The 54,600-nt window shown below is 63.8% G+C and carries 53 protein-coding genes, 1 tRNA gene and 6 pseudogenes (2 of these 60 cut by a window edge); 17 read left to right on the top strand and 43 right to left on the bottom strand.

Annotation, left to right across the window (positions count from 1 at the left end):
• The 8 genes from AC0J5K_RS12510 to AC0J5K_RS12545 form a co-directional block, all read right to left on the bottom strand.
• Nucleotides 1–350, bottom strand: partial view of an ABC transporter ATP-binding protein gene (locus AC0J5K_RS12510; RefSeq protein ID WP_074838895.1) — the 5' portion only. 358 nt of this gene lie to the left of the window's left edge; 350 of the gene's 708 nt are visible here — the first part of the coding sequence; it begins with the start codon at nucleotides 348–350; the stop codon falls past the left edge of the window.
• Nucleotides 343–1,071, bottom strand: coding sequence for an ABC transporter ATP-binding protein (locus AC0J5K_RS12515; protein ID WP_274565925.1), 729 nt, complete (start codon nucleotides 1,069–1,071; stop codon nucleotides 343–345). Before AC0J5K_RS12515 ends, AC0J5K_RS12510 begins: the two co-directional genes overlap by 8 nt.
• Before the next feature lie 52 nt (nucleotides 1,072–1,123).
• Nucleotides 1,124–2,398, bottom strand: coding sequence for an ABC transporter substrate-binding protein (locus tag AC0J5K_RS12520; protein ID WP_074838890.1), 1,275 nt, complete (start codon nucleotides 2,396–2,398; stop codon nucleotides 1,124–1,126).
• A gap of 43 nt (nucleotides 2,399–2,441) precedes the next feature.
• Nucleotides 2,442–3,347, bottom strand: a complete 906-nt coding sequence (locus AC0J5K_RS12525) for a 3-hydroxyacyl-CoA dehydrogenase family protein (RefSeq protein WP_274565924.1) — start codon at nucleotides 3,345–3,347, stop codon at nucleotides 2,442–2,444.
• Nucleotides 3,348–3,371: 24 nt separating this feature from the next.
• Nucleotides 3,372–4,169, bottom strand: a complete 798-nt coding sequence (locus tag AC0J5K_RS12530; RefSeq protein WP_048532574.1) for an SDR family NAD(P)-dependent oxidoreductase — start codon at nucleotides 4,167–4,169, stop codon at nucleotides 3,372–3,374.
• A 1-nt stretch (nucleotide 4,170) separates the two neighbouring features.
• The gene (locus AC0J5K_RS12535; RefSeq protein ID WP_074838882.1) at nucleotides 4,171–4,515 is read right to left on the bottom strand and encodes a cupin domain-containing protein; all 345 of its coding nucleotides are present in this window, start codon (nucleotides 4,513–4,515) and stop codon (nucleotides 4,171–4,173) included.
• A 3-nt stretch (nucleotides 4,516–4,518) separates the two neighbouring features.
• Nucleotides 4,519–5,487, bottom strand: coding sequence for an MBL fold metallo-hydrolase (locus AC0J5K_RS12540; protein WP_274565923.1), 969 nt, complete (start codon nucleotides 5,485–5,487; stop codon nucleotides 4,519–4,521).
• A gap of 64 nt (nucleotides 5,488–5,551) precedes the next feature.
• On the bottom strand, nucleotides 5,552–6,388 hold the full coding sequence (locus AC0J5K_RS12545; protein ID WP_074838878.1) for a cyclase family protein: 837 nt from the start codon (nucleotides 6,386–6,388) through the stop codon (nucleotides 5,552–5,554).
• A gap of 217 nt (nucleotides 6,389–6,605) precedes the next feature.
• Here AC0J5K_RS12545 and AC0J5K_RS12550 point away from each other — a divergent pair, with 217 nt between their 5' ends.
• Nucleotides 6,606–7,370, top strand: coding sequence for an IclR family transcriptional regulator (locus AC0J5K_RS12550; RefSeq protein ID WP_048532580.1), 765 nt, complete (start codon nucleotides 6,606–6,608; stop codon nucleotides 7,368–7,370).
• Nucleotides 7,371–7,407: 37 nt separating this feature from the next.
• On the opposite strand, the gene AC0J5K_RS12555 is transcribed toward AC0J5K_RS12550, so the two are convergent.
• The 8 genes from AC0J5K_RS12555 to AC0J5K_RS12590 form a co-directional block, all read right to left on the bottom strand.
• The gene (locus tag AC0J5K_RS12555; protein WP_274565922.1) at nucleotides 7,408–8,304 is read right to left on the bottom strand and encodes an EamA family transporter; all 897 of its coding nucleotides are present in this window, start codon (nucleotides 8,302–8,304) and stop codon (nucleotides 7,408–7,410) included.
• A gap of 171 nt (nucleotides 8,305–8,475) precedes the next feature.
• Nucleotides 8,476–9,114 carry a DsbA family oxidoreductase gene (locus AC0J5K_RS12560; RefSeq protein WP_274565921.1) on the bottom strand — a complete coding sequence of 213 codons (639 nt, stop codon included), beginning with the start codon at nucleotides 9,112–9,114 and terminating at the stop codon, nucleotides 8,476–8,478.
• Nucleotides 9,114–9,737 (bottom strand): NAD(P)H:quinone oxidoreductase, encoded by a 624-nt coding sequence (gene wrbA, locus AC0J5K_RS12565; RefSeq protein WP_074838869.1) that lies wholly within the window; start codon nucleotides 9,735–9,737, stop codon nucleotides 9,114–9,116. Before wrbA ends, AC0J5K_RS12560 begins: the two co-directional genes overlap by 1 nt.
• Before the next feature lie 107 nt (nucleotides 9,738–9,844).
• Entirely contained in the window at nucleotides 9,845–10,732 is an 888-nt protein-coding gene (locus AC0J5K_RS12570) for a LysR family transcriptional regulator (RefSeq protein WP_274565920.1), read from the bottom strand.
• A gap of 114 nt (nucleotides 10,733–10,846) precedes the next feature.
• The gene (locus AC0J5K_RS12575; protein ID WP_274565919.1) at nucleotides 10,847–11,203 is read right to left on the bottom strand and encodes a YigZ family protein; all 357 of its coding nucleotides are present in this window, start codon (nucleotides 11,201–11,203) and stop codon (nucleotides 10,847–10,849) included.
• Nucleotides 11,204–11,306: 103 nt separating this feature from the next.
• Complete coding sequence (locus AC0J5K_RS12580; protein WP_274565918.1) at nucleotides 11,307–11,813, bottom strand: hypothetical protein; 507 nt, start codon at nucleotides 11,811–11,813, stop codon at nucleotides 11,307–11,309.
• 40 nt (nucleotides 11,814–11,853) lie between these two features.
• The gene (locus tag AC0J5K_RS12585) at nucleotides 11,854–12,801 is read right to left on the bottom strand and encodes an SDR family oxidoreductase (protein ID WP_274565917.1); all 948 of its coding nucleotides are present in this window, start codon (nucleotides 12,799–12,801) and stop codon (nucleotides 11,854–11,856) included.
• A gap of 53 nt (nucleotides 12,802–12,854) precedes the next feature.
• Nucleotides 12,855–13,880 (bottom strand): aldo/keto reductase, encoded by a 1,026-nt coding sequence (locus AC0J5K_RS12590; protein ID WP_274565916.1) that lies wholly within the window; start codon nucleotides 13,878–13,880, stop codon nucleotides 12,855–12,857.
• 118 nt (nucleotides 13,881–13,998) lie between these two features.
• On the opposite strand from AC0J5K_RS12590, the gene AC0J5K_RS12595 reads away from it, so the two are divergent.
• Together AC0J5K_RS12595 and AC0J5K_RS12600 are read left to right on the top strand one after the other, a co-directional pair.
• Nucleotides 13,999–14,595 carry a TetR/AcrR family transcriptional regulator gene (locus AC0J5K_RS12595; protein WP_274565915.1) on the top strand — a complete coding sequence of 199 codons (597 nt, stop codon included), beginning with the start codon at nucleotides 13,999–14,001 and terminating at the stop codon, nucleotides 14,593–14,595.
• 563 nt (nucleotides 14,596–15,158) lie between these two features.
• A protein-coding gene (locus tag AC0J5K_RS12600) for an IS3 family transposase (protein ID WP_203277091.1) occupies nucleotides 15,159–16,318 on the top strand; the annotation gives its coding sequence in 2 pieces (ribosomal slippage) (nucleotides 15,159–15,417 and nucleotides 15,417–16,318; 1,161 coding nt in all).
• 78 nt (nucleotides 16,319–16,396) lie between these two features.
• Here AC0J5K_RS12600 and AC0J5K_RS12605 read toward each other — a convergent pair.
• The 3 genes and pseudogenes from AC0J5K_RS12605 to istA (AC0J5K_RS12615) form a co-directional block, all read right to left on the bottom strand.
• A pseudogene (locus AC0J5K_RS12605) lies at nucleotides 16,397–17,415 on the bottom strand (IS3 family transposase); the annotation flags it as partial.
• Between the two features lie 356 nt (nucleotides 17,416–17,771).
• Complete coding sequence (istB, locus tag AC0J5K_RS12610) at nucleotides 17,772–18,581, bottom strand: IS21-like element helper ATPase IstB (RefSeq protein WP_274563511.1); 810 nt, start codon at nucleotides 18,579–18,581, stop codon at nucleotides 17,772–17,774.
• Nucleotides 18,578–20,098, bottom strand: a complete 1,521-nt coding sequence (gene istA, locus AC0J5K_RS12615) for an IS21 family transposase (RefSeq protein WP_371398955.1) — start codon at nucleotides 20,096–20,098, stop codon at nucleotides 18,578–18,580. Before istA (AC0J5K_RS12615) ends, istB (AC0J5K_RS12610) begins: the two co-directional genes overlap by 4 nt.
• A gap of 191 nt (nucleotides 20,099–20,289) precedes the next feature.
• On the opposite strand from istA (AC0J5K_RS12615), the pseudogene istA (AC0J5K_RS12620) reads away from it, so the two are divergent.
• A pseudogene (gene istA / locus AC0J5K_RS12620) lies at nucleotides 20,290–20,991 on the top strand (IS21 family transposase); the annotation flags it as partial.
• Between the two features lie 95 nt (nucleotides 20,992–21,086).
• Here the strand turns inward: istA (AC0J5K_RS12620) and AC0J5K_RS12625 are convergent.
• Nucleotides 21,087–22,313 (bottom strand): IS110 family RNA-guided transposase, encoded by a 1,227-nt coding sequence (locus tag AC0J5K_RS12625; protein WP_274565301.1) that lies wholly within the window; start codon nucleotides 22,311–22,313, stop codon nucleotides 21,087–21,089.
• Nucleotides 22,314–22,562: 249 nt separating this feature from the next.
• Here AC0J5K_RS12625 and AC0J5K_RS12630 point away from each other — a divergent pair.
• Nucleotides 22,563–23,342: pseudogene (locus AC0J5K_RS12630) on the top strand (Mu transposase domain-containing protein); the annotation flags it as partial.
• A gap of 13 nt (nucleotides 23,343–23,355) precedes the next feature.
• Complete coding sequence (gene istB / locus AC0J5K_RS12635) at nucleotides 23,356–24,120, top strand: IS21-like element helper ATPase IstB (protein WP_274563468.1); 765 nt, start codon at nucleotides 23,356–23,358, stop codon at nucleotides 24,118–24,120.
• Between the two features lie 114 nt (nucleotides 24,121–24,234).
• On the opposite strand, the pseudogene AC0J5K_RS12640 reads toward istB (AC0J5K_RS12635), so the two are convergent.
• The 9 genes and pseudogenes from AC0J5K_RS12640 to AC0J5K_RS12680 form a co-directional block, all read right to left on the bottom strand.
• Nucleotides 24,235–24,327, bottom strand: a pseudogene (locus AC0J5K_RS12640) (transposase); the annotation flags it as partial.
• 742 nt (nucleotides 24,328–25,069) lie between these two features.
• Nucleotides 25,070–25,549, bottom strand: a complete 480-nt coding sequence (locus tag AC0J5K_RS12645) for a hypothetical protein (protein WP_139211299.1) — start codon at nucleotides 25,547–25,549, stop codon at nucleotides 25,070–25,072.
• Between the two features lie 448 nt (nucleotides 25,550–25,997).
• Nucleotides 25,998–26,183: a hypothetical protein gene (locus tag AC0J5K_RS12650; RefSeq protein WP_139211297.1), complete on the bottom strand. Its 186-nt coding sequence runs from the start codon at nucleotides 26,181–26,183 to the stop codon at nucleotides 25,998–26,000.
• Entirely contained in the window at nucleotides 26,180–27,094 is a 915-nt protein-coding gene (locus tag AC0J5K_RS12655) for an IS1595 family transposase (protein WP_274563238.1), read from the bottom strand. The genes AC0J5K_RS12650 and AC0J5K_RS12655 overlap by 4 nt, the downstream gene beginning before the upstream one ends.
• Nucleotides 27,095–27,602: 508 nt before the next feature.
• Nucleotides 27,603–27,679, bottom strand: a tRNA-Arg gene (locus AC0J5K_RS12660).
• 54 nt (nucleotides 27,680–27,733) lie between these two features.
• Nucleotides 27,734–28,207: a GNAT family N-acetyltransferase gene (locus tag AC0J5K_RS12665; RefSeq protein ID WP_274563240.1), complete on the bottom strand. Its 474-nt coding sequence runs from the start codon at nucleotides 28,205–28,207 to the stop codon at nucleotides 27,734–27,736.
• Entirely contained in the window at nucleotides 28,204–29,139 is a 936-nt protein-coding gene (locus tag AC0J5K_RS12670) for an MYG1 family protein (protein WP_274563242.1), read from the bottom strand. Before AC0J5K_RS12670 ends, AC0J5K_RS12665 begins: the two co-directional genes overlap by 4 nt.
• Before the next feature lie 283 nt (nucleotides 29,140–29,422).
• Nucleotides 29,423–31,825, bottom strand: a complete 2,403-nt coding sequence (locus tag AC0J5K_RS12675; RefSeq protein WP_274563244.1) for a hybrid sensor histidine kinase/response regulator — start codon at nucleotides 31,823–31,825, stop codon at nucleotides 29,423–29,425.
• 334 nt (nucleotides 31,826–32,159) lie between these two features.
• Entirely contained in the window at nucleotides 32,160–32,471 is a 312-nt protein-coding gene (locus AC0J5K_RS12680) for an ETC complex I subunit (protein WP_048532598.1), read from the bottom strand.
• Nucleotides 32,472–33,011: 540 nt separating this feature from the next.
• Between AC0J5K_RS12680 and uvrB the strand changes: the two genes are divergently transcribed.
• Nucleotides 33,012–35,207 (top strand): excinuclease ABC subunit UvrB, encoded by a 2,196-nt coding sequence (uvrB, locus tag AC0J5K_RS12685; protein WP_274563248.1) that lies wholly within the window; start codon nucleotides 33,012–33,014, stop codon nucleotides 35,205–35,207.
• A 29-nt stretch (nucleotides 35,208–35,236) separates the two neighbouring features.
• Here the strand turns inward: uvrB and AC0J5K_RS12690 are convergent, their stop codons facing one another.
• Complete coding sequence (locus AC0J5K_RS12690) at nucleotides 35,237–35,524, bottom strand: hypothetical protein (RefSeq protein WP_074836457.1); 288 nt, start codon at nucleotides 35,522–35,524, stop codon at nucleotides 35,237–35,239.
• Between the two features lie 173 nt (nucleotides 35,525–35,697).
• Here AC0J5K_RS12690 and AC0J5K_RS12695 point away from each other — a divergent pair, with 173 nt between their 5' ends.
• The 3 genes from AC0J5K_RS12695 (at nucleotide 35,698) to AC0J5K_RS12705 (ending at nucleotide 37,281) form a co-directional block, all read left to right on the top strand.
• On the top strand, nucleotides 35,698–35,883 hold the full coding sequence (locus tag AC0J5K_RS12695; protein ID WP_048532604.1) for a PLDc N-terminal domain-containing protein: 186 nt from the start codon (nucleotides 35,698–35,700) through the stop codon (nucleotides 35,881–35,883).
• Between the two features lie 119 nt (nucleotides 35,884–36,002).
• A complete protein-coding gene (locus tag AC0J5K_RS12700) occupies nucleotides 36,003–36,383 on the top strand; it encodes a VOC family protein (protein WP_074836417.1) in 381 nt (126 codons plus the stop codon).
• A 64-nt stretch (nucleotides 36,384–36,447) separates the two neighbouring features.
• Nucleotides 36,448–37,281, top strand: a complete 834-nt coding sequence (locus AC0J5K_RS12705) for a 2OG-Fe(II) oxygenase (protein WP_074836416.1) — start codon at nucleotides 36,448–36,450, stop codon at nucleotides 37,279–37,281.
• Nucleotides 37,282–37,311: 30 nt separating this feature from the next.
• Here AC0J5K_RS12705 and AC0J5K_RS12710 read toward each other — a convergent pair whose 3' ends face one another.
• Nucleotides 37,312–37,587, bottom strand: a complete 276-nt coding sequence (locus AC0J5K_RS12710; RefSeq protein ID WP_048532608.1) for a DUF5665 domain-containing protein — start codon at nucleotides 37,585–37,587, stop codon at nucleotides 37,312–37,314.
• Between the two features lie 144 nt (nucleotides 37,588–37,731).
• On the opposite strand from AC0J5K_RS12710, the gene AC0J5K_RS12715 reads away from it, so the two are divergent.
• A complete protein-coding gene (locus AC0J5K_RS12715; protein ID WP_048532609.1) occupies nucleotides 37,732–38,112 on the top strand; it encodes a YbaN family protein in 381 nt (126 codons plus the stop codon).
• Nucleotides 38,113–38,132: 20 nt separating this feature from the next.
• Here AC0J5K_RS12715 and AC0J5K_RS12720 read toward each other — a convergent pair whose 3' ends face one another.
• Together AC0J5K_RS12720 and AC0J5K_RS12725 are read right to left on the bottom strand one after the other, a co-directional pair.
• Nucleotides 38,133–38,453: an antibiotic biosynthesis monooxygenase family protein gene (locus AC0J5K_RS12720; protein WP_048532611.1), complete on the bottom strand. Its 321-nt coding sequence runs from the start codon at nucleotides 38,451–38,453 to the stop codon at nucleotides 38,133–38,135.
• 68 nt (nucleotides 38,454–38,521) lie between these two features.
• A complete protein-coding gene (locus tag AC0J5K_RS12725; protein WP_274563257.1) occupies nucleotides 38,522–39,364 on the bottom strand; it encodes a DUF6206 family protein in 843 nt (280 codons plus the stop codon).
• 137 nt (nucleotides 39,365–39,501) lie between these two features.
• On the opposite strand from AC0J5K_RS12725, the gene AC0J5K_RS12730 reads away from it, so the two are divergent.
• Nucleotides 39,502–40,164 (top strand): hypothetical protein, encoded by a 663-nt coding sequence (locus AC0J5K_RS12730; protein ID WP_274563259.1) that lies wholly within the window; start codon nucleotides 39,502–39,504, stop codon nucleotides 40,162–40,164.
• Nucleotides 40,165–40,237: 73 nt separating this feature from the next.
• Nucleotides 40,238–41,698: a hypothetical protein gene (locus AC0J5K_RS12735; protein WP_274563261.1), complete on the top strand. Its 1,461-nt coding sequence runs from the start codon at nucleotides 40,238–40,240 to the stop codon at nucleotides 41,696–41,698.
• Between the two features lie 31 nt (nucleotides 41,699–41,729).
• On the opposite strand, the gene AC0J5K_RS12740 is transcribed toward AC0J5K_RS12735, so the two are convergent.
• The 5 genes and pseudogenes from AC0J5K_RS12740 to AC0J5K_RS12760 form a co-directional block, all read right to left on the bottom strand.
• Complete coding sequence (locus AC0J5K_RS12740; protein WP_420398599.1) at nucleotides 41,730–42,332, bottom strand: hypothetical protein; 603 nt, start codon at nucleotides 42,330–42,332, stop codon at nucleotides 41,730–41,732.
• An 86-nt stretch (nucleotides 42,333–42,418) separates the two neighbouring features.
• The gene (locus AC0J5K_RS12745; RefSeq protein ID WP_274565301.1) at nucleotides 42,419–43,645 is read right to left on the bottom strand and encodes an IS110 family RNA-guided transposase; all 1,227 of its coding nucleotides are present in this window, start codon (nucleotides 43,643–43,645) and stop codon (nucleotides 42,419–42,421) included.
• 249 nt (nucleotides 43,646–43,894) lie between these two features.
• Nucleotides 43,895–45,604: pseudogene (locus AC0J5K_RS12750) on the bottom strand (glycosyl hydrolase family 28-related protein); the annotation flags it as partial.
• Between the two features lie 148 nt (nucleotides 45,605–45,752).
• Nucleotides 45,753–46,169 (bottom strand): DUF4864 domain-containing protein, encoded by a 417-nt coding sequence (locus AC0J5K_RS12755; protein WP_074836404.1) that lies wholly within the window; start codon nucleotides 46,167–46,169, stop codon nucleotides 45,753–45,755.
• 81 nt (nucleotides 46,170–46,250) lie between these two features.
• Nucleotides 46,251–47,894, bottom strand: a complete 1,644-nt coding sequence (locus AC0J5K_RS12760; RefSeq protein ID WP_074836402.1) for a lysine--tRNA ligase — start codon at nucleotides 47,892–47,894, stop codon at nucleotides 46,251–46,253.
• A 107-nt stretch (nucleotides 47,895–48,001) separates the two neighbouring features.
• On the opposite strand from AC0J5K_RS12760, the gene AC0J5K_RS12765 reads away from it, so the two are divergent.
• Nucleotides 48,002–48,427, top strand: a complete 426-nt coding sequence (locus AC0J5K_RS12765) for a tellurite resistance TerB family protein (protein ID WP_048532619.1) — start codon at nucleotides 48,002–48,004, stop codon at nucleotides 48,425–48,427.
• A gap of 6 nt (nucleotides 48,428–48,433) precedes the next feature.
• On the opposite strand, the gene dacB is transcribed toward AC0J5K_RS12765, so the two are convergent.
• The 3 genes from dacB to AC0J5K_RS12780 all read right to left on the bottom strand — a co-directional run bounded on the left by dacB (nucleotide 48,434) and on the right by AC0J5K_RS12780 (nucleotide 51,215).
• A complete protein-coding gene (dacB, locus tag AC0J5K_RS12770; RefSeq protein ID WP_274565955.1) occupies nucleotides 48,434–49,936 on the bottom strand; it encodes a D-alanyl-D-alanine carboxypeptidase/D-alanyl-D-alanine endopeptidase in 1,503 nt (500 codons plus the stop codon).
• Between the two features lie 151 nt (nucleotides 49,937–50,087).
• Nucleotides 50,088–50,699, bottom strand: a complete 612-nt coding sequence (locus AC0J5K_RS12775) for a nicotinate-nucleotide adenylyltransferase (RefSeq protein ID WP_274565956.1) — start codon at nucleotides 50,697–50,699, stop codon at nucleotides 50,088–50,090.
• A gap of 54 nt (nucleotides 50,700–50,753) precedes the next feature.
• Complete coding sequence (locus AC0J5K_RS12780) at nucleotides 50,754–51,215, bottom strand: MOSC domain-containing protein (RefSeq protein ID WP_473009715.1); 462 nt, start codon at nucleotides 51,213–51,215, stop codon at nucleotides 50,754–50,756.
• Between the two features lie 148 nt (nucleotides 51,216–51,363).
• Here AC0J5K_RS12780 and ettA point away from each other — a divergent pair, with 148 nt between their 5' ends.
• Nucleotides 51,364–53,019, top strand: a complete 1,656-nt coding sequence (gene ettA, locus AC0J5K_RS12785; RefSeq protein WP_048532622.1) for an energy-dependent translational throttle protein EttA — start codon at nucleotides 51,364–51,366, stop codon at nucleotides 53,017–53,019.
• A 150-nt stretch (nucleotides 53,020–53,169) separates the two neighbouring features.
• Here the strand turns inward: ettA and AC0J5K_RS12790 are convergent.
• Together AC0J5K_RS12790 and yciA are read right to left on the bottom strand one after the other, a co-directional pair.
• Nucleotides 53,170–53,650 (bottom strand): annotated as a pseudogene (locus AC0J5K_RS12790) (REP-associated tyrosine transposase).
• A 43-nt stretch (nucleotides 53,651–53,693) separates the two neighbouring features.
• Nucleotides 53,694–54,077 carry an acyl-CoA thioester hydrolase YciA gene (gene yciA / locus AC0J5K_RS12795; protein ID WP_048532624.1) on the bottom strand — a complete coding sequence of 128 codons (384 nt, stop codon included), beginning with the start codon at nucleotides 54,075–54,077 and terminating at the stop codon, nucleotides 53,694–53,696.
• A gap of 186 nt (nucleotides 54,078–54,263) precedes the next feature.
• Here yciA and AC0J5K_RS12800 point away from each other — a divergent pair, with 186 nt between their 5' ends.
• Nucleotides 54,264–54,419, top strand: coding sequence for a DUF3309 family protein (locus AC0J5K_RS12800; protein ID WP_048532625.1), 156 nt, complete (start codon nucleotides 54,264–54,266; stop codon nucleotides 54,417–54,419).
• A 103-nt stretch (nucleotides 54,420–54,522) separates the two neighbouring features.
• A protein-coding gene (locus AC0J5K_RS12805) for a ribosome modulation factor (RefSeq protein ID WP_244526474.1) crosses the window boundary here: on the top strand, nucleotides 54,523–54,600 show its beginning. The gene runs 480 nt beyond the window's last position; the window shows 78 of its 558 coding nt (coding positions 1–78); its start codon is at nucleotides 54,523–54,525; its stop codon lies off the right edge, out of view.

Genomic DNA, 54,600 nt, shown 5'->3' on the forward strand with positions numbered 1-54,600 from the left:
CGGCGCAGATTCCACGGCCCCTTGCGGTTCACCCGGCCGCCGATCATCAGGTTTTCCTCGACCGAGAGCGACGGGAAAAGCTGCCGGCCCTCGGGCACCATCGCCAGCCCCATCTGCGCCACCACGTCGGGGCGGGCATTGCCGATCTGTTGGCCGCGATAGGAGATTTGCGCCGCGTCATTGGTGATCAGCCCGGAGATCGAGCGCAGCATGGTTGTCTTGCCCGCGCCATTGGCGCCGATGATGGCCAGAACCTCGCCCTCATGCACGCTCAGCTCGACGCCATAGAGCGCCTGGAAATCGCCGTAGAAGGCATCGAGACCGTTCAGTTTGAGAATTGGGTCAGGCATCGGCTTCGATCCCCAGATAGATTTCCTGCACCTCGGGGCTGTCCATGATCGCCTTTGGCTCGCCCTCGGCGATCTTGCGGCCGAAATCGATCACGATCAGCCGTTCGACCACGGCCATCAGTGCATGCACCACATGTTCGATCCAGATGATCGAGACACCGCTGGCGTGGATCGACTTGATGGTGGCGATCAACGCGGTGCATTCCGCCTCGGTCAGCCCGCCGGCGATCTCGTCAAGGAGCAGGAGCCGTGGTTTCGCGCAGAGCGCGCGGGTCAGTTCGAGCCGCTTGCGGTTGAGCAACGTCAGCCCCCCGGCCCGGTCATTGGCCTTGTCCAGAAGCTCGGTCTGGTCGAGCACCTCGATGCAGAGCCGCTCGGCCTCGCGCCCCGCAAGCCCGGCCGATTGCGTCGCCGCCACCATGGCATTTTCGAACACCGTCATGTGGGTGAAGGGCTGTGGCACCTGAAAGCTGCGGGCAATGCCCGAGCGCGAGCGGCGGGCGGCGCCCAGCGCGGTGATGTCGTCGCCGGCAAAGGTGATGCGCCCGGCGTCCGGCTTCAAAGTGCCGGTGATCAGATTGAACATCGAAGTCTTGCCGGCCCCGTTCGGCCCCAGCACGCCCAGCGCCTCACCCTCTTCGAGCCCATAGCTCAGGTCGTCAGCGACGGTCACGGCGCCGAAGGCTTTCGACACGCCGTCGAGTTGCAATATCTGCGTCATCGGGGTCTCCCCTGCGCGGTGTCGGGCGGCGGGATGCCGCCGCCCCTTGGACTCAGAGCAGCTTCAGCTCGCCGGTCAGCGGGATATCCGGCGCGGCGGAATTGGCGACGATCTTGAGGTCGAAGCCCTCGCCTTCCTTCTGCCACTGGCCGGCAACCAGCGGCGTCTTGGTGACGTTGTTGATCGGGCCGTTCGACCAGTCGACCGGGCCGACGATGGTGTCGAGCCTGGTCTCGGGGATCGCGGCGGCGATGGCCTCGTAATCCTCGAGATCCGCAGCGCGACGCACGACATCCGCGACCACTTCGAACAGCGCGTGCTTGAAACCGATCGGCTGGGTCCAGGGCCGGCCCGAGGCTGCCGTGTATCCCTCGGCAAGCGCCTTGGCCGACGCGCCGGTCAGCGACGAGGCGAAGGGATGATCCGGCGACCACCAGACTTCGGAGGAAAGCCCGTCTCCCCGATCGCCCAGCGACTCTATGACCGAAGGGAAGAGCAGCGCCTTGCCGATGGTCACGACCTTGGGATTGAAGCCCTGCTGCGCCGCCTGCGCCCAGAAGGTGGCGAAATCGGGCGGGATCATGTTGCCGGTGACGATCTCGGCCCCCGCCTCCTTGAAAGCGTTGATGTAGTTCGAAAAATCATCGGTCAGCGGCTGGTAGCGGCCGGGATCGGTCAGGTCGTAGCCAGCGGCGGCCAGCGGTGTCGGCAGGCCCAGCTCGGGATGCCCCCAGGCATTGCCATCGGCATCGTTCGGGAACAGCCCGCCAACGACCTTCTGCACGCCCGACTGGTCCCACATGTCGAGGAAGGCGCCGATCACGTCCTCGAGGCCCCAGAAGAAATGATAGGTGTAATCGAACCCCTGCCCAGGAACGCCGTTGCGGCCAAAGAAATAGGGTTGCCAGGGGCAGTCGGTGGTGATGCAGGGCACCTCGTTGATCTCGGCCTGATCCGACACCGGGTTCACCGTGTCGGGCGTCGAGGCGGCGACGATGATATCGACCTCGTCACCCAGGATCAGGTCGGCGGCCACTTCGGCGGCGCGGTTGGGATTGGACTGGCTGTCCTTCGAGATGATCTCGATGTTCCAGGTCTTGCCATTGTTCTCGATGCCGCCGGCAAAGGCGTCGGCCACGGCGGCCAGGACATAATCGTCGGCCTCGGCAAAGCCCGCCAGCGGGCCGGTGCGCGGGCTGACATGGCCGACTTTCAGCGTCGGGGTCTGGGCATAGGCGCGGGTGCCGCGCAGGATGGCCGGGGCCGCCAGAAGCGCCGTGCCCCCGGCCAGAAAGCCGCGCCGTGATGGTGTCTTGAACTTGTTCATTGGTTCCTCCCTTGCGCCGGTCTCCCACCGGCTTTTTGCTGACCTAGTCGAGAATGCCGTCGAGTTTCGTCAGGTGACGGCCCACCCGGGCGCGCGCCGCATCGGCCTCGGCCTCGGTCCATGTGCGGAACCCCTCGCCGCTTTTCATCCCGAGCTTGCCCTCTTGCACGAGTTGCCTGAGATAGGGCGACGGCCCCTGCCGGCTCTCCAGGTCGAAGAGCACGTTTTCATGAATATCGAGCGTCAGGTCGGTGCCCACCAGATCGGCGTTCTCCAGCGGACCGAGCACGGCCAACCGCCGGCCGAAGCAGGATTTCACCACGGTATCCACCGCTTCCGCATCGCAGATGCCGCGTTCCACCAGGCTCACCGCCTCGCGCCAGAGCGCATGTTGCAGCCGGTTGCCGATAAAGCCCGGCACGTCCTTTTCCACCATCACCGGCGTCTTGCCGGCACTGGCCAGGAGCGCCATCATCCGGTCGGCGACGGCAGCGTCGGTCCACTCGGTCTTGATCACCTCGACCAGCGGGATCATGTGCGGCGGGTTCCACCAATGGGTGCCCAGCGCCCGTTCGCGCAGGTTCAGCCCTTCCATGATCCTGGTGATCTGGATCACCGAGGTATTCGACGCCAGCACCGCCTCCTTTGGGGCGTGCTCCTCGACCTCGGCGAAAATCTTGCGCTTCAGGTCGAGTTTCTCCGGCGCCGCCTCGAAGACGACATCCGCCTCTTTCACCGCCGCCCGCACCGAGGAACACAGCTCGATCATCTTCAGCGCGCGGGCGATTTCGTCTTCCGCGGCGCCCAGCGACTTGAGGCTGTCCGAAATCCGCTTTGGCGCGGATTTCAGCGTTTCTTCATGCGGGTCGGTGAGCGTCACGTATTGCCCGGCGCGCGCCAGGGTGAGCGCGATGCCATGGCCCATGAGCCCGGCACCGATGACGGCCATCTGTTGCTTCTTGGGAACCATCGCTCAGCCCGCCGTATAGCCGCCGTCGGCATAAAGGATATGCCCGGTGTAGAAATCTGATGCCTTGGAGGCGAGGAACAGCAGCGGCCCGGCCAGGTCTTCGGGCTCACCCAGCCGGCCCTTGGGCACGCGGGCGAGGAAGCCCTTGCGGACTTCCTTGGCCTTTTCGGTGTCCTCGAACATCCAGGCGGTAAGCGGCGAACGGAAGACGGTGGGCGCGATGGCGTTGACGGTGATGCCGGTCGGCCCAAGCTCGCAGCCCAGCGCCTTGGTGATGCCGTCGGTCGCGGCCTTCGAGGCGCAATAGGCGGTGTAACCGGCCGGATGGCCCAGCAGCCCGCGCGCCGACGACACCAGCACGATCTTGCCGCCCTGCCCCTGCGCCTTCATCTGCCCGGCGGCGGCGCGGGCCAGCAGCCAGCTTTGCGTGACATTGGCGTCCATCACGCTCTCGAAGGTCTCGGGCGCCATATCGTTGATCGGTGCGACCTTGTTCATGCCGGAGGCCACAACAAGGATGTCGAGCTGGCCAAAGGTGTTCACCGCCTCGTCAACGAGCGCCTGACAGGCACCCTCGTCGCTGGGCCGGGTATTGACCGCGCAGACCGCCGCCCCCAGCGCCCGGCACTCCTCGGCGATCGCGTCTAATGCCGCCTGGTTGCCGGCGGCCAGGACAAGGTTGCATCCGGCCCCGGCGAGGATGCGCGCGGCGACCATGCCGAAGGCGCCCGAGGCCCCGGTGATCAGCGCCACCTTGTCCTTGACGTCGAACATGGAAAGGGGGTTCGTCATCGCGTTCATTTCACACCTCCGGGGGGTAGGGAATGACAACCAGCATCTTGCAGGTGTCGTTGCTGCGGTTCTCGATCTTGCGGACTTCGCCCGGCGCGATGGTGCAGCTGTCCATCCGGCGCAGCACCGTCTCCTTGCCGTCGATGATCACCGTCATCTCGCCTTCGAGCAGCACGTAGACCTTCTCGAAGGGGGTGCTGTCGGGGCCGGCGCCGCCGCCCGGCAGGAACTGGCTGTAGCCGAGCCACTGGTTCTTCGGCCCACCCTCCTCAAAACCCTGAAGCCGCAGCCCGTGACAGCCGAAATGATTGGGCGCCTCGTAGGGCTGCGCATCCTTGAAACGTTTGATGTGCATGGCTTAGTTTCCTTCGCGGGGATCGATGACTTCGACGGTGTCACCAATCACGAATTGCATCAGGTCGACTCCGTCGATCATCGGACCGTCGTAGCCCGCCTTCGCTTCCGCCATGACGTCTCCGGCATCCGGGCGGCCGGGCCCCTGGCCGAGAAAGACGAAATGGGTGAAAGCGGCCATTTTCGGTCGGGTCCGAGTGAAGATCTTGGCGGCTTCGGTCGGGTCGGTGTGGTGGCCCATGATCACCTTGATCGGCGGGCGCTCGGCGATCTTGGGATCGGCCATCGCAACCTCATGCACCAGCAGATCGACGCCGGTGGCGTGTTCGACGACATTCTCGTTCGGCTTGGTGTCACCGCTGATGACGACGGCGCGGCCGTCAAAGTCGATGCGATAGCCGTAGGACGGATCGAGATGCTCGCCGTGAAAATTGGCAAAGGCGGTGACCGTCACGCCGTTCTCCTCGAACACCGGGCCGTCCTCGGTGAATTCGGTCACGTCCCATTCGACGCCCTTCGGGTTCAGCCCGGCATCGGCGATGCGGATGCGGTGATCCTCGGCGTAGGCCAGCGTCAGCCCCTCAGTCAGCTGCCTGGTGCCGACCGGACCGGTGATGGTGCGCGGCTCCTCGCGGCGGCCCTGAGGCGGCAGCCAGGGTGTCAGCCAAAGATCGGGCAGGCCGATGGTATGATCGGAATGGAAATGCGTCAGGAAGATATGGTCGATCGCGGCAGGCACGATGTTCAGTTGGTCGATCCGCTGCATAGCGCCGCGGCCCGCATCGAACACCAGGTTGAGCCCACCCGCCTGAACCAGCGTGCTGCCGCCGAACCGGTCGATCCGCGGATCGGGCACGCCGGTGCCCAGCAGGGTCACCACGAAATCGCCCTGCGCCTCTTCTGCCGCCACGGAGGCCCCGATCAGGCCGGCCAGCAACAGGCCCGGGAGTGTCTTCGCCTTGAACATCATCATGCCTCTCCTCCTTGGCACTCGGGAAAAGAGGCCGCCGGTTCCCCGGCGGCCAGTCAGGGAGCGTTCAGAATTCGGCGCCGTCGTCGATGCGGAAGCCCTGGGATTTGTCGATCATCGCCACCAGGCGGATGATGCAGCCGTCACCGCGATCCCAGTTCCACGGGAAGAAGGCGAAGGTGCAGCGCTTGCCGGTCACCGCGTCAAGGTCGCCGCCGACGTTCTCGATGCCGAGGATGCCGTTCTTGAACAGGATGTTGTGCACCGGCTCCCATTCGGGGAAATCGTCTTTCCAGTCGTTGCCGCCGGACCACTCGCGGTATTCCTCTTCCAGATGCGGCAGCAACGGGCCGTTGCGCTGCGGGCCGATCGCGGTGGCCAGCGGGTGGTCGTTGGCCTGGGTGTCGTGGCCCACGACCTTGACGCCCTTTTCCACCATCCATTCGGCGGCCGAAGACACCAGACCGGGGCAATAGGCAAAGTAATCGCCGTCCTCGTAATCATGATGCCAGCCGGTGTTGATGATCAGCACGTCGCCCTTGCGGATCGCATGGCCGCAGGCTTTCTCCAGATCCTCGCCGGTGATCGGCTCCCATTTCTTCTTGGGGATCGACACCACCAGGCCGGTGCCGAAGAAATGCGGCAGCGGCACCTCGTCGATGAAGGGCGTGCCCTGCACCACATGGGCCGGCGCGTCGATATGGGTGGTGGCATGCATCGTGGTCGTGATGCGCTGGCTCAACACGCCGGATTTCGCCATGTAGTGGATACGTTCGATCTTGGTATCCTGGAAATACGGCCAGTTGGGGTTCTGAAACCCGAAGCGGTGGCTGAGATTGTAGAACTCCAGCCCCATGTCGTTGTCGGTATTTGCCTGAAACTCGATTCCGCGGATCTCGACCATCGGATTCACCTTCTCTGTTCACCGGCGAGGGCCGGTGTCGGTTGGCTTAAAACTTTGCAGAGAGCTCCTCCCTCTGTCCCGAATTACGGTACGTATCGACCACGATGCGGTCAACAAAAAACCTACAATGCGGTTGACGTGCACCGCATTGCGATACATAAATTTATATCAGCACTGGGCGCGCACGCCGGAAGAATGCAAAGGGATCAGATGATACATGCTTGAAGAAAAAGACAAAAAAGACCGTTCCGGCATTCAGGTCATTGCCCGCGCGGCGGCCATACTGAGGGTTCTCAAAGAGGAACGTGGCGGACTCAGCCTGGGCCAGATCGCCACGCGGGTCGACCTGCCCCGCTCTACGGTACAGCGAATCACCGGCGCCCTGTCCGCAGAGCGGTTCATCATCCAGGACCCGAAAGGCGGCGGCATCCGGCTCGGGCCGGAGCTTGGCGCCTTTGCCGAAGCCGCGAACTTCAACATCGTCGAACGTTGCCGCGCGATCCTCAACGAGGTGACGCAGGCAACCGGCGAAACCACCGATCTCGCGGTGCTGCGCAACGGCAGCATGATCTTTCTCGATCAGGTGCCCGGCCTGCACCGGCTGCGCACGGTGTCCTCGGTGGGCGAGGTCTTTCCGCTGTCGACCACCGCCAACGGCCGCGCCTGCCTGGCGCTGATGACCGATGACGAGGCCTTGCGCCTGATCGAACAGGAAACCGCCCGCGCGCTGTCCGTCAGCGACCGCCAGGCGACGCTGCGCAAGCTCGCCGAGATCCGCGAAACCGGCCTGGCCTATGACATCGACGAGCACACCCCTGGCATTTCTGCGGCGGGCTTTGCCTTTCGCGACCTCAGCGGCAATTATCACGCGATCTCGGTTCCGGTTCCGACCCTGCGCTTCGCGGCCGTCAGGCCGCAGCTGGACGCCGCGCTGCGCGACGCCCGCGACCGGGTGCAGAGCGAATTCCCGCTCGACCCCTAGATGCGATGTCTTGGACGATAGTTCCCCCGGGTCGAAGTCAGGCTCGGGCCAGGCGAGCGGCCCCGCGGTCCGCCCCCGGCGCAGCGCGGACCCGGTTCGCCCGCTGACCGTACCAGACCGAGCCAAGGACGATGACCGCGCCGGCGCCCTGCACCGGGGACAGCGACTGCCCCAGCCAGACCCAGCCGAGAATGACGGCGGTCACCGGGCTCATCATCCCCAGCATGGAAACCGCGCCGGGTTCGAGCCGGGCGACGCCCCTGAACCAGATCGCATAGGTCGCCGCCGCGCCGATGAGGCCGAGCCAGGCAAGACCGGCAAGGTTGGCGACCGTCAGCGCCGGCAGAGGCGGCTCGACGATCAGCGCCAGCGGCAGAAGGATCAGACCGCCGGCGGTCAACTGCCAGGCGGTGAAGCTGAGGGCGGAAACCGGCGGCTGCCATTTCCGGCTGAGCACCGTGCCCGCCGCCATCGACGCGGCCCCCCCGAGGCCGGCGGCAATGCCGATGGGGTCGAGCGCGGCCCCGGGGCCGATCAGCAGCAACGCCACCCCGGCGACACCGGCGGCGGCGGCGGCCACCGCGCCGACCCGGATCGCGGTGCCAAGCCAGCCACGGGCCATGAAGATGACCATCATCGCCTGGAGCGCGCCCAGGGTCGCGGCGACCCCACCGGGAAGCCGGTAGGCGGCGACGAACAACAGCCCCCAGAACAGCGCGAAGTTGAAGCTTCCCAGCAGGAAGACGCGGCCAAGCCAGATGCGCGGCGGCAGGCACCGGGTCAGCGCCAGAAGCAGCAGCCCGGCCGGAAGCGCGCGCAGCGCGGCCAGCGTCACCGGATAGCCGGCCGGCAGCGCCTCGGTGGTAACAAGATAGGTGCTGCCCCAGACGGCAGGGGCCAGCGCCGTGATAAGGATATCGGTCGTGCGCGACATGATGATGTCTCCTGTTCGGGGTTTACCAAGGCCAGTGATGGGAAAAGCGCGGCCGTTCCGGCCCAGGCAAGAGGCCGAGGTCGCGCAACAGACAGGGCGGCACGCGACGCGGAGCGCGGCGGCGACGGCTCGGACGGGGCCGGAACAACGAAAGAAACATCTGCCCCCCTTTCACGCCGCAAGCCGCAGCGCCACGCGCAGTTGGGCGCGCAGATCCTCGGCCGGGCCATTGACCAGCCGGGCGCCGGTCTCACGGACCACAAGCGTCGGCACCGCGCGCACCTGAAGCCTGCGGGCCAGTTGCCGGTCTTTCTCTACCGCATGGCTGGTGGCCAGGTCTTCGAACGCCCCGGCAAAGGCCGCCGCATCGAAGCCGAGATCTCGGGCGGCCTGAAAGATGGTGGCGCGGTCCGCGATATTGCGGGCCTCGGTCAGATGCGCGAGTTGCAGGCGGTCGAACATGTCCCAATGCGCGCCCTGCCCGCCGATCCGTTCGGCTGCCTTGCAGCCCTGCGCGGCGATCAGCCCGTGGGGATAGTCGAAGCGGGCCGCCCGCATGGCCGCGATATCGACCAGCTCGGGCCGGTCGCTGGCCTGCCGGCACAGCTCCCAATGGCCCAGGATGGTTTCGCGCGCGTCCTCGGGCGTGCCCCAGCGCGCCGCCATTTCCGCCCGGCTCGCCTGCAACACAAAGGTCCGGTGGCGGATATCCAGGTCGAACTCCGCCGCAAGCCCGCGCATCCGCGACGAGATGTTGAAACACCAGCAGCAGACGACGTCATGAAAGAAATCCACGGTCAGCGCAGCCATCACGCGGCCTCTTCGGCGAGGGCGGCCCCGGAAAGAAGCGTGGCGATCCGGGCGACATGGGCGCCCTGGAACCGCGCGCCGGCCAGATCGGTCTCGGAGGGCGTGCGGGCGCCATCCGCGCCGGCGATGGTGCCGGCCCCGTAAGGCGCGCCGCCGACGATCCCCTCGGCCGAGGTCTGGCCGGCAAAGGTATAGGGCATGCCCGCGATCAGCATGCCGAAGTGCTGAAGCGGAATCTGCGTCGAGAGCAACGTCGCCTCGTGCCCGCCATGCTGCGAGCCGGTCGAGGCGAAGACGGCGCCGACTTTGCCCACCAGCGCGTTGCGCGCCCAGAGCCCGCCGGCCTGATCGAGAAAGGATTTCATCTGCCCGGCCATCATGCCGAACAGCGTCGGCGTGCCGAAGATGATGGCGTCATAGGCTTCGAGATCAGCCGGCGCCGCCACCGGGGTGTCATCGGCGACAAAGCCGGCGGATCGGCGGATCTCCTCGGGCACGGTGTCGGGCACGCGGCGCAGATCGACCTGCACGCCGGGCTGGCTCCGTGCGCCTTCGGCCTCGGCCTGTGCCAACGCGCGGACATGGCCGTAGCTGGAGTAATAAAGAACAAGAACGCGGGTCATGGTATCCTCTCGGGGTTTGCGGTTTCGCTGTCCAAGAGAATGGCGCCGGCGGCGGGCCGGAATAACCGGCGGGTTTTCACTTCATTCTTTACGCCGGCTGAAGAATGTCAGGCGGTCATGGCCACGCGCAGGTGATCGAGAAAGGCGGTGACCTTGGCATCCATGCCCAGCCGCGAGCCGGTCACGGCAAAGACCTCCGGCGCCGGAAGCTCCCACTCCGGCAGCACCCGGACAAGCGCGCCGCGCGCCTCGGCCTCCTTCGAGACAAAATCCGGCAAGGTGCCAAGCCCCTGCCCGGCAATCAAGAGATCGCGCAGCACCAGGCTGTTGCCGACCCGGACAGGCGGATCAAGCTCGATCGTGCGATGGCCGGCGGGGCCGTGCAGCGACCAGGAACTCAGGTGATCGGCCAGCAGGAAACCGACGACCCGGTGGCCGGCGATATCCTCGGGCGTCTCGGGGCGGCCGGCCTGGTCAAGATAGGCGGGTGCGGCAAAGATCCTCTGCCGGATGCTGCCGATCTTGCGCGCCAGCAAGGCCGAATCCGGCAGGACGGCGCGAATGCGGATCGACAGGTCGAAGCCGCCTTCGACCATGTCGACGATCCGGTCGTCCAGCGAGAGCGTGACCCGAAGCTCGGGATAGGCCGCGAAAAACCCCGGCAGCATCGGCGCGATGACGGCCTGGCCGAAAGAGCTGGAGGCGTTGACCTTGAGGTGCCCGCGCACCGCGCCGGCGCCGGCGCGGATGCGGGCCTCGACCCCGGTCACCGCCTCGAGGATGCCGCTCGCCTCGTCGTAGTACAAGCGCCCCGCCTCGGTCAGCGACATCGACCGGGTTGTCCGGGTCAGAAGCATGCTGCCGAGGCTTTCCTCCAGCAGCTTGATCTCGCGGCTCAGGAGCGCCGGCGAAACGCCGAGATCCTCGGCCGCGCGTGCAAAGCTGCCGCGTTCAACAATGCGCCGGAAGGCGTGCATGACGGAAAGCTTGTCCATCTGTCGATTGGCTCCGCAAGGCCCGAAAACGTGCCCCCCGCGGCGCACGCCGGATGCCATAACACGGATTGCATCCGGCTGCGAAGAGCGGTCGCCGTGGCGATGCTCGCGCGGTCAGGACGTCCCCAGATCGTCGAGATAGATCCGCACCGCGCCCTGCACGTGGCGAAAGCGATCTCCGCCCAGGTGCTTGCCGCCGAACCAACGGGTGACGACGATAATGTGGTTGTGCAGCCGCTCCCGCTCCAGCATCCGCAAGATGACCATGCCCGCCCCGGCCTCGCCATCGTCGTTCTTGAGCGGCGCATCCTCGGTCAGAAGGCCCCAGGTGTTATGCGTGGCCTTGGCGAATTTCTTGTTGCGGCACAGCGCCTTGATAAAGGCCTTGGCCTCCGCCGCCGAGGTACAGGGCCCGCCCGAGACCGCGTATTTCGATCCGCGGTCGGTGATGACATTCTCCAGGATACGCATGCCGCAGGCTTAGAGCCGCATCTCGCCGGCGGCAAGGCCCCGCCGGGGAGTGTGTCACCAGAGCGGCCGCCCCGAGCGCGGCGCCCGGCGCAGCCGCAATGCCTCAGCCGGACGCCCCCGCCAGGGACAGCTGCGCCCGATAGGCTTGCAGCCGCGCATCGGCGTTTGTGTCGACCACAAGGGCGACCGCCAGCGCGGCGATGGTGGTAATCAGGCTCGCCCGCCAGATCGGCCCCGCGAGAAACGGGATCAAGACGGCACAGAGGACGATGATCACCGGGAAGATGCGATAAACGGCGATGCGGTAGTCGTTCAGCACCTTGTCGGCCCGCGCGATCTCGGCGGTGAGAAAACCGGCAGGATCGGCGCTATAAGCCGCCGGAAATCCGGTCAGCCGGGCCTGACTGAGAAAGAACAATCCAAGCCCGAGGATCAGGATCAATGTGCCGGCGATCAGCATGGGGATGACATAGGCCCGCGCCACATCGGTTCTGCCCATCTGCCAGAACCCCAGGCTGGCCAAAAGAAATGCCAGCGCGAAAAGGATGAAGACGGTGGAAGAGAGCATCTCGGCTCGCGTCCACTCCGTCGCTGTTTTCAAGATGTCCATGGTTCTGCCCTTCGTTTTAGGGATCGGCGCCACGCGGGTGTCACAACGCCCAGGTGAAACCGGTGTCCTGCTCGCTCCGCTCCCAGAGCTTGACCATTACTGCCTTGTCATGGGCGTGCGGCTCCAGCGTGCCTTGGCCGACCGGGCCCACGAATTCCATGCGACCGGTGGGGCCATAAAGCGCGCGCTGTTGCAGGCCGTCCTCGGTGGCACACATGATCTCCGGGTAGGCGCCCTTTTCGGCCGATTGCACCATCGGCGACAGCGACATCAGGCCAAAGATGATCCGGGTGGCCCAGCCGCCGCTGGTCGAGATCAGCGAGGTGCGGGACGAGCCGGGATGGCAGACATTGACCGCGACCTTTCGGCCGGCGGCCTGCGCCCGGTCCTGAAGCTCGTAGGCGAACATCATCTGCGCCAGCTTGCTCTGCGAATAGGCGGAATTCGGGCCATAGCCCTTGTCCCAGTTCATGTCCTCGAAACGGATGGTCTTCAGCCCCATGTTGTAGCCGAGGCTCGCGACGACGACGATCCGGCCTTTCGACGCCTCGATGCGGTCGAAGAGCATGCCGCAAAGGGTGAAATGGCCGTAGTGATTGGTGCCGAGCTGGCTCTCGAAGCCGTCGGGCGTCAGCTTGCGGGTCGGCACCTGGGCGATGGCGGCGTTGCAGATCAGCGCGTCGATGCGCGGGGTGGTCCTCAGCACCTCTTCGGCAGCCATGCGGACAGAGGCCTGCTCGGCCAGGTCCATGCGGATGAAGCGCGCCGGGGCGTCGGCGCCGAATTCCTGCTTCAGCTCAGCCACGGCAGCGGCGGATTTCTCGGCGCTGCGGTTCAGCATCACCACCTCCGCGCCCTTGCCCAGCAGGATACGTGCCGCCTGAAAGCCGGCGCCAGCGTTGGCGCCGGTGATGACATAGGTCTTGCCGCTGAGGTCGCCGAGGCGCTCGGGCGTCCAGCCCTCGGGGCCGAATTGAGTGTCTTTCATGGGGGTCATCCTTGGTGTGAGAGGCGCCCGGTGAAGGCCGCGATGTTTTTCGCTCAGTCGTCGAGCATGCCGAACAGGGTGTCGCCGCGTCTCCACGTCGGCAGGTACCCCGGATATTCAGGCTTCAGCGCGCTTACCGTGTCGAGCCGTGCCATCTCCTCTTCGCTCAGCACGATGTTGGCGGCCCCGAGGTTGTCGGCCAGCTGCGCCTCCTTGCGGGCGCCGACGATGACGCTGGTCACGCCGGGCTTGTGCAGCAGCCAGGCCAGCGCGATCTGCGCCACCGAGGCGGCCTTGGCTTCGGCGATGTCCGTCAGCACGTCGACGATGTCGAACCCCTGATCCTTGTCGATCGGCGGGTAGTCAAAGTTGGCCCGGCGCCCCGAAGCTTCGCTGTCACGGGTGTATTTCCCGCTCAGAAAGCCGCTGGCCAGCGGGCTCCAGATAAAGGTGCCGAGGCCGAGATCCATCGCCGCCGGAAGGATCTCGCGCTCCAGCTCGCGACCGACGAGTGAGTAGTAGGACTGGGCCGAACAGAACCGCTCGGTGCCCAGAAGCCGCGCCATGCCATCGGCCTTGGCGATCTGCCAGCCGGCAAAGTTCGACAGCCCGATGTAGCGCACCTTGCCCTGCCGGACGAGATCGTCGAGCGCGCGCAGCGTCTCTTCCAGCGGCGTGGTGATGTCGAAATTATGCACCTGGTAGAGATCGATGTAATCGGTGCCCAACCGTTTCAGGCTGGCCTCGACCTCGCGCATGATGGCCAGCCGGCTGGTGCCCAGATCGTTCGGCCCGGTGGTCATGGTGTTGTAGACCTTGGTGGCGATCAGCACGTCCTGCCGCCGCGCGCCGAGCGCCTGGCCCAGCATCTCTTCCGAGACGCCCGAGCTGTAGACATTGGCGGTGTCGAAGATGTTGATCCCCGCCTCGATCGACAGGTCGACCATGCGGGTGGCCAGATCCTGCCCGGTGGCGCCGATCAACCCGGCATAGCTGCCGCCCTCGGTGTCAAAGGTCATCGTCCCCAGTGTCAGCTCCGAGACGTAAAGGCCGGTCTGTCCGAGTTGCTTGTATTTCATCCTGGCTCCTTTCGCGCCGTGGCGCTTGCGTTGGTAAACCTTGGTGTTTACATAGAAGCGGCAGCGATATGTGTAAACCCTGATGTTTACATTTTTCGATCCAAGCCGGGCAAAAGAGATGAAACTGACTGAAAAGAAACGAAAAGATATTCTTGATGCGGCGATTCAGGAGTTCCGGGAGCAGGGCTTTCCCGCCGCGCGGGTGAACCGAATCGCTGAACTGGCGGAAGTGTCGAAGCGCACGCTCTACAAGCATTTCGAAAGCAAGGAGGTGTTGTTTCAGGCCATCACCGACATCCTTCTCGACGAGATCGCGGCCGCACCCAGGCTGCGCTATCACCCGGAGGCGCCGCTGCGCGCGCAGTTGATCGCGGCGGTGGAGGATTACATCGCGCATCTGACTGGTGAGCATTACATGGGGCTGAACCGGCTGGTGCTGTCCGAGCTTCTGCGCGACCAGGTGCTGGCGCGCGCCTTCTTTGACAAGGCCGCCTTGCAGGACGGCCCGATCTCGGGGCTGATCGCAGAGGCCATGCAGGCGGGCGCCTTGCGGCAGGGCGAGCCCGGTTTCGCGGCCGGTCAGCTCCTGTCGATGGTCAAGCATTTCCTGGTCTGGCCGCAATTCCTGCTGGGAACGCGGGCCGGTGAAAACGCAGGCAGCGTCATAGCCGATTGCGTGGACATGTTCCTCGCCCATTATTCGCCGGAAAGCTGACTGCGCTCTCGGCGGCGCAGGCCACTCGGCGCACGTGACGCAGCGGCGTGGCCATGCGTGGCAACATGTGCCAAATCACCAAAAGCGTGCGCATCCAGCGATAGAGGGTGATTCGACCACACTGCAACCAACTGTTTTCATTCAGTTAAATGGACACCCTTTTTCCGGTCAGGGAAAAGCGTGCGCACTGACATCAAAAGCATGCGCACCTACACCGGAGGGCTTGCAAAGAAAAAGGCCCGCTGAAGCGGGCCTGATGTCTTGTTACTGATGTCGAGGAGTTAAGTGCGAAGGAGCAGTTCCATCATTCGTTCGTGATCGAACCCGTCGCGATAGTCCGGCATGGTGAATGGGGAATATCCAAGCGGGGCCGAATAAGCCTTCGCGTAGGCATGTTCAAAATGATCTATAGCGCAGACCTCGTCGCCATTTAATTGAGCATAGGTGAAAGCTTCAATCAGCATTTCGATAACCAGGCCCCAGCGGTTGCAGCAGGTGACCTGCCCCCCGCAAAATCCCTCACCATGATGTAGAGTCTGCGCCAACTCTGAAGGAGCAGACGAATGCGTAAGAGCCGTTTCACCGAGGCGCAAATCATCGGGATGATCAAAGAGCAGGAAGCCGGGATGCCGACAGCGGAGGTGTGCCGTCGGCACGGCCTGAGCCCGGCGACTTTTTACAAGCTGAAGTCCAAGTATGGCGGCATGGAGGTGTCAGAGGCCGCGCGGCTGAAGGCGCTGGAAGATGAGAACGGCAAGCTGAAGCGGCTGCTGGCAGACACGATGCTCGACAATGTGGTTCTGAAAGACCTGCTGGGAAAAAGCTGACGGCACCGAAGGAGCGGCGAGAGGCAGCGCTCAATGCGATGCGGGATCATGGCATCTCGCAGCGCAGGGCCTGCCGGCTTGTCGGTGTCGACCCCAAGACGGTCCGGCGCGAACGCCCGCCCGACCATCCTGAGATCCGCCAGGAGATGAAGGAGATCGCTGGCAGACGCCGCCGGTTCGGCTACCGGCGGATCGGCGTGCTGCTTGAGAGAAAAGGCATGATCATGAACCACAAAAAGCTTTACCGCCTCTACCGAGAGGAGGGCCTTGCAGTGAAACGACGGCGGGGCCGTAAACGCGCCCGGGGCTCGAGAACGCCAATGCCTGAAGCCACACAGACCAACCAGCGCTGGTCCCTGGATTTCCTGTCGGACAGCTTCGGGGCGTCGCGGAAGTTTCGCATCTTGGCCGTGAATGATGATTGCTGCCGGGAAAACCTGTGCCTGGCGGCAGACACCAGCATTTCAGGTGAGCGAGTTGCCCGAGAACTGGACGCGCTCGTCCGGATCTACGGAAAGCCTGCTTGCATTGTCAGTGATAACGGCACGGAATTCACCAGCCGGGCAATCCTGAGATGGGCCGACAGGAACGGCGTGGATTGGCATTACATCGACCCCGGAAAACCGCAGCAGAATGCCTTTATCGAGTCATTCAACGGCAGCCTGCGGAACGAGCTTCTCAATGAAGAGCTGTTCGATACCCTCGACGATGCCCGCCGCAAGCTGGCGCTGTGGCGCTACGATTACAACAACGTCAGGCCGCACTCTTCGCTGGGGAACAGAACGCCAAAGCAAGCGCGGCAGGCGCTTGAGCTATTTGAGGGCTCCGCGCCTGCCACGCTTGCCAAGCCCGAAACCGACGACTACCAAAATCAAACCGGCAGACTCTCGTCATGAGCGAGGGACCAGCGGGGGGCAGGTCACATGTCATCGCGTCGAAAAGTTGCTTACCCCTCGTGACCTGCCACTGAACTTTCATCCAGCCGCGACCGGAGCCCAATTGGTGTTTACGCCGGTTGGCGCAGGTTGAGCAATCGCCCGACGCGCGGAGCTATCATCTCGCGCAGCGGGACGGGCGATTGCGGTGGTCAGGGTCCGCGCGTAGTCGACCGGGGTCTGGTAATCCAAGGCCGAATGCGGGCGTTCGGTGTTGTAGTCCTCGACCCATGCGGCGATCACGACGCGCGCGTGTGCCAGGTTGCGGAACATGGTCTCGTTGAGCAGTTCATCGCGCATCCGCCCGTTGAAACTCTCGACGAACCCATTCTGCATTGGCTTTCCCGGTGCGATGTAATGCCATTCGACCTTGTGTTCGGAACACCATCGCAGGATCGCGTTACTGGTCAGTTCGGTCCCCTTGTCGCTGACAATCATCCCAGGCTTTCCGCGGCGTTCTATCAGATCCGTCAGTTCACGCGCGACACGGCGTCCCGAGATCGAGGTGTCTGGGATCGCAGCCAAGCATTCACGCGTGACATCGTCGACCACGTTGAGAACGCGGAAACGCTGGCCGTTGGCGAACTGGTCGTGGACAAAATCCAACGACCAGCGCGCATTAGGCCGTGCAGCGACCAGGGTCGGGGCCCGTGTTCCAACCGCCTTGCGCCGGGCCTTTCGCTTGCGCACCGTCAGGCCTTCCTCGCGGTAGAGCCGATATATCCGGTTGATGCCGGATGGCTCGCCCTCGCGGCGCAGGAGCACGAAGAGCCGCCGGTAACCGAACCGCCGGCGCTCGTTGGCCAAGTCCCGCAACCGACCGCGCAACACTGTGTCCGGCGCACGCCGGGATCGATAGCGGATCATCGTGCGGTCCGCGCTGACGATGCTGCAGGCCCGCCGCTCCGACAAGCCATGTTCGGCCCGAAGATACGCAACGGTTTCACGCTTCACGGCGGGCCCTACCACTTTTTTGAAACCAGATCCTTCATTGCTGCCAGATCCAGCATTTGCTCGGCCAGAAGCTTCTTGAGCTTGGCGTTCTCGTCCTCGAGTGCGTGTTCCAGCTGATGTTGGGCAGGTTTTCCACGGGATGATGGGCACGCATTCCGCGTGATCTTGGGCACGGATTCCAGACGATCGTGGGCAGGTCAGACCGGCGTTCTGACCTTAGGAGTTCTCTCCGGAAATTGGAGGGACCCGAATGCCAACGAAACGATTGCTGATGCGCCGTATACGAGATGTCTTGAGGCTGAAGCTGACCAAAGGGATGAGCGACCGTGTGTAGCGCGTCATCAATCTGGGTGAGAAGAGCGCGTCAATCAGGATGAGAATCCTTGGCCGCGACAAGAGGACGATGGACGTTTCATCTGTCGCGGGCAAGGTGTTTGTCGCTCGGGCTTGTCGCGGAGCGTCAATCTGCGGTCATGTCCACCGGTGACGCCTTTTGTGGAGGCCGCCCGGGTCCCTTGGCTCTTTCTGCAGCCTTGCGCCGATAGCTTTCCACATTCATCTCGAAGATGGTCGCGTGGTGGACCAGCCGGTCGACGGCAGCCAGCGTCATCGCCGGGTCGGGGAAGATCGTGTCCCAGGCGCCGAAAGGCTGGTTGGCGGTGATCAGCATGGAGCGGCGCTCGTAGCGCGCGCTGATAAGCTCGAAGAGCACGCTGGTCTCAGACTGGTCCTTGGTGACATAGGCGATGTCGTCGAGGATCAGCAGGTGGAACTTGTCGAGCTTGGCGATGGCGCTTTCGAGGGCGAGATCGCGGCGGGCCTGCTGGAGCTTCTGGACCAGATCCGTGGTGCGGGTGAAGAGTACGCGGTAGCCATTTTCCACCAGCGCCAACCCGATGGCGGAACTGAGATGCGACTTGCCCACCCCCGGCGGGCCGAACAGCAGGATGTTGTCGCCCTTGCCGATCCAGCTGTCGCCGGCGGTGATGGCATTGACATGCGCCTTGGACACCATGGGAACGGCGGCGAAGTCGAATGTCTCAAGGGTCTTGCCGGGCAACAGGCGGGCCTGGGCGAGGTGGCGCTCGATCCGGCGACGGTCGCGTTCGGCCAATTCATGTTCCACCAGGGCGCTGAGCAGGCGGGCGGCGCGCCAGCCTTCCTTGTCGGCCTGTTCGGCGAAGCGAGGCCAGAGCACCTTGATGGCGGGCAAACGCAGCTCGTTCAGGGCAAGGGTGAGACGGGCGGCATCGATCTCGTGCGATGTCATGCTGCCGCCTCCTCGGTGATCGTGACATCACCCACCAGCCGGTCGTAGGACGACAGGTCGGCCAGCTGCACGCTGATCCCCGGCAGAGTCTCGGGCGGCGGCGCAAAGAGCGCGCGCAGGGCCTGGATGTCGGGCAGCCGTCGCTGGCGCAGATCCTCGTCGAGCTGGGCGGCCAGTTCGGCTTCACAGCCGCGGTCATGGGCCAGTGCCAGAAGATCGACCGCCATCCGGCAGGCCGTCTTCTCGCTGGTCTGTTCCAGCAGCGCCGCGAACATGTCTCGGAAGGCCCGGCGCGGAAACAGCTGGTCCCGATAGACCAGCCCCATCAACGCCATGGGCTTTCTGCGCAGCGAATGGATGACGTGCCGGTAGTTGACCACGTGTCCGTGGCTGCCACTGGGCGTGGCGCGTCCGCGGGGCAGCGTCTGCAGGAAGGTGGCGCCGAGAAACAGTTCGAGCCGGTCATCGTAGAGCCGGACCCGCAGCTGATGCCCGATCAGCCGGGAAGGCACGGTGTAGAAGACCTTGCGCAGCAAAAAACCGCCCGAAGATGTGACGCGCACCGTGACTTCCTCGTGATCCGTGGTCCGGCGGTCAGGCAGAGGTTTGAGGCTGGCGCGCTCGATGTCGATGCGCTTGGCATTGCGGGCGTTGATCCGGCCCACGATCTCGTCGATGAAGGCGCGATAGGCGCCCAGGGTCTCGAAGTCGCGGGAGCCGCGCATGATGAGCGCGTCCTCGATGGCGCGCTTCAGATGGCCGTGAGGGCTTTCGATGGCGCCGTTCTCATGCGCCACCCCCTTGGTATTGCGCGACGGCGTCATCCCGTAATGGCGGCACAACGCGTCGACGCGGTCGGTCAGATCGGCCTGGGCGGATCGATCGAGGTTCTTGAAAGCCGCTGAAAGGCTGTCGGTCCGGTGCTCCCGCGGGACGCCGCCCAGCGACCAGAGCGCGTTCTGCAATCCTTCCGCCAGCGCCACGTAGCTTTCGCCCCCCAGCACGACATGGGCGTGCTCGAAGCCGGAATAGGCCAGCCGAAAATGATACAGCCGATGATCCAGCGGCTGCCCGGCAACCGTCACGCACAGCTTGCCGGTCGCGGTGAAATCCGACAGGCCCATCCTGCCCGGCGTGTGGATTTGGCGAAAGATCACTTCCTGCTCGGGGCCGTGTTCGGCCCGCCAGGCGCGTATGCGCCGCTCCAGGGTCCGCCGAATGCCCGGACTCAGGTCGGGGTGCCGACGCAGGAGCTCTTCAAAGATGGCAACCGGCCGCAAACCGGGAGAAGACGTCAACAGCGGAACAACCTCTGCGTCGAAGATCTCCGCCAGCGGGTCCGGCCGACGCCGGCCACGCGGCGGCTTCTTTTGTCCCGGCAAGACCGGGTCGGAGTTCAGGCGATAGCCGGTCGCCTGGCTGATCCCGGCCTTTGCGGCAGCAATCGGAATGGAATGGGTCTGTTTGAGCGTCATGAAGAGCCTCATCTGGTGGTCGGTGACATGACGGCCCGGCATGAACGATCCCTCGTACGGAAAAATCGTCCTCTACCCGAGCCGGCCACGACCGTCAGACCCACCCCGGAAAATTGGGGCGAAACGTGGGGTTGAAGGCTCTCCGGTCGGGCTATGCCCTCCCTGCGACCCTTCAACCCCACGTTCTCATCCTGATTGACGCCAGATTCTCATCTTGTTTGTCGCGCTGCAACCGTGCGATTGCCACGTCGCTGGGCCTATCGAAGGGCAGCGTGAACAATTGCGTGAGCCGGGCGCGACGTGCCGGGTTGGAATGGCCCTTACCGGAGGGGCTTGATGACGACAGTCTGGAGCTGCTGCTTTTCCTGGACTTGAAGTCGCTGCCTACGCCCGAGCGCCCCGTTCCTGACTGGTCGCTGGTCGACCGGGAGTTGCGCAAGCGGAACGTGACACGTGCTCTGCTCTGGCAGGAATATCGCGCGCAGTATCCGCACGGGTTTGGCTACTCCTGGTTTTGCGATCACTTCGACGCCTGGAAAGGGCGTGTGCGCCCAAGCATGCGTCAGACACATGTGGGCGGGGAAAAGGTCTTCGTGGATTTTGCTGGCGACAAGATCGACATCGTCGACCCTGACACCGGGGAAGTGCATACCGCTAAGCTGTTCGTCGCGGCGATGGGCGCATCGAGTTACACTTATGCCGAAGCCGTTGCCTCCGAAGGGCTTGAAGACTGGATCGGCGCACATACCCGCATGTTCGGCTATCTCGGGGGTGTGCCGAAGGCCGTGGTCCCGGACAATCTGAAGTCAGCGGTGATCAAGCCCGATCGCCATGATCCCGGGTTGAACCGAACCTATGCTGAGATGGCCGAGCACTACGGGACGGCGATCCTGCCCGCGCGACCGTACAAGCCGAAGGACACAGATGAGATTGAACAGCCCCATTTTTCGATTTTGTGCTATTCTTGAGGCGCGGGTGACCACGTGGCGAAGGACGGGACGTGAGGTTCAAGTCCCGTCACGCAGCCTTGTCATAGTCGTTCCTCGGGTGTGGCGCCCGCACCCTTCCGCGGCTTCTTCTTTCGCCAGCCCTCCATCATGCGGCGATAGGCGATTTCTGACAGTTCGGCGCCTGCGCGGTCGGCACGCCGGCGATGTGGCAGATTGTAGTCTGCCGTGGCGCCCTTTTTTCCGCGTTCAGAAGGCATCCCGGCAGCGAGTTCCATGGACCGGCGCTTGCGCGCCATGAGAGCCGGGCTCGCCCAGGTATAGTCCTCACGTTTGGTCAGCAGGTGCCAGATGAGGACCGCCAGTTTGCGCGCGACGGCCACAGCGGCAATGTGATTGCCGCGGCGGGCGCGGACGCGCTCGTAGAAGGCGCGCAGAGGGCCGGGCGAACGGACGGTCTGCCAGGCAGCCTCGACCAGCAGGAAGCGCGCGTGAGAGCGCCCGCGCTTGGTGATACGGCCATGACGGGCAGGTCCATCCCCGGACTGAAAGACGCTGGGATTGAGACCGATATAGGCCACAAGCGCGTCGGGTGAGCCAAACCGATCAATCCGGCCGATGGCCGCCATCACGCCGACTGCCACGATCATGTCGATGCCCGGGATCGTCATCAACCGTTGGACGTTTTCGTCCGCCAGCGCCGCCTGGGCGATGTCTTTTTCAATGTCTTTCAGCGCGATTGTGAGTCGGTCGTGCTCGGCGATATGGCGCTCCACTGCGGAGCGCTCATCGTCTGGCAACACTTGCGCGCGCAGCCAAGCGCGCCCCTTGCCGCCGAAGATATCGGCATGGGGGCACCGCGGGACAAGATGCGCATGCAAGATTGAGTGAACGAAGCCCTTCAGCCGGACACGCTGTTTCACGAGCTGGCTGCGGCGCGCCACCTGCCGGCGCCGCGCCAGCGTCGCCTCGTCCGGGATCCACACTTCGGGTAGAAAACCCGCGGCGTAGAGTTTTGCCAGAACGCCCGCATCAATCTTGTCTGTCTTGGTCTTGGCCTTCGCGATCAGATGCACCTGCAGCGGGTTGGCTACCGCAACCCGTGCCACATGCGGCGACAGAAGGTCGACCACCGCTACCGTATTGCCGGTCGATTCCAGCACGACGTGGTCCGCGGCCTCCAATTCTGCCGCGAAGGCCCTAAGTTTGTCGCGTGTCATCTCTACTCGGCCCAGATGGGTCAGCGCGGTACCTTCCAGCGCCACCACTTCGGCAAAGTCCCGATGAATGTCCATTCCTATGATCCGCATACTCCCTCCACTTCAAAAGCATTCACGTCGTGGGAGCAGGCGGGCACGCGGCAACTACAGATCCGTGCTCTCGGCACATCCGGGCAAGCCGCAGGGGCGACCAGATAAAGCTTCGGGCTCGCAGCCCATGTCTCAAGCTCGGTCTGCCCGCACTTTCGTGCTTCCGGCGCCCCAAATCCCGGATGGTGCTACCCTATCTCCGATCTGCACAGACTGGCAGGGTTTCGAAGCGCCGATTCTATCATGCCGGATAAATCGAAAGTCGAGGTCGCCGTTCAGGTGTCGCAGCGTTGGATTCTGGCGCGGCTGCGGAATCGGAGGTTCTTCTCACTGGCCGAGTTGAACGCGGCGATCCGCCCGTTGCTGGATGATCTGAACACGCGGATCATGCGGGATTACGGTGCCAGCCGTGCCGATCTCTTTGCCACGCTGGACCGCCCGAACCTGATACCCCTCCCGGCGGCCCCATACGTCTTTGCCCGCTGGAAACGGGCCCGTGTCGCGCCGGACTATCACATCGAGGCGGATGGCTGCTGGTACTCGGTCCCCTTCGGCCTGATCCGGCAGCTGGTGGATCTGCGCATGACCCAGACGACCGTGGAAATCTTCCATCGCGGCAAGCGCGTGGCCAGCCATGCCCGCAATCCCGGACGGCGCAGTCATGTCACGGTGCCCGATCACATGCCGTCCTCGCATCGCCGTTATGCCGAATGGACTCCGTCCCGCATCCTGGCCAGCGCCGAAAAGCTCGGCCCATCGGTCGCCGCGTTTTGCCAGATCGTCATGGAGAACCGACCGCATCCGGAACAGGGGTTCCGCACCTGTCTGGGCGTGTTGTCATTGGCAAAGAGTTATGAGCCGGAACGGCTCGACGCTGCCTGCCGCCGTGGCGTCACGATCAAGGCGCGTTCGGTGTCCTCAATCCGGTCGATCCTGAAGACCGGTTTGGATCAGGCCTTTCTGGAGCCCGAACCCGAAGAGCTTCCGCTGCAGCACCCCAATATCCGGGGTCGAAATTACTACCACTGAGAAGGAGACAACATTGCTGACACATCCCACATCCGACCGGCTCGAAGCCCTTGGCTTTACCGGCATGGCCAAGGCACTGGACGAACAGCGCCGCGCCAGTGACGCGTTCGAAAACCTCAGTTTTGAAGAGCGGTTGGGCTTGCTCGTGGATCGAGAGGCGACCGAGCGCGATGCCAAAAGGCTGGCGACACGGCTGAGGTTCGCCGCGCTCCGGCAGGCCGCATGCGTCGAGGACATCGACATGCGCAGCCCGCGCGGCATCGACAAATCGGTCATGGCCCATCTCATCGATGGCGGTTGGATCAATCGACACGAGAACTTGCTGGTTACCGGCCCAACAGGCCTGGGGAAGAGTTGGATTGCCTGCGCGCTCGGTCACAAGGCCTGCCGTGACGATCGCCGGGTCATGTATCACCGCGTGCCTCGGCTCTTCCAGGCGCTGGCCATCGCCCGGGGCGACGGGCGCCATGCCCGCGTCCTGAAATCCATCGAACGCACCGAGCTTCTGATCCTGGACGATTGGGGCCTGTCGGTGCTCACCGCCACCGAACGCCGTGATCTCCTGGAAATCCTCGAGGACCGGCAGGGCCGCGGCGCGACCATCGTCACAAGCCAGCTGCCGGTCGACCAATGGCACGAGGCCATCGGCGATCCGACCCTCGCCGACGCCATCCTCGACCGCCTGGTCCACAACGCCCACCGCCTCACCCTGACCGGAGAAAGCATGCGACGAAAAATGAGCACCACAAAACCGCTTGACCAAGTTGGGCAAGCTTGATCCCATGACCAGGTCGGTCACCTGCCCAAGTTCATGGAATGGGTGCCCACGATGCCGTGGAATCGCTGCCCACGATCACGTGGAATGACCGCCCAACTTCTCTGGAATGCGCACCTCGAGCGTCTTCAGCCGCTTGGCCTCTGACACCGTCATGCCGCCGAACTTGGCTTTCCAGTTGTAAAAAGTGCCTTCCGACATGCCGTGCTTGCCTCGATAGCAACAAGCGCATTGTCGTGCTGATAGAGGGGATTACTCGCATCCGGCCAGCCAAATACGAGGTCATCTACGAACGCACGGATTAGTGGTTCTCGGGCATTCCCAATTTCAGTTCCGCGCAAACGCACGACTGCATCATCAAGATCGTCTGGGAAATAAGGCGATACAATTACAGTTCTAAGGTTGTCCAGCGCTGCCTTGCCTTGTCGTGCTGGCTGCGACAGAACATAGCTCAGCGCTGATCTAATGTGCAGTCGTGCCAGTTCTGCCGGCGGCGAGTAGGGCTGAGCTCCATGAAAAAACGTTGGGTGCGCGCACCGATTTCGGTCAGCACGCAAGCGACTCAACTCCTCGAATTCTTGGTGGCCAAAAAAATCGAACCTATCGCGAAAGTTCTCGAGAAGGTTGCGTTCAAATTCGAGCAAGCCTTTAATTGCTTGAGTGTTTCCAAGTCGCTGTTGCTCTTGCAACTTATCCAATTTGTCCGCAAGGGTGTTGGCTTCAATATCGCCATCGAATGCCAGCCCTCTAATTTTCGATATTAGATCAAAGCAAACACTCACATATGCCGACACGATGGCTGCACGATAGGCGCCGGTTTCGTAGCAGCGAATTGCTTCACGGATATTGTTTTTGGCATCGTCGTCAATACATCGAACGATCATTTCCTCAAAACTTATAATCACAAATTTGGGGCCCTATATACCTGCGTGACCCAAGATGATCGCGCGGCTCACTCAGAAGCCGCGCGCGCTGCGAGTTCTTCGCCCTCCGGCAGCGGATCATTTGCGGGCCAGTATCCCCCACGCTTCAAACGAACCACTGTCTCTGGCTGACGCCACAGCATCGTGCTCAGCACCATTCGCGGGTCTTTCCCTTCGATGTGCAGACCGCGCTCGTCAAGCGCTTCGTACAAGTCGTCACGCGGAATAGGCTCGCCGCGCTCACGAATGATCTCCACAGACAATTCAGCGACCTTTTCTTTCGGCGGATTTCGCGGGCGCTTCCGTGCTGGCGTTACCACCTCGGGCGATTCTTCCTCCAAGGATTCGGGCGGCGTATCACCAGACATGAAGGCGTGGTATTCGGAAATGAATCGCTCGGCCCGCGCCAATTCGGCGCGAGCTTCTGTCAGATCGGCCTCAAGCGCGGTGATGCGCTCAGCCATTTCAAACTTCAAATTCTCGGCTTTTTCCAACGCGTTATCGGGCATGACGTGCGATCTCCGAATGTTCACTGAGGGCAGCATACACCGGCGGCACGCGCGTGTCCATTCACTGGATACAAATGCTTGAAGAGATCGCGCATTCGGGATATGGTTTAGACGTGAAGGGTCGGAGCGTAGAACGGCCCTGCCGAGGTGTTGACGCACCAAAGCAGGGCCGGTTCCGGTTCGGGACGACGCCTATCCGTGGCCGTATGCGTCCCGTGATGCAGGAATTGTCTCCCTCAATCGGGGGAAACTTACGCCAATTCCTGCATCATTTCAAGGCCTGTCATAAGGAGTATGACAATGGCCGAGCGCTGTTGCCATTACGTCCGACCGCATACGCGCCTTCGCTTCGGCAAGGTCGAGAACGTGTCGGGCTACTGGCGGTGCTGCGGGTAACGTCCCGCACAATATCTGGCGTGCACCTAAGCTGCAAGCGGGGAAGTGCCAACTAACTTGATCCTTCCTTTTTGGGTCGCCGCCGGGCGGGCTTTTCCCCCGGCGGCTTTTTCTGTTTTGACCGCTCTATGCTTTCCCTGACTTCATCGGGCTTCACCCTGGCGAACCGCGAAAGGGTTTCCTCAAAATCCATATCCAGATACAGCGGCGGTTCAGTCTTACGCTTGTCGCTTGTCATGCCGTCAGCACCTTCCAAGGCAACCGGCCTTCAATGCAGGTGAAAACATCATTCATACGGTCGCAGGGGTCCATGTCACGCCGATTAAAGCGCCACGTCATTTCATCCACGTACTTGGACAGGTGATTGGGGGATACGTAGTGGTGAATACCGATGATTTGGCGTTTCAGCAGCGCCCAGACACTCTCGATTGAGTTACTGTGGATCACATCTGCGACCACGTATTCACCCGCGCTGTGGTTGACCGTGAAGTGCCCATAGTCTTTCGCCAGCCCTTGATACGAACGGTGCTCATCAGTGAACAGGATAGAATCGGGTTTCACATTCTCACGCACCACACCCTGCACTGTTTTGGCCGTTGTATCCTTTACGACTTCCGCGCGAAGCTCGCCGTCGCGCTTGAGAACCCCGAGCACGACAGATTTATTCGCGCCGCCTTGTGACCCGGGCTGGCGCCTGTTGGCGTGTTTGTTCTTCTCTTTGCCGCCCACATACGTTTCATCGCTTTCAACGAAGCCATCTAGAGGCGCATTGAACGATTGAGTGCGGGCCGCGTGGCGCAGGCGATGCAGGACGTGCCACGCGCTTTTTTGGGTGATTTTGAGGTCACGCGCAAGCGTAGTTGATGCGACACCTTTCTTGTGATTGGTAATCAGCCAAATGGCCATGAACCACTTGCGAAGCGGCAGTTTCGTGTCATGAAAAATCGTTCCTACTTTGATCGAAAAGCGCTTGCGGCAGTCCCCGCACTTGAAAGTCTTGCGGTCCGAGAAATGATAGATGCGTTCACCGTCGCAGTGCGGGCAGAACTCACCGTCACGCCAGCGGATTGCCCGCAGATGGTCGAGGCACGACTGTTCATCGGGGAAGGCTTCGAACAGATCGTAGAGGCTTTCAAACTTGGCGAGCATGGCGTCATCTCCTGTCTGACACCAATATAGGCTCAAATCAGCGTTGGGTCAAGCACGTATATAGGCCCCCAAATTTGTCTCTCTCTTCAGCTCAAAGTTGGCTCATGACGAAGGTCGAGTGAGCCTCCGCAGCAGTGAGCGATCATTTCGCTAAACTGCGTCTTAGGGTAACTCAAGGCAGGCCGTCCCCGGCAGCGAGCCTCCACACCGCCTCGGCCGCTTTCTACGGAACGGCCACCGAAATTTTGCAGAACCGCTCTGCTACCGGCACCCTACACACTCACCGAAAACGAACCCGTCAGGACACCTTACCATCGCAAGTCGCGTTCCTCGACAGCCATGCGATGCTAAACTTCGCGAACGTCCTGTATTTCATCGGAGAAATCATGCTCCGCCTTGGGCTTGCGAGTAACCTCTGCCCTAAGGAAAACTTGCTCTTGACAAGGGTGCGCACGAAAAACCCGCCTTTTGCGCACACTTTTCGTTAGTTGGCAACATGGGCAATAAATGGCGATCCCTGAAGGACTCGAACCCTCAACCTGCTGATTAGAAGTCAGCTGCTCTATCCAGTTGAGCTAAGGGACCGCTGCCCCCCGTATCTGCCGGAACTTCGCCTGCGGGGCAAGAGCCGACGGGCCGCTACAGCGCCCGCGTCATGTAAAGGCTGAGGGGATCGTCGACATAACCGCCGAACGGCGGGCATGGCGTGAAACCCTGGGCGGCATAAAGCCCACGGGCGGCGGTAAATTCCGGTGCGCTGCCGGTCTCGAGGCTGATCCGCCGATGACCCGCCTGGCGCGCCGCCTCGAGCAGCGCCAACAGCAGTGCGCGGCCGGCGCCCTGCCCGCGCGCCTCGGAGATGACATGCATGGACTTGAGCTCGGCATGAGCGGCATCCAGCGGCTTGAAAGCGCCGACCCCCAGAAGCCGCCCGCCGCGCCGGCAGGCAAGAACCTGCGCCGCATCGCGGGTCAATTCGGTCAGGGTCTGCACATGGCAGCTCTCTTCCGGGCTTTGTTCCCGCATCATCGCATGATGCCGCATCAGCAAGGCCGCGACATCCGCCTCCTCCGCCTTGGCGGCGCCAACCGTGATGTCGCCGTGCAGGATCAACCAACGCTCTCGGTCTCGATCGCCGCGGCGACCGCCAGATCCGCCATCGCCAGCACCGCCTCCCGGGTGGCGGCCACGGCAATGAAGCGGGCGTTGTGGCAGAACCTGGCGCCGGTGACGCCGCTTGCGGTCTCCAGCGCCGCATCGGTCAGGCCGGCCCAGGCCGCCGGAAGATCGGCGCGGCTCTCGAAACTGTCACCGGACTTTCGAATCGTGGTCATCGCCCAGTCATCGCCGCGCGGATGCACCACGAACAGCAGGTGATCGGCCCCTGCCTTCTCTATCGCGGACCGGAACGGCATCCCCATGGGCAGCTCAAGCACGCGCCCGGCGCCGGCCGCGGCGATGGCCTGCATCACCAGCGCCTCGGCCCGGCGCTTGGCCGCCTTGCCGCGGATCGCCGCCTCGACAAAGGCGCGGGCGACCGGCAGCGCTTCGGCAAAGGCGCGGTCGTCGGCATCCTCGCCGCGGGCGTCAAACACCGGCTTCAGCGTCTCCAGCAGCACCGGCAGCGTCATCCCGGCCAGCGGCCCGGCGACCGAAGGCTCCAGCGCGCCATTATCCATCAGGTCGACCGGCAGGACAAAGCCCCGGTCAAAGCTCTGGTGAATGTCCTCGATATCTGCCTCCGGCACCTCGGAGGCGCGCAGGTAGTCGCGGCCGTAATGCTGCCAGATCAGCCCGAAAGAGCTGTAGGGCTGGCCATCTTCGCGCAGCGGAACCGGCTTCTGGTGGTGATCGAATACCCGCGCCTCTGGGTCATAGACCCGGCCCACGTCATAGATGATCCGGCCCGCCCCGGGTGTGATCCAACCGGCATCGCGCGATCGCACCAGCCGCGCCTCGGGAAACAGGCGGCCAAGCACGACGGTGGACAGAAGCTCGTCGGCATGAAAGCCGCCGGAATGGGTGACGAGATGGGTGATGGTCATCAGGGGCGGCTCCTGCCGGGAATTGATCGGTCGCGACGCGGGCGATCCGGGCCATAGCGTCCTAAATCGGCTCACGTCACACGCTTGCTTGCGAGGGTTATTTGGGACAGCGGGAAAATGCGAGCGGAAATCCCCGGAAAGTCGGGACGCCCCCCGCGATCTGCCCAAAACATGCCAAGACAGCCCGCCGCGGCGGGCTGTCTCTCTGCGGCGGTCGGGCGCGATCAGGCCGGTTTCGACCTGTCGGTGAGAGCGCCCGCCTGCCGATGGAGCACGCCCTCGATCACGGGCGCACTGCGGCGGTCGGGGCCGCCGCGCGGCGCGACAGGATCTCGGCGGTTTCGCCGGCCACCGCGACAAGGCGGCTTTCCGCGATCTCGGCCAGTTTCTCGCCGCCGGTCTTGGCCGACACCTCGATTTCGGCAAGCAGCCCCCGGAGTTGCGTGGCGCCAATCAGCGCGGCCGAGCCGGCGAGCCGATGCGCCTGCCGCCCCAGAGCGTCGGAGTCGCCGTTCCGGCCGCGTTCGATCAGGGTCGGGATCGATTCCTCGATCTCGGCGCAGACCCGCTCGAGCGTGGATTTGAACGCCGCCGCCGGCAGCACGTTCGCGAGATCGTCCAGCACCTGGAAATCGACGGCCTGCTGCGGGGCTGTCGGCTCGGCGGCCGCACGCGCAGACGGGACGATCTGGTTCTGCGCGACCGCCTCGTGCAGTTGGTGCACCCGGATCGGCTTGGACAGGCAGACATTCATGCCGGCGGCGCGGAACCCGGCCCGCTCGCCCGGCATGGCATGCGCGGTCAGCCCGACAATCGGCGTGTCGCGGTTGGGCCCCTCCGATGCACGGATGTCCTGGGTGGCCTGAATGCCGTCCTTTCTTGGCATGCTGACATCCATCAGGATCAGGTCGAACTTCCGCTCCAGCGCCATGTCGACGCCTTCCTGACCATCGCGGGCTTCCTTGACGACATGACCAGCGAGACCAAGCAGCTCACGCGCGACCATGCGGTTGGTTTCATTGTCCTCCACCAGAAGGATCTCGAGCGGGACGACAGCGGCCATCGCCGGAGGGTTGGTGCCGTCATGGGGATGCGGGGTGCCCGTCGCGTCCGGCTTGGCTGTGGGCGTTTCCTCGGCCCGGCGCAGCGGGATCGTGAACCAGAACCGGCTGCCGACGCCAAGCGCGCTTTCGACCCCGATGTCACCACCCATCGCATTGACGATGCGCCGCGAGATTGCCAGGCCAAGGCCGGAGCCATCGGAATTGCGGGCATAGCCGGTTTCAAGCGTGACGAAATCGTCAAACACGATCGCCTGCTGGTCGCGGGAAATCCCGATGCCGGTGTCGACGACGCTGAACTCGACCTCGGCCATGCCTTTGGCATTGGTGCGGGTGTTGGCCTGCACGGTGATCCTTCCGGCGTCCGTGAATTTCACCGCATTGCCGATCAGGTTGACGAGAATTTGCCGGATGCGATGCGGATCGCCCAGAACGGCATGGTCGGGAAGCGACAGCTTGCTCTCGATCGTCAGGCTCTTGGCCTCGGCCGCCGAGCTGGTCACCAGCAGGGCGCTGCTCACGATATCGCGAATGTCGATCGCACTGCTTTCGATCCGCAGCGTGCCGGTTTCTGCCCGGCTGACGTCGAGCACGTCATTGATCTGGCGCAGCAGATGTTCACCCGCGGTGCTGGCGGTATGGGCATATTTCGATTGCTCGCTTGTGAGGGCGGTGCTGCGCAGCAGGTCAACGGCACCCAGAATGCCGTTCAGCGGCGTCCGCATCTCGTGGCTCATCACGGCAATGAAGTCGGATTTGAGCTTGCTCGCGGCTTCGGCCTGTTCTTTCGCATTCAGAAGCTCGCGGCTGCCCTGGCGGTAGACCAGCACCCAGGTCAAGGTCACAAAGAAGATCGAGCCCAGGGCGGCGGCAAGGTAGAGCCCGGAGTGATCGTGGGCAAAGGCCTCCTGGTTGGGCGCCGCCGCCAATTGCCAGCTTCCATTGGGCAGGATGACCTCGGCATAGGTGGTTGCCGTGTCGAAGACGCCGGCATCGCCGACGATCACGGCCCCCTCGGCCCCGAGGCCGTCGACGCCGCGGATCGCAAGTTTCACCCGATGGTCGATCTCTGCCATCCCCGCCTCGGAGAACAGGGCATCGACATCGATCAGTATCGTGGCAAACCCCCAGAACTCGTCAAAGCCGGTCCGGCTCTTGAAGCCTTCGATAAAGATCGGCAAGCGGGCGATGATTGCCCGGCCGCCCTGCTTGAGCGTCAGCGGTCCGGCCACGATGAACTTGCGGTTTTCGATGGCCCGCAGCACGGCGGGCCGGCGGGCCTCGTCGGCGATCAGATCATGGCCAATGGCGGCCCGGTTGCGTTCGATATCGGTGAGATAGGTGACGACGGCATCGGGCGCGAGCTGAAGGCTCATGACGCCGGGCACGGAATCGGTGAGGCCTTGGGCGAAGCTTTCGAAATCCGCTGCGGTGAAATCCGGGTGCGACTTGACGAAGGCCTTGAGCGCGATAGGCAAGCTGAGGCGCTTGTAGAGCGCGGATTCGATGGCCGACCGGGTGGCCATGAGCTCGCCGTTTGCCAGCGCCTCGGCATTGAAGTCATGCGACTGTTCGTGCTCGCGCACGTACAGCGTGATCAGCGCGGCAATCGAAGCAAGCAGCATCAGGCTGGCCAATGTTGCAACGACGAGCGAGCGCCAGCGAATTTGGGAGAAGGAACAATGTGGGGTCATAGGTGCATACTATGACACCCAATCCGCTGGCTCATTTGCGCATTCGAGCAGATGCGGCTCTCTAAAGTATAGGTCCGCATCCAAGGCGCCGCCTCCGGCCGCAAAGCGCATCAGGCGCGCGGCGAGCGCATCCCCGAACTGCGGTGAGCGCAAGGCGGGATTGTCCGATCCGGACGGTCCCGGCACCTGTTTCGCCCGCCCCGCTGCGGCCAGCGGGGCGCCCTTTATGCAGAGCCCGGGAAAAACTCAGATGTCTCTTACAGGCTCAATGAGTCCAGGGGCCGCGGCGGTTGACCGCGAAATTCTCGGCATAGCCGCGCGGGCGGATGTTGGGCTGGCGCCGCTTGGGGTCGATCACCGTGGTTTCGATGCCGTGGTCGCGGGCATATTCCAACGCCGCTTCCTTGCTGTCGAATTTCAGCCGCACCTGCGCCTGGGTATCCTCGGACGAGGTCCAGCCCATCAGCGGATCGACCTCGCGCGGCGAAGACGGCGCAAATTCCAGAACCCATTGACGGGTCTTGGCCACGCCCGATTGCATCGCGTTCCGGGCCGGTTGGTAAATTCGTGCGCGCATGGATGTGCCTCCGGGTGTTTCGCCGGTTATCGGCAATTCCGCGCCCCGTTTCAAGCGTATAGACTGCCCGAAAGGCATCGCCCCTGCCAGCGGCTCGATCCTGATTGTTCGGATTGGCGGCCAAGCACAGCTTGGCTGTCGTTCGTGTCGCGGGGAGCGAGGGGTGGGTAGGTGCAACACATTCGACAGCCAAGCCTGCTGCTTGCCATTTCAGGGTACAATCGCCGAAACGGGCTTGGCAACGATTTTTGCCGGCGCAAAATTCATCACGCCGACACAGGACTGTGCAGTGTCTCCGTAAACCCATGGAATCGCTAAGACAACTCAGGCCGACCGCTGACAACAAATTTCGTTAGACTAAAAATCCGAGCAATATCAAACTGCTTTGACGTGATTTCGTGTATCCGGTCGGACGAGAATCGGCCGCAGAACTCCGCCGCTCTCGTCTAACAATTTCCGGCCGCTCCGCCAACAGCGCGCGGTGCAGGTCTTGCATTGGCCGGGCAAGGTCGCACATTTAGCGGGCAAGGAGCCTTAGCCATGTACAACAACTCGCCCGAAGCGATGCCGATCCTCAGCGCGCCGGCCCCCGACGTCAAGACGCGCGACAAGCTCGAAGGCGGCAAGACCTTCGTGATGAACACCGAATTCGATCCGGCCGGCGACCAGCCCACCGCCATTGTCGAGTTGAGCCAGGGGCTGCGCGACGGCGACCGGGATCAGGTGCTGCTGGGCGCGACCGGCACCGGCAAGACCTTTACCATGGCCAAGGTCATCGAAGAGACCCAGCGCCCGGCGATCATCCTGGCCCCCAACAAGACGCTGGCGGCCCAGCTTTATGGCGAGTTCAAGGGGTTCTTCCCCGACAATGCGGTCGAATATTTCGTCAGCTATTACGATTACTACCAGCCCGAGGCCTATGTCGCCCGGTCCGACACCTATATCGAGAAGGAAAGCCAGATCAACGAACAGATCGACCGGATGCGCCACTCGGCCACGCGGGCGCTTCTGGAACGCGACGACGTGATCATCGTCGCCTCGGTGAGCTGCATCTACGGCATTGGTTCGGTCGAGACCTATGGCGCCATGACCCAGGATCTCAAGGCTGGGCACGACTACAATCAACGCGAGATCATGGCCGACCTGGTGGCGCAGCAATATCGCCGCAACGACGCCGGGTTTGCGCGAGGCTCCTTTCGGGTGCGCGGCGATGTGCTCGAGGTCTGGCCGGCGCACCTCGACACCCGAGCCTGGCGGCTGTCATTCTTTGGCGAGGAACTGGAGGCGATCACCGAATTCGATCCCCTGACCGGCGAAAAGACCGATACGTTCGACCAGATCCGCATCTACGCCAACAGCCACTACGTCACCCCGCGCCCGACGATGCAGCAGGCGATCATCGGCATCAAGAAAGAGCTGCGGATGCGGCTCGATCAGCTGGTCGGCGAAGGCAAGCTGCTCGAGGCACAGCGGCTGGAGCAGCGCACCAACTTCGATCTGGAAATGCTGGAAGCCACCGGCGTCTGCAACGGCATCGAGAACTACTCGCGCTATCTGACCGGCCGCGCGCCGGGCGAGCCGCCCCCCACCCTGTTTGAATTCATCCCGGACAACGCGATTGTGTTTGCCGATGAAAGCCACGTCAGCGTGCCGCAGATCGGCGGCATGTACCGGGGCGACTATCGGCGCAAGTTCACGCTCGCCGAACACGGCTTCCGCCTGCCGTCCTGCATGGACAACCGGCCGCTGAAGTTCGAGGAATGGGATGCGATGCGGCCGCAGTCGGTCTTTGTCAGCGCGACCCCCGCCGCCTGGGAGCTGGAGCAGACCGGCGGCGTCTTTACCGAACAGGTGATCCGCCCCACCGGCCTGCTTGATCCGCAGGTCGAGATCCGGCCGGTCGAGATGCAGGTCGACGACCTGCTCGACGAGGTGCGCAAGGTCACGGCGGACGGCTTCCGCACGCTCTGCACCACGCTGACCAAGCGCATGGCCGAGGATCTGACGGAATACATGCATGAACAGGGCATCAAGGTGCGCTACATGCATTCCGACATCGACACGCTGGAACGCATCGAGATCCTGCGCGACCTGCGGCTCGGCGCCTTCGACGTGCTGATCGGCATCAACCTGCTGCGCGAGGGGCTCGACATTCCGGAATGCGGGCTGGTCGCCATTCTGGACGCCGACAAGGAGGGCTTTCTGCGCTCGGAAACCTCGCTGATCCAGACCATCGGCCGCGCCGCGCGCAACGCCGAAGGCCGGGTGATCATGTATGCCGACCGGATCACTGGCTCGATGGAGCGGGCGCTGACCGAGACCGACCGCCGTCGTGCCAAGCAGATCGCCTACAACGAGGAACACGGCATAACGCCCGAGACGGTGAAAAAGAACGTCGAGGACGTGCTGCAAGGGCTCTACAAAGGCGATGTCGACATGAACCGGGTGACCGCGACCATCGACCAGGGGCTGGCCGGCTCCAACCTTCAGGCGGTGCTCGACGGGCTCAGGACCGACATGCGCAAGGCGGCCGAAAACCTGGAGTTCGAAGAGGCGGCGCGGCTGCGCGACGAGATCAAGCGGCTCGAAGCGGTCGACCTCGCGGTCCACGACGACCCTCTGGCGCGCCAGCAGGCGGTCGAGAAAGCGTCAGAGGCGGCGGTCAAGTTGAAGGGGCGCAGCACCGCCGGTCGCCCCGGGCAACGCGGCGGCAATGTGCAACGGCGCAAGCGGTAGGCCGGGCGGGGCGGGCGACACCGCCTGCCCTATGGCCGCCACTCCGCAACCACGTCAAAGCCCTGCGGCACCGGCATCTCTTCGAGGAACTCGGCGAAATTCGCCCAGATCGCCTTGACTCGTTCCGCGTTGGACTCCGAGGTCGCCTTGTCGGTCACGGTCGCCACGATATAGCCGCTGCCGTCCTCGTTCATCGCGCTCATGAAATGCTGCATGCCGGGCAGGCCAAGGATCTCTGCCTTCAACTCGTTCATCTTGGCCGTAGCCGCCTCGCGGGATCCGGGTTTCATCTTGTATGGCGTGATACGTGCGTACATCTCTCCCCCCATGTCCGGGCCGTTCTGGCCCAAGGCATCATTATACCACATTTCGCGCACGACGGCTGTTACCTCGGTCACACCGCCGGCCCAACTCCTGCGGGAACAATTTCGAACTGGCCGACGTTACCTGCCCGTACCGACCGAGACAGCAACAACCCCGGAGACATCCCATGGAATATGGAATTTTTGGTCTCATCATCCTGATTGCAGACCTCTACGCCATTTACAAAACCCTCACGTCCGCCGCGTCGACCGGCGCCAAGGTGGTCTGGACGCTGGTCATCCTGATCCTGCCGGTGCTGGGCTTCCTCGCCTGGCTGCTGTTCGGCCCCAAGGGCCGCGCCGCGCACGTCTGAACGGCTGACCACTGATCGCACACGGGGCCGGTTTCGGCCCCGTTCCGCTTTGCAACCCCCGGTGCCGCGCCTATGGTGAGCCAGACCAGCAGCCGCAACAGCACAGGGGCCCCGCCGCCATGCTCACCGCCTTTGATCACGTCAACATCCGCACCGCCAATCTCGACGAGATGATCGCCTGGTATGGCGAGATCCTCGGCCTGCATCCCGGCAAACGTCCGCCCTTTTCCTTTCCCGGCGCCTGGCTCTACCTCGGCGACCGGGCCGTGGTCCATCTCGTCGGCAAGACGGCACCGCCCGACCCTGGCGATGATCTCGGCCTCGAGCATTTCGCCTTTCGGGCGCAGGGCATGGACCGCTTCACCAGGTTGCTGACCGAGCGGGGCATTGCCCACAGCATCGACCCGGTGCCCGGCATCCCGGTCACCCAGATCAACCTGCATGACCCGGACGGCAATCACATCCATATCGATTTCGATACCTCTGCCGAAACCCCGTAAACCGATCCTTAATTCTGCCCAAATCCCCTGTTAGTCGGACCAGCAAGTTTGCGAGGATATTTTCATGGCTGTCATTTCGATCGATCCAGACACATTGTCCATTGATGCCAAGGCGGCGCAGGCCGCGGGCAAAGCGGCGTCAGAGAGCTATCGCACCCGCAAACCCTATCCGCATGGCAGCTTTACCGATTTTCTGCCCGAAGAGGTGCTGGACCGGGTGATCGCCGAGCTCAAGACCCTGCCCGAGGCCGAAGACAGCTTCAATCGCCCGCAGGAAAAGCTCAAGACCTCTTACCTGCCCGAGCGTCTGCCGCCCTATACGCGACAGCTGTTCTACGCCCTCAACTCCCGCCCCTTCGTGCGCTATCTCGAAGAGTTGACCGGCATCAACGGCCTGATCCCAGACCCCTATTTCTCGGGCGGCGGGGTGCATGTGGTGGCCAACGGCGGGCATCTCGATATCCATGCCGACTTCAATCACAATTCCAAGCTCAATCTGGAACGGCGGCTGAATATCCTGATCTATCTGAACAAGGACTGGAAAGCCGAATACGGCGGCTCCTTCGAAATCTGGAACGAGGACATGAGCCGGAAAGTCGAAAGCTATGTGCCGGAATACAACCGGATGTGTTGTTTCAATACCGGGTCCGACACCTGGCACGGCAATCCCGAAACGGTCAATCACCCGCGCGGAGAGCCGCGCATGTCGCTGGCGCTGTATTACTACACCGCCACCTGGGACCACACAAAACGCAGCCATACCACGCTGTTCCGCCCCCGCCCCGGCACCCATGACCAGGCCGACCGCGAGGTGCGCCGGCTCGAACTGTTGCAGGACATGCTGCCGCCGATCCTGTTCCGCAGGGTGATCGGCCCCTTGCGGCGGCTGGGGTTCTAAACGCAGCCCGCTCCGCCGCGACGGCCGGCGTCAGTTGCCGTCGCCGACCTCTTGCACGATATCGATGACCTGCCGCGCCCATTCGCCGATGATCGGGATGAACTCGATCTGGCTCAGCGTCCAGATCAGCACCGACAACAGCAATGTCGCGCCAACGACGGTGCCGAGCCCCATCATCAGCCCCCGCGCCAGAGAATGCCAGAGCATGGTCCAGAACTTGTCATGAATGCGAAAGAAACGGTGGCCGTTGAGCTTTTCAACTTCCCGGCGCAAGGCTCTGATTTCACTGACGAGATCATCTGACATGTGGCGCAAGCTAGCCCGCCGACCGGGCTTTCGCCAGTGCCACGCCGTATTTTTTCCGCGTCACGCGGCCGAACACGGGCCAAAATCCTGCGCGGCGCATCATTCCTGCGGGCAATTCGCGACCGCCGTGCTAGCTTGCGCCGCATGAAGATTGCCCTTTTGCTTCGTCTGTTCTGGATCGCGCTCGGATGCCTGGCCATCGCGCTTGGCGTGTTGGGGATTTTCCTGCCGCTGCTGCCGACCACCGTGTTCCTGCTGCTCGCGGCCTTCTGCTTTGCCCGTTCGTCGCCCCGGCTGCACGCCTGGCTGGTCGAACATCCCACGCTCGGCCCGCCGATCCTCAACTGGCGCGATTACCGCGCGATTTCGCAGCGCGCCAAGGTGCTGGCCGTCTCGACCATGGGGGTGGTGCTCCTGGCCGGGCTGGTCCTCGGCCTCAGCGCCTGGCTGGTGACATTGCAGGCCGTGGTGCTCGCCGGTGCCGCGCTTTTCATCGTCACCCGGCCGACGCCGCCGATCGGCTGAGCCAACGTGAGGAGCGACCCTCAGCCGAAGGTTGCCGCAACGTCGTACATCACCGGCTCGAAGCTGCGGCAGAGGTCGTGGATCTGGCGGTTGCGCTGGCGCATCTCGTCAGAGCGCAGCATGGCAAGGAAATCCTCGCGGTTCTGCCATTGCGAGTAATTGGCAATCCGGGTCTGAGCGTCGTTCACATGCAGGCCGGCGGCGACAAAGCCGGGCTGCTTCGAGATGAAATTCTCGTAGGCGTCCTGCAACGCATCGAGCAGATCCTGACAGGTGCCGGGGGTCATCTCGAAGGTGGTGATCACGGTCTGAAGCTTGGCGTCGGCTTTGATCTCGGGCATGGGAACTCCTCCTCTGGTTCCACCCTGCCACGCGGCTGCGGCCAGTCAAAGCCCCATTGACGCCGAATTCAGACGTTGGGTTCGCCCTGCAACCCCAATACCTTGCGCATTCCGGTCCAATAGCCCGGCAGCCGTGGCGGCCGTTGCAGATGCGGCAGCGCCTCGTCGGCCCAGCGCGGCATTTCGCGGATCATGAAATCCCGGCCCCAGGCGAGAAAGGCCTCGCCATGCTCGGGGCGCAGGCGGCAGGCCGAACCGACCAGGCCGACCAGCGTTTCGGGCGGCGAATACCATTCGTCCTGAATGCCGGTGACGCGGCCGCGCAGCAGAGGCCCCACCCTGCGCATCAGCGCGCTTTCCGAAAAGATCAGCAGCATGCGACCCATCTCGGGGCGGGAATAATGGATCAGCGGCGGAAAAGTGTCGAAGAAGCTGGCCTGGCCCCCGGCAACCGCGAAATTGCGGATCGAGGGGTGAAAACCGATGCGGGTCTCGAACTGGTCGGCATTGTTCCAGAACCGGGCAATGACCTGCCCCGCCGCCTCCATCAACTCGAGCGCCGCATCGCGCGGCGCGGCCTGCATCTGCGGCCGCATCATGCTCTCGGCGGGCAGCGCCTCCTGCACGATCACCGGCACCTCGAGATTTCCCTCGGGCAGCAGGTGAAACTCGGTTTGCGGCACCGGCACGCCGGTCTTGTGCAGCGCGGCGACATAATCGGCGTGGCATGTGGCCAGCCGCGCCATCAGCGCCCGGTCGGTCGATCCGCGATAGACCTTTATCACCCGGTCGGAAAAGGGCCCCTGCGTGGGCCGGAACGGCGCGCAGAAATAGCCCAGTTTCGAGATCGGCTGTCCGCGCGACGCGCTGTCGTCGCGGATCAGCCGGGCCAGTTCGGTCAAATCGGTCATGTGTCACCCTGCCATGTGCCCCCGCGTGATAACGCAGCCACCGCCCCTTGGCCAGCAGCGGCAGGGCGGCATTAACCGCATGTTTACCATGCCCCTGCACTCTGGTCGGCGGGGAGCGTGACGCGCGAGGATCATCGATGTTTCGCCTGGCCGCCATTTTCACGATGCTGGCCGGCATGGCCACGGCGGGGGCCTGGCCACGGGACAAGGGCAGCTGGTTTCTGGCCACTTCGACCGAGATCAGCGGCTTTGAGGTCGCGCGCCGGCCGGGCGAGCTGTCGATCTTCAACAATCTCTATATGGAATACGGGCTGACCCGTTCGCTCACCCTCGGGCTCGATATCGGCCATAGCGTCGGCTCCGATCCCGATTACCGGGTCTTTGTCCGGGCGCCGGTGCTCAGCCGCCAGGGCACCTATCTGTCGCTCGAGGCCAGTCTCGGGCGGGTCGACGATCTGAATTACAGCGCCATCGGCTTCGGTTACGGCCGCGGGTTCACGCTCGGGCCGAATTCCGGCTGGTTCGGCCTCGACACCCGGCTGGTTCGGGCCGAGGGGCCCGGCGCCGAACATCTGCGCCAGAGCAAGCTGGATGTCACCGCAGGGCTGACCTTTGCCGACGGCCTTCAGGCCATGGCGCAGGTCTTTCACACCCAGGTCAGCGACACGCCCTACACCAGCCTTGCCCCCAGCATCGTCATCCCGGTCGGCCGGCGGGCCAAGATCCAGGGCGGGCTGGTGTTCGATCTTCGGACCCCGGCCCTGCCCGGCGTGAAAATCGGCCTCTGGCGCGAGTTCTGACCGATCACACTGGGAATTGCCATGTGGCGCCAATTGGTTAGACTGGCACGACCTGCCAGAATGGATACGCCTCATGCCCCAGTCCTGCTGTCTGCGCTCGCTCGTCCCGCTCATTGCGGCCCTTGGCCTCTGGCTCACCCTTGTCGGCCCGGCCGCGGCCTTGCAGCTCCGGCTGGTCAACGCCGACCCCGAAGGCTGCAACGCCCGCGCCACCGGCCCGATCGAGCCGGGCGACAGCGCGCGGATCGCGCGGCTCCTGCCGGGCGGCTCGGAAGGCGCCCAATATTTCGACGCCGCGCCCCGACTCTGTTTCAACAGCGCCGGCGGCGATTTTATCGAAGCGGTCGAGATCGCCGAATACCTGCGCCACACCGGCATTTCCAGCCATGTAGCCGAGGGCGAAAGCTGTCTCGGCCCCTGTGCGCTGGCCTTTCTCGGCGGCACCCGCGCCAGTTTCGAAGGCGGGGTGGTGCGTGCCCTCGACCGCTCGATCCATGCGGCGGCCAGGCTGGGCTTTCGAGCGCCGGGGCTGGAACTGCCCGACGACGACTTGACCGAAGACGCCGTGCAACAGGCGTTTCAACAGGCACAGCAGGCCACGGCAGCGATTTTCGGCAGCCTCAACATCCTCAGCATCAGCCGCGATTTCGCGCTTGCCGTGTTTTCCGTGCCGGGCGACTACCTGCATGTCGACACCGTGGCGCGCAGCATCGATGCCGGCATCCGCGTCGAGGGCCTGCGCCCCCTGCCCGACCAGATGAGCCAGGACCAGCTGCGCGAGATCTGCGAACGGATCGGCCCCGAGATGCGCCCCGACCACTTTGACCGCCCCGAAAGCACCCGGGTGTTCCAGGCCACCGCCGGCATGATGCTTGCCCCCGCCGCCACCGGCGCGCGGCGCGGCGCCTGGCTGACCGGCTATCGGGCCGAGGGAGAGCTCTACTGGACGGTCTGCGAGGTGCGCTGGTTTCAACCGCGCTCCGGCACCGGCGGCGTTTCGGCCCGGGTGTTGCAACAGGCGGCCTGGAACGGCCAGAGCGAGGCGCCCAACGACGCCCCGCCCACCGCCGCCGAGATCGAACGGCTGACCGAACAGGCCACCGGCCCCTTCACCTTCTTCGAACCGATCGTGATCTTTCCCGGCGCCTCCAAGCTGACCGATCTGGCCGGCGACGGAGAAGAGCTTCCGCCCGCCGCCGCCAATGCGCTCTGCGCCCCGGCCGCCGAGCGTTATCAGGTGGTCAACGTCAACGAATTCGCCACTCTGCGCACCGAACCGAACTTCAGCGCCGAGATCGTCGCCGAGGCGCCCAAGGGCAGTTTCGTGGCCCCGGTCAGCCGGGACGACGCCGCCTATCTCATCACCTCCGAGAGCTGCCGCGCGGCCTGCGATCACGCAACCCGCGACGGGCTCAGCGCCACCGATTTCCAGGCCGCCGCCGACTGCCGCAATTCCAACGACGTCTGGTGGCGCATGGTGATGCCCGATGGCGCCGCCGGCTGGATGTCGGCGCGCTACCTCAGCGTGCGGTAGCGCGGCCACCACGGTCCGGGGCGCGGCGGCGTCAGACGTCCATCCGCATGGTCACGCTGACCTTGCCGCGCACGGCGGTCTGCCAGAACAGATCGATCCGGTCATTGGCCGCGCCCTGCCGCACCTTGGTATAGGGCATGCCCCATTGCGCCACATTGGCGCTGTTCTCGATCTTGTCGGTGGCGACCACCGACACCACCCCCCGCGCCTCGCCACCAAAGGCCAGCACACTCGCGCCCGAGATCTGCCAGGTCGCGGCGGCCGAGGATTGGGTATGCGAAACGGTGACCGGATTCTCGGTGGTCTTGAAGACGTTGTTGAAGGTGTTGTCGGTGAAATAGACGTTCTTCATGTTGCCGTAGTTCATGTCGGCATGGGTGGTGTCCACCTTCTCGGCCTGCTGGATCACCGCGCCGACGCCGCGAAACAGGTTACCGGTCACGTTGATGCCATTGAAGAAATGGCCGGTGCCATACGGCTTGACGACGATCCAGGCAAAGGAAGGCAGCACCTCGCCGCAGAGAAAGACGTTGTTGGTGATCGACAGCCCGGCAAAACCGAACCCGCCGGCGAAATCCGGCGCCACCTCGCGCTCGTTGGTCCATTCGATACAGATGAGATTGAACAGCCCCATTTTTCGATTTTGTGCTATTCTTGAGGCGCGGGTGACCACGTGGCGAAGGACGGGACGTGAGGTTCAAGTCCCGTCACGCAGCCTTGTCATAGTCGTTCCTCGGGTGTGGCGCCCGCACCCTTCCGCGGCTTCTTCTTTCGCCAGCCCTCCATCATGCGGCGATAGGCGATTTCTGACAGTTCGGCGCCTGCGCGGTCGGCACGCCGGCGATGTGGCAGATTGTAGTCTGCCGTGGCGCCCTTTTTTCCGCGTTCAGAAGGCATCCCGGCAGCGAGTTCCATGGACCGGCGCTTGCGCGCCATGAGAGCCGGGCTCGCCCAGGTATAGTCCTCACGTTTGGTCAGCAGGTGCCAGATGAGGACCGCCAGTTTGCGCGCGACGGCCACAGCGGCAATGTGATTGCCGCGGCGGGCGCGGACGCGCTCGTAGAAGGCGCGCAGAGGGCCGGGCGAACGGACGGTCTGCCAGGCAGCCTCGACCAGCAGGAAGCGCGCGTGAGAGCGCCCGCGCTTGGTGATACGGCCATGACGGGCAGGTCCATCCCCGGACTGAAAGACGCTGGGATTGAGACCGATATAGGCCACAAGCGCGTCGGGTGAGCCAAACCGATCAATCCGGCCGATGGCCGCCATCACGCCGACTGCCACGATCATGTCGATGCCCGGGATCGTCATCAACCGTTGGACGTTTTCGTCCGCCAGCGCCGCCTGGGCGATGTCTTTTTCAATGTCTTTCAGCGCGATTGTGAGTCGGTCGTGCTCGGCGATATGGCGCTCCACTGCGGAGCGCTCATCGTCTGGCAACACTTGCGCGCGCAGCCAAGCGCGCCCCTTGCCGCCGAAGATATCGGCATGGGGGCACCGCGGGACAAGATGCGCATGCAAGATTGAGTGAACGAAGCCCTTCAGCCGGACACGCTGTTTCACGAGCTGGCTGCGGCGCGCCACCTGCCGGCGCCGCGCCAGCGTCGCCTCGTCCGGGATCCACACTTCGGGTAGAAAACCCGCGGCGTAGAGTTTTGCCAGAACGCCCGCATCAATCTTGTCTGTCTTGGTCTTGGCCTTCGCGATCAGATGCACCTGCAGCGGGTTGGCTACCGCAACCCGTGCCACATGCGGCGACAGAAGGTCGACCACCGCTACCGTATTGCCGGTCGATTCCAGCACGACGTGGTCCGCGGCCTCCAATTCTGCCGCGAAGGCCCTAAGTTTGTCGCGTGTCATCTCTACTCGGCCCAGATGGGTCAGCGCGGTACCTTCCAGCGCCACCACTTCGGCAAAGTCCCGATGAATGTCCATTCCTATGATCCGCATACTCCCTCCACTTCAAAAGCATTCACGTCGTGGGAGCAGGCGGGCACGCGGCAACTACAGATCCGTGCTCTCGGCACATCCGGGCAAGCCGCAGGGGCGACCAGATAAAGCTTCGGGCTCGCAGCCCATGTCTCAAGCTCGGTCTGCCCGCACTTTCGTGCTCCCGGCGCCCCAAATCCCGGATGGTGCTACCCTATCTCCGATCTGCACAGACTGGCAGGGTTTCGAAGCGCCGATTCTATCATGCCGGATAAAGCAATTGTCGACGTAATTGCCCACCACCGTCGTGTTGCACGAGCGCAATGCCAGCACCAGCCCCGCCATGCGTACGCCATTGGGCTGACCGTCGCCCTGAAAGAAGTGATTGCCCTGCACCACCGCGTTCGAGCCGGAGAGGATGCAGAAATGCCGGAACTGGCTGGCGCGGTTGTTGCGCAGCTTGACGTCATTGGCATTGGTATTGATCGCGATCGAAATCCGGTTCTGCGCCGGTTCGCTGCCCTCGGACGACAGGAACTGGCAGCGGTCCACCAGCATCCCCTGGCAGCCATAGCCGATCGAGGTGATACCGCGTTGCCTGGGTCGGGTAAAAAAACAATCGCGCACCTGGAACACCGTGCCGGTCTTGGCCAGCATGATGCCCGAGGCCTTGTTGTTGCACTGGAACTCGATGTCAGAGAAGGAAAAGCTGGTGAGCTTTTCGAAGCCGCTGAAGTCGATCATGTACTTGAAGCGGGTGAAGGTGAATGTCTGGGTGCCGGTGGCCGCCCCCATCGGCTGCGACAGGGTGATCTCGCCGGCCGAGACGTTCTTGGAACGTACATAGGTCTCGCGCGCGACCCCGGTGCCGGTGATCAGCGCGCCGACCGGAATATTTGCGACATTGGTCACATTGGTCAGCCGGTCGTCATCACTGGCCGAATAGGTCGCTTGACTGGTAAACACCTCCGGCTCCCAGACCGCATCGCCAGTGGCGTAGAACTGGCCATTGGCGATATGGCGGCGCTGGGCATAGGTGTCCTTGTTGTTCACCGCGGCCTGCATGTCGATCGGCTCGGAAATCGAAATCCGCCGCCCCCCCATGTCGAGACTTTCGTGATCGGCGTTGTTGAGCAGCGACTGAAACGCCTTCTTGAAGCCCAGCTCCTCATTGCCGAAGGCGTCGATGTAGGTGCCGAGGTCGAAATCCTTGGTCAGCGACAGCACCGCGCTCTCGGGCATGGTGACCGTGCCCTCGAAGCGGATGCGCGAATTGATCGTGACGTCGTTGTTCAGCCGATAGCTGCCGGCGGAGACCAGGATCTCGCGCCCGTCCGCCGCATCGTCGGCCGCCTCGAAGGCGGCGCTGTCATCGGTGTTGCCGTCGCCGATGGCACCGAAATCGCGCACATCCACCATGGCCAGCTGCTTGCCGTGAAAGACCGAGGTGACATCCTCGATCACCAGATCGTCGATCCGCACCAGCCCGCCGTTCGGCCCGGTCAGGTCAAGCCCGAGATGCGCAAAGACCGGTGCCGTCCCCCAGATCATGTCGACGCCGGTGCGGTTGCCCGGCCCGAGGATGGCCGAAACCTCGGTGATCTCGCCGTAATTGGTCAGCGTCACCGCCGGCCCGCTCACAATCACCCCGCTCACCTGGCTGCCGTTCGACAGCGCCGGATATCCCGCGATGCGCACATTCGGCAGGTTGCCCGAGATCGCCTTGACCCGCGCCGTGACCCGCAGGTAGCAGCCCGGCAGCATCGGCGTCTGCCCCATATAGCGCAGCTTTTGCGTCGAATCGGATTTCTGGATCTCGAGACAGCCGCCGAAATCCTGATCCGACGGCACAAAGGCGGCATTGGCGGCGCTGGCATAGGTGTCATCGCCCGGCCGGCCGTTCTCGCTCGACCAGACGTCAAGCCCGGCGGAGAAGGCCGTCGGCATGAAGACCACGCCCTCGGTAATCGCTTTGTTCATGATGGTCCCTTTCCCACATCGCGCCCAGGTCGCGCATGTCACACGTCAGGGCAGGCAGGCCGCCCGCCGATGGGAAAGAGAGGTATCAACTGCGGCTTAACGACGGCTGAGAGCACCGTGCGCCGCCGGCGCAACGGCCCCCGCGTGGTCAGACCGCGATATCGGGCGCATCGAGGATCTGCACGCCGCCGATCTTCCAGCCGCTCTCGCCGGGCACCATCCGGTAGCCGAGGTAGTGCCGCTGTCCGGCCTGATCGATGATTTCGACCCTCTGCCAGAGCGCGCCGCCGATCTCGGCGAGTTCGAGGTAGGTCACCTCGCCCGGCATCCAGACCATCGGATAACCGCGCCGCACCATCAGGCCAAAGACTTCGGGCGAGCCGAACATGCCCTTGATCGTCGGGCTGGCGTAGGAAAAGGCGCGGTCGATGTCCTGCGCCTCGAAAGCCTCGAGTTGGCCGCCAATCACGGCCTCGATCTCGGGATTTCTGGGCTGTGGTTCCTGCGCTTGCGCAGGTCCGAAGGCCAGAACGAAAGCCAGAACGGCAAGACAGTGACGCAGCATGACGGGCACCTTTCGCGGGGTTGATCCACAAAAGATAGTCCGAAACGCCTGCGCTTCAAACTGCGCCGGCCCCGAGAGGGCTCAGCCCAGCTCGCCCTTGAGGCCCTTGTCGATCAGCGCGACGGTTTCTTCGACGCCATAGAGCGCGACAAAGCCGCCGAACCGCGGCCCCTGCGAGGCACCCAGAAGCACCTCGTAGATCGCCTTGAACCAGTCGCGCAGAGGCTCGAATTCATGCACCTTGCCAACCGCAAAGACGATCGATTGCAGGAACTCCTCGTCGGTGAAATCCGCCTCCGGCAGCGGCTCGTCCTTGCCGACGATGGCGTTCTTGCGGGCAATCAGATCGCGGGCGTAATCGCCGTCCTGCAACGCTTTCGCCAGGTCCTCCAGCGCCGCCCGTTCCTGATCGGTGGGCGCGCGGAACACCTTGGCGGGCTTCACGAAATCCTGGAAATACCGCACCGCGTGACCGGCCGCCTGATCCATGCCGGGATGGGTCTCGGCGGTGGCATCGGGGGCGTATTTGCGGATGAAGCCCCAGAGCGTTTCCTTGTCCTCGGCACTCGATGCGCTGGCCAGGTTCAAGAGCATCGAGAACGAAACCACCATATCCGAGGCCGGCACCGCGCCGCCGTGAATGTGATAGACCGGATTGTTCAGCCGCTGCGCCGCATCCTGCATGGCATAGGCGCGCAGCTGCTGGTGATACTCGTCCACCGCCTTGGGGATCACGTCGAAATACAGCCGCTTGGCGGTCTTCGGCTTGAGATACATGAAATAGCTCAAGCTCTCGGTCGAGGCATAGGTCAGCCACTCGTCGATCGAGATCCCGTTGCCCGAAGATTTCGAGATCTTCTGCCCCTGATCGTCGAGGAACAGCTCATAGGTAAAATGCTCGGGCGGGCGCTGGCCGAGAATGCGGCAGATGCCGTCATAGATCGGTGTGTTGGTCGAATGGTCCTTGCCATACATCTCGAAATCGACACCCAGCGCCGCCCAGCGCGCGCCGAAATCGGGCTTCCACTGCAATTTCACATTGCCGCCGGTGACCGGAAGGGTCCACTCGCGCCCGTCCTCGTCGTCAAAGGTGATCTCACCCTTGGCCGCATCCACGTGTTTCATCGGCACATAGAGCACGCGGCCAGTCTCGGGATGGATCGGCAGGAAAATCGAATAGGTCTGCCGCCGCTCTTCGCGCAGGCTCTTCAGCATCACCTTCATCACGTCGTCATAGCGTTCGCAGGCGCGCAGCAGAACCTCGTCGAACTGGCCGGAGCGGTAGAACTCGGTGGCCGAATAGAACTCGTACTCGAAGCCGAAGGTATCGAGAAACCGGCGCAGCATGGCGTTGTTGTGATCGCCGAAACTATCATGCGTGCCAAAGGGATCGGGCACCGAGGTCAGCGGCTTTTGCAGATGCTCGGCCAGCGCCTCCTGGCTGGGCACGTTGCCGGGCACCTTGCGCATGCCGTCGAGATCGTCGGAAAAACAGATCAGCCGCGTCGGAATGTCGGAAATCACCTCGAAGGCGCGGCGGATCATCGTCGTCCGCAGCACCTCGCCAAAGGTGCCGATATGCGGCAGACCCGAGGGGCCATAGCCGGTCTCGAACAGCACATAGCCCTTTTCCGGCGGCGCCTTTTCATAGCGTTTGAGCACGCGGCGCGCTTCTTCAAAAGGCCAGGCTTTCGAGGTCATGGCGGCATCGCGCAGGTCAGACATAGTTCAGGCATCTCCGGTAGGGCCGCGCGCCCCATGCGCACAGGCCGCCTCTCCCTATTGCGGGTGGCGCGCGGGGTCAATATTCTGCACTGCAACAGGAGGCCCCAATGTCGGAAGAAATCACCCATTCGCTCAGCGCCCAGGACTGTCTTGTCGGCCTGATGATCGCCATCTCGGCCTCGGATGAGAACATCCACACTGCCCAGCTCGTCAAGATCGAGACCGCGGTCAACAATCTGCCGGTCTTTGCCGATTACGACGTCGACCGGATGAATGTCGTGGCCCGCACGGTATTCGACCTGTTCGAACAGGAAGACGGACTCGACGCGCTGTTCGGCCTGATCCGGGAAAACTTGCCGGAACGGCTGTTCGAGACCGCTTATGCGCTGTCCTGCGACGTGGCCGCGGCCGACGGCATGCTGCACGAGGCCGAGCTGCGCCTGCTGGAAGAAATTCGTTACGAATTGAACATCGACCGGCTGCACGCCGCGGCCATCGAACGCGGCGCGCGGGCGCGGCACATGACACTCTGAGCCCGCCTAGCTGTTGACGAAAGCCTGGCCCCAGCGCTGCAACAGCCTTTGTTGCAGCTTTCTCGATCGGGCGATCCAGGCGCGTCCACCTTCCGGCCGCTCGCGCTGCGCCATGGTCAGCGCGTCGCGCCGTTCGGTATCGGCAGTAAAGATCGCAAAGGCCAGCTCGCTGCCGTCAATCGCCGTGGAATAGCCGGCCAGCGCCGAGACAAAGTTCAGCGTGCCGGTCTTGGCATCCACCTCCACCGGGTGATCGTCGATGATCTGGCGCTTCTCGTTGCGCAGGGGGATCGGCTTCAGAAGCGACCGCAGCGGCCCGGCAGTGCGCGCCGCGCGCAGCGTCAGCACCATGTCGGCCGCCGTCATCCGGCTTTGCCCGCCCAACCCGGAATGATCAACCAGGCTGACATCGGGGCTTACGCCATATTCGTCGCGCAGCCACTGCGTCATCGCCTGCGCCGAGGCCACCAGGCCATCGGCCTCCACGCCCAGCGCCTTGGTGGCGGCAAGCCCCACGACCTCGGCGGTGAGGTTGGTGGAATACTCCAGCATGTCACGCAGGATCTCGGTGAGCGGCGCACTTGTCACCTCGGCCAGCGCGGCGCCCTCGGGCGCATCCCGCGTCACCTTCGGCGCCTTCAGAACGATGCCGTGGCTGCGCGCGAGGATCTGGAACACCTCACCGGCGTAGATCTCGGGCTTGCGCACCGGCAACCAGCGTGCGCCCTCCTTGCCCAGCGCCCCGCGGGCGACCGTCCAGGTATCAATGCCATCCTCGTCGACGTAGGTATAGACCGGCGTGCTGCGATCTTCGACACTCATCCGGGCGACCGCAACATCGGGCCTGTGGCGACCGCTGCGGGCATCCATGCTCACTTCGTAGCCATCGCCTGCCCGCACCCATTGAAAATACACGCGGTTGAAATTCAGGTTCAGCCCGGAAATCGCCGGGCTATAGGCCACATGCGCCGGCTGTTCGACATCGATCCTGTCTGCAAACGGCAGATAGCCGCCCCAGACCAGGAAATCACCGGTCACTTCGCGGATACCGGCCGCCTTGAGCGCCGCCGCCAAATCAGCCAGTTCGTCGGTGCCCAGTGTCGGATCGCCGCCCCCCGCAAGGATCAGATCGCCGGACAGCACGCCGTCGGAAACCGTGCCATTTGAATGGATGGTGGTGGCAAACCTGTGCTCCTCGCCCAGCGCGTCGAGCGCGTAAAGCGCGGTCACCGCTTTGGCCACGCTGGCCGGCGGCAGGCCCACATCAGCCTGGCCCTCTTCCTGCATCTGCCCGGTGCCGACATCCATCACCGCATATCCCACCTGGCCCGAAACCTTGGCCTCGCGGACCAGCTGTTCGGCGCTGGGAAAGGTCTTGACGATCGGCTTGGTGCTGCCCGGCCGGGCCACCGGCCGCAATGACCGGCTGGGTGGCGATGCCTGCGCGGCGGTGGCGACAAATCCGAGCGCCGCGCCAAGAAACATGCGTCTGGAAAATGCTTTCGTCATGCGATGATTTAACCTCAGCCCTGAATGACAGACAAGCGCGCGTTGGCGACCGATGCCGGCATTATGACGGTCCGCTCGCAGATTGCCGACACATCGTCGTGAACCGGGCAACCGCACCCCGCTTGGCCGTGCCTCTGCCCGGCTCCGGCCGTCACCGCTTCGCGTCGTTGCGCCATTGGCCCGTGGCGCGGATCGCGCTGGAGCTTTCGTCGCGCATCGGAACATTGACGAAACACCACGCCGGGGCCTCGGCTTCGGCCAGCCTGCGCGACTCCCGGCCACGGATACGGGCGCCGGCATAGACCCGCGCGGCCTTGGAGTTGCGCGCCCGGATGCGGTCTCCCGGCCGGGCAAGAATGCCGATCGGCACGGTCTCGACGATTCGCTGCCAATCCTGCCATTGCGGCAGTTGCACGAGGTTGTCGGCCCCCATCAGCCATACGAATTTCACACCTCGGTAATCCCGTCTCAGCGCGTCCAACGTTTCGGCGGTATATCTGGTTCCCGCCCGTGCCTCGTAATCGCTGACCTCCACCTTGGGATGCTGCATGATCCACCGCGCGGCGGCCATGCGCTCGTCCAGCGGCGCCGGCCCATGCGCCTTGAGCGGATTGCCGGGGCTGAGCAGCCACCACACGCGATCCAGCCCGAACCGCCGGAGCGCCTCGCGGGTGATATGCACATGGCCTTGGTGCGGCGGATCGAAGGACCCGCCCAGCAATCCGATGGTCTGGCCGCGCCGCAGGGCCGGAAAAGGGGTCACCACGTCAGTCCTCTGGTCAAAACGCGCTCATGTCAGGGAAGTGGCACAGGTTTGTCAATCGATTGGCCGCAGCGCATCGCCCAGGGAGACCGGTCCGGGCTGCAAGACCCGGGCCGTCATGCCGCCATGTCCGCGCACCGCCGCATAACCGCCGGGGCCGAAGGCCGCCTCCATCCGGCTGCATGGCGCACAGGGACCGGTGAATTCGAGCAGCGCCCCGCCCAGCGCCACCGCCCGCCCCCGCAGCCCGGCGAGGTTGATACCCGAGACCACGAGATTGCGCCGCAGCGCCTCCGCCGGCGCCGCGTCGCGGCCGAGGAACGCCCCGATCACCGCCAGATGCTCGGCCTGGACCAGCGTGACCGCCCGTTTGCCGGCCCGCCCGTGATCGCCGGCGAGCCCGGCTTCGGTCACTTCGACGGTCTCCAGCGCCCGCATCGCGCCGCGCCGCTCCGGCCGGACGCCGATCCACTCGACCCGCCCGGGCCGCGCATATCGCGCGATCAGTTCCGCCATCCGCTCCATCTCGCCCTCCATTGCCCGCCGCACCCTGGGCCGGCCGATGCGAGGCCCGGCCCTGCGCGCGGCCCGATTTCGCCAATGCCAATTGCACCTCGCCCCGTGCCCCGTTATCTAGCCCTGCAAGCAAACCAAGGGGCGAGCAATGGCGGCTTATCAGTACGTGTACCACATGGACGGCGTGTCCAAGACCTATCCGGGCGGCAAGAAATGCTTCGAGAACATCCGTCTCAGCTTTCTTCCCGGGGTCAAGATCGGTGTGGTCGGCGTCAACGGCGCCGGTAAATCCACCCTGCTCAAGATCATGGCCGGGCTCGACAAGGATTTCACCGGCGAGGCCTGGGCCGCCGAGGGCGCCAAGGTGGGATATCTGCCGCAGGAGCCCGAGCTCGACCCGTCGCTCGACGTGCGCGGCAACGTGATGCTGGGCGTGGCGGGGAAAAAGGCCATCCTCGACAAGTACAACGAGCTGGCGATGAACTACTCGGACGAGACCGCCGACGAGATGGCCGCGCTGCAAGACCAGATCGACAGCGAGAACCTCTGGGATCTCGACAGCCAGATCGACGTCGCCATGGAGGCGCTGCGCTGCCCGCCGGACGATGCCGACGTGACCACGCTGTCGGGTGGTGAGAAACGCCGCGTCGCGCTCTGCAAGCTGCTGCTGGAAGCGCCCGAGATGCTGCTGCTCGACGAACCGACCAACCACCTGGACGCGGAAACCATCGCCTGGCTGCAACAGCACCTGATCGACTACAAGGGCACGATCCTGATCGTCACCCACGACCGTTATTTCCTTGACGACATCACCGGCTGGATCCTCGAGCTCGACCGTGGCCGCGGCATCCCCTACGAGGGCAATTACTCGGCCTGGCTGGAGCAGAAGGCCAAGCGCCTGGCCCAGGAGGCCCGCGAGGACAAGGCCAAGCAGAAAACGCTCGAGCGCGAGCTGGAATGGATGCGTCAGGGCGCCAAGGCGCGGCAGGCCAAGTCCAAGGCGCGGATTCAGGCGTATGAAGAGATGGCGGGCCAGTCCGAGCGCGAAAAGATCACCCGCGCCCAGATCGTCATCCCCAACGGCCCGCGCCTCGGCGGCAAGGTGATCGAGGTCGAGGGGCTGAAAAAAGCCATGGGCGACAAGCTCCTGATCGAAGACCTCACCTTTTCGCTGCCGCCCGGCGGCATCGTCGGGGTGATCGGCCCCAACGGCGCCGGCAAATCGACGCTGTTCAAGATGCTGACCGGCGCGGAAACGCCCGACGTGGGGGAAATCACCTATGGCGACACCGTCGATCTGTCTTACGTCGATCAGTCACGCGACGATCTGAAGGCGGACGACACCGTCTGGGAGGCGATCACCGGCGGCGCCGAGATCATTCAGCTGGGCGATGCCCAGGTGAACTCCCGCGCTTATTGCTCCTCGTTCAACTTCAAGGGCGGCGACCAGCAGAAGAAGGTGGGCCTGCTCTCGGGCGGGGAACGCAACCGCGTGCACATGGCGCGGCTTCTGAAAGAAGGCGGCAACGTGCTGCTGCTCGACGAACCGACCAACGATCTCGACGTCGAGACGCTGCGGGCGCTGGAAGACGCGCTGGTGGATTTCGCCGGCTGCGCGGTGGTGATTTCGCACGACCGTTTCTTCCTCGACCGGATCTGCACCCATATCCTGGCCTTCGAGGGCGAGGCGCATGTGGAATGGTTCCAGGGCAACTTCGAGGACTACGAAGAAGACAAGAAACGCCGGCTGGGCGCCGATGCGCTGGAACCGAAACGTCTGAAACACAAGAAGTTTTCGCGGTAAAAATAGAAACGTCTTTGTGGAAACGCAGGGCGCCCCCGTTTCTGTTGCGACCACTTTTCCTTGACGGGCGCGTGTCGGAACCGCGTAGGGTGCGCATTTATTGCGCACCGCTTCGGCCAACCAAACACCGGTGCGCAGTGAATGCGCACCCTACGTGACGTCGTGACCCATCCGGCGCGCGCGATGCACCGACGAAAACGGCCAATCCAGCGGATCGGTCACCCACCCGTGCTTGACCGGGTTCATATGACAATAACCGACCGCCGCCGCGCAATCCCGTGGCCCGCGAAGGTGATGCTCCCAGAACCGCCGGCCAGATGCCCCGTTCCCGCCGGGCCCTGTGGCTGCTCCGACGAGACCCGAGCGGCACCGCTCGTGAAAACCGCGCCTTGATCAGGCTCCACCGGGTTGAGAAATCGCAATCCCCTGCTGGCAATGTCCAGACCGCATGCAGGTGATCCGGCAACACCACCCACGCGTCGATCCGGAATGGGCGGTCTTCCCGCGTCCTGCGCACAGCCTCGCGCAGCACCGTGATGTGGTCGGTCAGGATCGTCCCCCTCCGCTCTGCCACCGCCACGGTAAAGAATACGGTCGCGCCGGAAATCTTCGGTCGGATGTAATTCGGCATCCGCCAAGCCTGGCCCCGACCGGGTTAATGGAGGGTGAACACCCTACGGTACTTCACGCGGCCGTCCCTCGCCATCGATCGCCACGAAGGTAAAGATCGCCTCCGTCACCTTCTCGCGCCCGCCGATGCGTTCGCGGCGGACCCAGGCCTCGACGTCGATCGCCATCGAGCTCCGACCGACCCGGGTGATCTGGCAATAGACGCAGAGCACGTCGCCCACCTTGACCGGCCGGATGAATTTCATCGCGTCCACCGCAATGGTCGCCACCCTACCCTGGGCCTTTTCGCCGGCGACGATGCCCGCCGCGATGTCCATCTGGCTCAACACCCAGCCACCGAAGATGTCGCCCGACACATTGGTATCCGCCGGCATCGCCAGCGTTCGCAGGGTCAGCTCGCCGTCCGGCCCCTCTGTCGTCTCTGTCATGTCGTCCTGCCCCTGCTGGCTGCTTTGTCGGCCAAGGCTACACCACGCCGCCGCCCCTGCCCAGCACCGGCGCGCCGGCCCCCGGTCTGCCGGCGGAACCAAAGGCCGGAACCGCGCGTTCGCCTCAGACCGGGACGGGACGCAAAGCCCCCGCCCCCTTGACCCGCCACCCCGGAGACCCGCGCCATGCTCTATACCATTCTCGTCATCCTCCTGATCCTTGCCCTGATCGGCGCGCTGCCGCGCTGGGGCCATTCCCGCAGCTGGGGCTACGGCCCCTCGGGCATCCTCGGCGTCGTGCTGGTGGTGCTGATCGTGCTGCTCTTGATGGGCCAGGTCTGAGGCCTGTCATCCTTCCGAAAGGCCGAGGCCGCCCCGGGCGGCCTCTCCCGCCCCTTTACCCCGAAGCCCTCTGCGCCTAGGCTGACCCACAGGGAGCCCGACCATGAGGACACCATATCGCATGTTCGACAATGATTACCCCCTGCTCAGCACCGCCAGTCTGACAGCGCTCATCCTGCAC

It is taken from the genome of Marinovum sp. E3, assembly GCF_055755275.1.

What these genes read in the sequence shown, in the direction of transcription:
- AC0J5K_RS12695 (WP_048532604.1), top strand. Translation starts at nt 35,698, where the DNA reads ATGGAATATGGAATTTTTGGTCTCATCATCCTGATTGCAGACCTCTAC.
- AC0J5K_RS12645 (WP_139211299.1), bottom strand. Translation starts at nt 25,549, where the DNA reads ATGCCCGATAACGCGTTGGAAAAAGCCGAGAATTTGAAGTTTGAAATG.
- istB (WP_274563511.1), bottom strand. Translation starts at nt 18,581, where the DNA reads ATGACATCGCACGAGATCGATGCCGCCCGTCTCACCCTTGCCCTGAAC.
- AC0J5K_RS12530 (WP_048532574.1), bottom strand. Translation starts at nt 4,169, where the DNA reads ATGAACGCGATGACGAACCCCCTTTCCATGTTCGACGTCAAGGACAAG.
- AC0J5K_RS12710 (WP_048532608.1), bottom strand. Translation starts at nt 37,587, where the DNA reads ATGTCAGATGATCTCGTCAGTGAAATCAGAGCCTTGCGCCGGGAAGTT.
- AC0J5K_RS12800 (WP_048532625.1), top strand. Translation starts at nt 54,264, where the DNA reads ATGCTCTATACCATTCTCGTCATCCTCCTGATCCTTGCCCTGATCGGC.
- AC0J5K_RS12700 (WP_074836417.1), top strand. Translation starts at nt 36,003, where the DNA reads ATGCTCACCGCCTTTGATCACGTCAACATCCGCACCGCCAATCTCGAC.
- AC0J5K_RS12525 (WP_274565924.1), bottom strand. Translation starts at nt 3,347, where the DNA reads ATGGCCGTCATCGGTGCCGGGCTCATGGGCCATGGCATCGCGCTCACC.
- AC0J5K_RS12520 (WP_074838890.1), bottom strand. Translation starts at nt 2,398, where the DNA reads ATGAACAAGTTCAAGACACCATCACGGCGCGGCTTTCTGGCCGGGGGC.
- AC0J5K_RS12670 (WP_274563242.1), bottom strand. Translation starts at nt 29,139, where the DNA reads ATGACCATCACCCATCTCGTCACCCATTCCGGCGGCTTTCATGCCGAC.
- AC0J5K_RS12740 (WP_420398599.1), bottom strand. Translation starts at nt 42,332, where the DNA reads ATGGGGCTGTTCAATCTCATCTGTATCGAATGGACCAACGAGCGCGAG.
- istA (WP_371398955.1), bottom strand. Translation starts at nt 20,098, where the DNA reads ATGCCGGGCCGTCATGTCACCGACCACCAGATGAGGCTCTTCATGACG.
- AC0J5K_RS12580 (WP_274565918.1), bottom strand. Translation starts at nt 11,813, where the DNA reads ATGGACATCTTGAAAACAGCGACGGAGTGGACGCGAGCCGAGATGCTC.
- AC0J5K_RS12730 (WP_274563259.1), top strand. Translation starts at nt 39,502, where the DNA reads ATGTTTCGCCTGGCCGCCATTTTCACGATGCTGGCCGGCATGGCCACG.
- AC0J5K_RS12550 (WP_048532580.1), top strand. Translation starts at nt 6,606, where the DNA reads ATGCTTGAAGAAAAAGACAAAAAAGACCGTTCCGGCATTCAGGTCATT.
- AC0J5K_RS12720 (WP_048532611.1), bottom strand. Translation starts at nt 38,453, where the DNA reads ATGCCCGAGATCAAAGCCGACGCCAAGCTTCAGACCGTGATCACCACC.
- AC0J5K_RS12555 (WP_274565922.1), bottom strand. Translation starts at nt 8,304, where the DNA reads ATGTCGCGCACGACCGATATCCTTATCACGGCGCTGGCCCCTGCCGTC.
- AC0J5K_RS12725 (WP_274563257.1), bottom strand. Translation starts at nt 39,364, where the DNA reads ATGACCGATTTGACCGAACTGGCCCGGCTGATCCGCGACGACAGCGCG.
- AC0J5K_RS12760 (WP_074836402.1), bottom strand. Translation starts at nt 47,894, where the DNA reads ATGTCTGACCTGCGCGATGCCGCCATGACCTCGAAAGCCTGGCCTTTT.
- AC0J5K_RS12690 (WP_074836457.1), bottom strand. Translation starts at nt 35,524, where the DNA reads ATGTACGCACGTATCACGCCATACAAGATGAAACCCGGATCCCGCGAG.
- ettA (WP_048532622.1), top strand. Translation starts at nt 51,364, where the DNA reads ATGGCGGCTTATCAGTACGTGTACCACATGGACGGCGTGTCCAAGACC.
- AC0J5K_RS12680 (WP_048532598.1), bottom strand. Translation starts at nt 32,471, where the DNA reads ATGCGCGCACGAATTTACCAACCGGCCCGGAACGCGATGCAATCGGGC.
- AC0J5K_RS12625 (WP_274565301.1), bottom strand. Translation starts at nt 22,313, where the DNA reads ATGCGGATCATAGGAATGGACATTCATCGGGACTTTGCCGAAGTGGTG.
- AC0J5K_RS12705 (WP_074836416.1), top strand. Translation starts at nt 36,448, where the DNA reads ATGGCTGTCATTTCGATCGATCCAGACACATTGTCCATTGATGCCAAG.
- AC0J5K_RS12590 (WP_274565916.1), bottom strand. Translation starts at nt 13,880, where the DNA reads ATGAAATACAAGCAACTCGGACAGACCGGCCTTTACGTCTCGGAGCTG.
- uvrB (WP_274563248.1), top strand. Translation starts at nt 33,012, where the DNA reads ATGTACAACAACTCGCCCGAAGCGATGCCGATCCTCAGCGCGCCGGCC.
- yciA (WP_048532624.1), bottom strand. Translation starts at nt 54,077, where the DNA reads ATGACAGAGACGACAGAGGGGCCGGACGGCGAGCTGACCCTGCGAACG.
- AC0J5K_RS12650 (WP_139211297.1), bottom strand. Translation starts at nt 26,183, where the DNA reads ATGACAAGCGACAAGCGTAAGACTGAACCGCCGCTGTATCTGGATATG.
- AC0J5K_RS12575 (WP_274565919.1), bottom strand. Translation starts at nt 11,203, where the DNA reads ATGCGTATCCTGGAGAATGTCATCACCGACCGCGGATCGAAATACGCG.
- AC0J5K_RS12675 (WP_274563244.1), bottom strand. Translation starts at nt 31,825, where the DNA reads ATGCTGCTTGCTTCGATTGCCGCGCTGATCACGCTGTACGTGCGCGAG.
- AC0J5K_RS12765 (WP_048532619.1), top strand. Translation starts at nt 48,002, where the DNA reads ATGTCGGAAGAAATCACCCATTCGCTCAGCGCCCAGGACTGTCTTGTC.
- AC0J5K_RS12515 (WP_274565925.1), bottom strand. Translation starts at nt 1,071, where the DNA reads ATGACGCAGATATTGCAACTCGACGGCGTGTCGAAAGCCTTCGGCGCC.
- AC0J5K_RS12540 (WP_274565923.1), bottom strand. Translation starts at nt 5,487, where the DNA reads ATGATGATGTTCAAGGCGAAGACACTCCCGGGCCTGTTGCTGGCCGGC.
- AC0J5K_RS12715 (WP_048532609.1), top strand. Translation starts at nt 37,732, where the DNA reads ATGAAGATTGCCCTTTTGCTTCGTCTGTTCTGGATCGCGCTCGGATGC.
- AC0J5K_RS12755 (WP_074836404.1), bottom strand. Translation starts at nt 46,169, where the DNA reads ATGCTGCGTCACTGTCTTGCCGTTCTGGCTTTCGTTCTGGCCTTCGGA.
- AC0J5K_RS12735 (WP_274563261.1), top strand. Translation starts at nt 40,238, where the DNA reads ATGCCCCAGTCCTGCTGTCTGCGCTCGCTCGTCCCGCTCATTGCGGCC.
- wrbA (WP_074838869.1), bottom strand. Translation starts at nt 9,737, where the DNA reads ATGACCCGCGTTCTTGTTCTTTATTACTCCAGCTACGGCCATGTCCGC.
- AC0J5K_RS12560 (WP_274565921.1), bottom strand. Translation starts at nt 9,114, where the DNA reads ATGGCTGCGCTGACCGTGGATTTCTTTCATGACGTCGTCTGCTGCTGG.
- AC0J5K_RS12545 (WP_074838878.1), bottom strand. Translation starts at nt 6,388, where the DNA reads ATGGTCGAGATCCGCGGAATCGAGTTTCAGGCAAATACCGACAACGAC.
- AC0J5K_RS12780 (WP_473009715.1), bottom strand. Translation starts at nt 51,215, where the DNA reads ATGGCGGAACTGATCGCGCGATATGCGCGGCCCGGGCGGGTCGAGTGG.
- AC0J5K_RS12570 (WP_274565920.1), bottom strand. Translation starts at nt 10,732, where the DNA reads ATGGACAAGCTTTCCGTCATGCACGCCTTCCGGCGCATTGTTGAACGC.
- AC0J5K_RS12595 (WP_274565915.1), top strand. Translation starts at nt 13,999, where the DNA reads ATGAAACTGACTGAAAAGAAACGAAAAGATATTCTTGATGCGGCGATT.
- dacB (WP_274565955.1), bottom strand. Translation starts at nt 49,936, where the DNA reads ATGACGAAAGCATTTTCCAGACGCATGTTTCTTGGCGCGGCGCTCGGA.
- AC0J5K_RS12655 (WP_274563238.1), bottom strand. Translation starts at nt 27,094, where the DNA reads ATGCTCGCCAAGTTTGAAAGCCTCTACGATCTGTTCGAAGCCTTCCCC.
- AC0J5K_RS12745 (WP_274565301.1), bottom strand. Translation starts at nt 43,645, where the DNA reads ATGCGGATCATAGGAATGGACATTCATCGGGACTTTGCCGAAGTGGTG.
- AC0J5K_RS12535 (WP_074838882.1), bottom strand. Translation starts at nt 4,515, where the DNA reads ATGCACATCAAACGTTTCAAGGATGCGCAGCCCTACGAGGCGCCCAAT.
- AC0J5K_RS12585 (WP_274565917.1), bottom strand. Translation starts at nt 12,801, where the DNA reads ATGAAAGACACTCAATTCGGCCCCGAGGGCTGGACGCCCGAGCGCCTC.